49 protein-coding genes and 1 tRNA gene (1 of these 50 cut by a window edge) are annotated in these 57,671 nt (G+C 58.8%); 22 read left to right on the forward strand and 28 right to left on the reverse strand.

The features are described 5' to 3' along the window. Positions 1–220: 220 nt before the first annotated feature. Positions 221–1,015 (forward strand): sulfite exporter TauE/SafE family protein, encoded by a 795-nt coding sequence (locus ABIQ96_RS25780; protein ID WP_348217541.1) that lies wholly within the window; start codon positions 221–223, stop codon positions 1,013–1,015. 20 nt (positions 1,016–1,035) lie between these two features. Here the strand turns inward: ABIQ96_RS25780 and ABIQ96_RS25785 are convergent, their stop codons facing one another. Beyond that, entirely contained in the window at positions 1,036–1,752 is a 717-nt protein-coding gene (locus tag ABIQ96_RS25785; protein WP_348217542.1) for a site-2 protease family protein, read from the reverse strand. Positions 1,753–1,916: 164 nt separating this feature from the next. On the opposite strand from ABIQ96_RS25785, the gene ABIQ96_RS25790 reads away from it, so the two are divergent. Continuing rightward, positions 1,917–2,648, forward strand: a complete 732-nt coding sequence (locus ABIQ96_RS25790; protein ID WP_348217543.1) for a L,D-transpeptidase family protein — start codon at positions 1,917–1,919, stop codon at positions 2,646–2,648. Positions 2,649–2,742: 94 nt separating this feature from the next. Here ABIQ96_RS25790 and ABIQ96_RS25795 read toward each other — a convergent pair whose 3' ends face one another. The 4 genes from ABIQ96_RS25795 to ABIQ96_RS25810 form a co-directional block, all read right to left on the reverse strand. Then, entirely contained in the window at positions 2,743–3,789 is a 1,047-nt protein-coding gene (locus ABIQ96_RS25795; protein WP_348217544.1) for a LysM peptidoglycan-binding domain-containing protein, read from the reverse strand. A 157-nt stretch (positions 3,790–3,946) separates the two neighbouring features. Continuing rightward, a complete protein-coding gene (locus ABIQ96_RS25800; RefSeq protein WP_348217545.1) occupies positions 3,947–4,513 on the reverse strand; it encodes an elongation factor P in 567 nt (188 codons plus the stop codon). Positions 4,514–4,585: 72 nt separating this feature from the next. Beyond that, positions 4,586–5,101 carry a DUF5069 domain-containing protein gene (locus ABIQ96_RS25805; RefSeq protein WP_348217546.1) on the reverse strand — a complete coding sequence of 172 codons (516 nt, stop codon included), beginning with the start codon at positions 5,099–5,101 and terminating at the stop codon, positions 4,586–4,588. 20 nt (positions 5,102–5,121) lie between these two features. Continuing rightward, complete coding sequence (locus ABIQ96_RS25810; protein WP_348217547.1) at positions 5,122–6,132, reverse strand: aldo/keto reductase; 1,011 nt, start codon at positions 6,130–6,132, stop codon at positions 5,122–5,124. Positions 6,133–6,476: 344 nt separating this feature from the next. On the opposite strand from ABIQ96_RS25810, the gene ABIQ96_RS25815 reads away from it, so the two are divergent. The 7 genes from ABIQ96_RS25815 (at position 6,477) to ABIQ96_RS25845 (ending at position 23,168) form a co-directional block, all read left to right on the forward strand. Next, a complete protein-coding gene (locus ABIQ96_RS25815) occupies positions 6,477–11,291 on the forward strand; it encodes an autotransporter-associated beta strand repeat-containing protein (protein WP_348217548.1) in 4,815 nt (1,604 codons plus the stop codon). Next, on the forward strand, positions 11,288–12,982 hold the full coding sequence (locus ABIQ96_RS25820; protein ID WP_348217549.1) for a hypothetical protein: 1,695 nt from the start codon (positions 11,288–11,290) through the stop codon (positions 12,980–12,982). Before ABIQ96_RS25815 ends, ABIQ96_RS25820 begins: the two co-directional genes overlap by 4 nt. 351 nt (positions 12,983–13,333) lie before the next feature. After that, positions 13,334–13,867 (forward strand): ECF-type sigma factor, encoded by a 534-nt coding sequence (locus tag ABIQ96_RS25825; protein ID WP_348217550.1) that lies wholly within the window; start codon positions 13,334–13,336, stop codon positions 13,865–13,867. 80 nt (positions 13,868–13,947) lie between these two features. Beyond that, positions 13,948–16,164: a protein kinase gene (locus tag ABIQ96_RS25830; protein WP_348217551.1), complete on the forward strand. Its 2,217-nt coding sequence runs from the start codon at positions 13,948–13,950 to the stop codon at positions 16,162–16,164. A gap of 282 nt (positions 16,165–16,446) precedes the next feature. Continuing rightward, positions 16,447–17,223: a DUF1080 domain-containing protein gene (locus tag ABIQ96_RS25835; protein ID WP_348217552.1), complete on the forward strand. Its 777-nt coding sequence runs from the start codon at positions 16,447–16,449 to the stop codon at positions 17,221–17,223. Between the two features lie 28 nt (positions 17,224–17,251). Beyond that, positions 17,252–18,670 carry a Gfo/Idh/MocA family oxidoreductase gene (locus tag ABIQ96_RS25840; RefSeq protein WP_348217553.1) on the forward strand — a complete coding sequence of 473 codons (1,419 nt, stop codon included), beginning with the start codon at positions 17,252–17,254 and terminating at the stop codon, positions 18,668–18,670. 160 nt (positions 18,671–18,830) lie between these two features. Next, complete coding sequence (locus tag ABIQ96_RS25845) at positions 18,831–23,168, forward strand: autotransporter-associated beta strand repeat-containing protein (RefSeq protein WP_348217554.1); 4,338 nt, start codon at positions 18,831–18,833, stop codon at positions 23,166–23,168. 350 nt (positions 23,169–23,518) lie between these two features. Here the strand turns inward: ABIQ96_RS25845 and ABIQ96_RS25850 are convergent, their stop codons facing one another. The 6 genes from ABIQ96_RS25850 to ABIQ96_RS25875 form a co-directional block, all read right to left on the reverse strand. Next, positions 23,519–23,938, reverse strand: a complete 420-nt coding sequence (locus ABIQ96_RS25850; protein WP_348217555.1) for a hypothetical protein — start codon at positions 23,936–23,938, stop codon at positions 23,519–23,521. A 531-nt stretch (positions 23,939–24,469) separates the two neighbouring features. Continuing rightward, the gene (locus tag ABIQ96_RS25855; protein ID WP_348217556.1) at positions 24,470–25,105 is read right to left on the reverse strand and encodes a hypothetical protein; all 636 of its coding nucleotides are present in this window, start codon (positions 25,103–25,105) and stop codon (positions 24,470–24,472) included. Between the two features lie 14 nt (positions 25,106–25,119). Continuing rightward, positions 25,120–25,410 carry a hypothetical protein gene (locus ABIQ96_RS25860; RefSeq protein WP_348217557.1) on the reverse strand — a complete coding sequence of 97 codons (291 nt, stop codon included), beginning with the start codon at positions 25,408–25,410 and terminating at the stop codon, positions 25,120–25,122. Between the two features lie 145 nt (positions 25,411–25,555). Further along, positions 25,556–25,645, reverse strand: a tRNA-Ser gene (locus ABIQ96_RS25865). A gap of 57 nt (positions 25,646–25,702) precedes the next feature. Beyond that, positions 25,703–26,563: a formyltetrahydrofolate deformylase gene (gene purU, locus ABIQ96_RS25870; RefSeq protein ID WP_348217558.1), complete on the reverse strand. Its 861-nt coding sequence runs from the start codon at positions 26,561–26,563 to the stop codon at positions 25,703–25,705. A gap of 56 nt (positions 26,564–26,619) precedes the next feature. Next, positions 26,620–27,150 (reverse strand): hypothetical protein, encoded by a 531-nt coding sequence (locus ABIQ96_RS25875; protein WP_348217559.1) that lies wholly within the window; start codon positions 27,148–27,150, stop codon positions 26,620–26,622. Between the two features lie 184 nt (positions 27,151–27,334). On the opposite strand from ABIQ96_RS25875, the gene ABIQ96_RS25880 reads away from it, so the two are divergent. Then, positions 27,335–28,945, forward strand: coding sequence for a hypothetical protein (locus tag ABIQ96_RS25880; RefSeq protein WP_348217560.1), 1,611 nt, complete (start codon positions 27,335–27,337; stop codon positions 28,943–28,945). Between the two features lie 153 nt (positions 28,946–29,098). Here the strand turns inward: ABIQ96_RS25880 and ABIQ96_RS25885 are convergent, their stop codons facing one another. Genes ABIQ96_RS25885 through ribH form a run of 3 tightly spaced genes read right to left on the reverse strand, consistent with a single transcriptional unit; the run spans position 29,099 to position 31,884 of the window. Beyond that, positions 29,099–30,409 (reverse strand): AI-2E family transporter, encoded by a 1,311-nt coding sequence (locus ABIQ96_RS25885; protein ID WP_348217561.1) that lies wholly within the window; start codon positions 30,407–30,409, stop codon positions 29,099–29,101. A gap of 52 nt (positions 30,410–30,461) precedes the next feature. Then, positions 30,462–31,376: a transcription antitermination factor NusB gene (nusB, locus tag ABIQ96_RS25890; RefSeq protein ID WP_348217562.1), complete on the reverse strand. Its 915-nt coding sequence runs from the start codon at positions 31,374–31,376 to the stop codon at positions 30,462–30,464. After that, positions 31,369–31,884, reverse strand: coding sequence for a 6,7-dimethyl-8-ribityllumazine synthase (gene ribH / locus ABIQ96_RS25895; RefSeq protein WP_348217563.1), 516 nt, complete (start codon positions 31,882–31,884; stop codon positions 31,369–31,371). The genes nusB and ribH overlap by 8 nt, the downstream gene beginning before the upstream one ends. Positions 31,885–31,992: 108 nt before the next feature. Between ribH and ABIQ96_RS25900 the strand changes: the two genes are divergently transcribed. Genes ABIQ96_RS25900 through ABIQ96_RS25920 form a run of 5 tightly spaced genes read left to right on the forward strand, consistent with a single transcriptional unit; the run spans position 31,993 to position 35,435 of the window. Further along, positions 31,993–33,180, forward strand: a complete 1,188-nt coding sequence (locus ABIQ96_RS25900) for a molybdopterin molybdotransferase MoeA (RefSeq protein ID WP_348217564.1) — start codon at positions 31,993–31,995, stop codon at positions 33,178–33,180. Beyond that, positions 33,177–33,653, forward strand: a complete 477-nt coding sequence (gene moaC / locus ABIQ96_RS25905; protein WP_348217565.1) for a cyclic pyranopterin monophosphate synthase MoaC — start codon at positions 33,177–33,179, stop codon at positions 33,651–33,653. The genes ABIQ96_RS25900 and moaC overlap by 4 nt, the downstream gene beginning before the upstream one ends. Then, positions 33,650–34,243: a molybdenum cofactor guanylyltransferase gene (locus ABIQ96_RS25910; RefSeq protein WP_348217566.1), complete on the forward strand. Its 594-nt coding sequence runs from the start codon at positions 33,650–33,652 to the stop codon at positions 34,241–34,243. Before moaC ends, ABIQ96_RS25910 begins: the two co-directional genes overlap by 4 nt. After that, positions 34,240–34,479 (forward strand): MoaD/ThiS family protein, encoded by a 240-nt coding sequence (locus tag ABIQ96_RS25915; protein ID WP_348217567.1) that lies wholly within the window; start codon positions 34,240–34,242, stop codon positions 34,477–34,479. The genes ABIQ96_RS25910 and ABIQ96_RS25915 overlap by 4 nt, the downstream gene beginning before the upstream one ends. 14 nt (positions 34,480–34,493) lie before the next feature. Next, entirely contained in the window at positions 34,494–35,435 is a 942-nt protein-coding gene (locus tag ABIQ96_RS25920; RefSeq protein ID WP_348217568.1) for a molybdenum cofactor biosynthesis protein MoaE, read from the forward strand. Between the two features lie 399 nt (positions 35,436–35,834). On the opposite strand, the gene ABIQ96_RS25925 is transcribed toward ABIQ96_RS25920, so the two are convergent. After that, positions 35,835–37,565 (reverse strand): 4-alpha-glucanotransferase, encoded by a 1,731-nt coding sequence (locus ABIQ96_RS25925; RefSeq protein WP_348217569.1) that lies wholly within the window; start codon positions 37,563–37,565, stop codon positions 35,835–35,837. Between the two features lie 376 nt (positions 37,566–37,941). On the opposite strand from ABIQ96_RS25925, the gene ABIQ96_RS25930 reads away from it, so the two are divergent. After that, positions 37,942–38,325, forward strand: coding sequence for a hypothetical protein (locus ABIQ96_RS25930; protein WP_348217570.1), 384 nt, complete (start codon positions 37,942–37,944; stop codon positions 38,323–38,325). A gap of 73 nt (positions 38,326–38,398) precedes the next feature. Here the strand turns inward: ABIQ96_RS25930 and ABIQ96_RS25935 are convergent, their stop codons facing one another. From ABIQ96_RS25935 to ABIQ96_RS25945, 3 genes are read right to left on the reverse strand one after another with little or no spacing between them, the layout of a single operon-like run. Then, positions 38,399–40,720 (reverse strand): MlaD family protein, encoded by a 2,322-nt coding sequence (locus tag ABIQ96_RS25935; protein WP_348217571.1) that lies wholly within the window; start codon positions 40,718–40,720, stop codon positions 38,399–38,401. Then, positions 40,717–41,211 (reverse strand): paraquat-inducible protein A, encoded by a 495-nt coding sequence (locus ABIQ96_RS25940; RefSeq protein WP_348217572.1) that lies wholly within the window; start codon positions 41,209–41,211, stop codon positions 40,717–40,719. The genes ABIQ96_RS25935 and ABIQ96_RS25940 overlap by 4 nt, the downstream gene beginning before the upstream one ends. Next, positions 41,208–41,831, reverse strand: a complete 624-nt coding sequence (locus ABIQ96_RS25945; protein WP_348217573.1) for a paraquat-inducible protein A — start codon at positions 41,829–41,831, stop codon at positions 41,208–41,210. The genes ABIQ96_RS25940 and ABIQ96_RS25945 overlap by 4 nt, the downstream gene beginning before the upstream one ends. A gap of 262 nt (positions 41,832–42,093) precedes the next feature. On the opposite strand from ABIQ96_RS25945, the gene ABIQ96_RS25950 reads away from it, so the two are divergent. Next, positions 42,094–42,693: a transposase gene (locus ABIQ96_RS25950; RefSeq protein WP_348217574.1), complete on the forward strand. Its 600-nt coding sequence runs from the start codon at positions 42,094–42,096 to the stop codon at positions 42,691–42,693. A 370-nt stretch (positions 42,694–43,063) separates the two neighbouring features. Here the strand turns inward: ABIQ96_RS25950 and ABIQ96_RS25955 are convergent, their stop codons facing one another. The 9 genes from ABIQ96_RS25955 to ABIQ96_RS25995 form a co-directional block, all read right to left on the reverse strand. Beyond that, positions 43,064–44,650, reverse strand: coding sequence for an Rne/Rng family ribonuclease (locus ABIQ96_RS25955; RefSeq protein WP_348217575.1), 1,587 nt, complete (start codon positions 44,648–44,650; stop codon positions 43,064–43,066). Between the two features lie 52 nt (positions 44,651–44,702). After that, complete coding sequence (locus ABIQ96_RS25960; protein WP_348217576.1) at positions 44,703–46,922, reverse strand: penicillin-binding transpeptidase domain-containing protein; 2,220 nt, start codon at positions 46,920–46,922, stop codon at positions 44,703–44,705. A gap of 4 nt (positions 46,923–46,926) precedes the next feature. Further along, positions 46,927–47,511 (reverse strand): hypothetical protein, encoded by a 585-nt coding sequence (locus ABIQ96_RS25965; RefSeq protein ID WP_348217577.1) that lies wholly within the window; start codon positions 47,509–47,511, stop codon positions 46,927–46,929. 4 nt (positions 47,512–47,515) lie between these two features. Then, positions 47,516–48,328, reverse strand: a complete 813-nt coding sequence (mreC, locus tag ABIQ96_RS25970) for a rod shape-determining protein MreC (RefSeq protein ID WP_348217578.1) — start codon at positions 48,326–48,328, stop codon at positions 47,516–47,518. A gap of 27 nt (positions 48,329–48,355) precedes the next feature. Further along, the gene (locus ABIQ96_RS25975) at positions 48,356–49,384 is read right to left on the reverse strand and encodes a rod shape-determining protein (protein ID WP_348217579.1); all 1,029 of its coding nucleotides are present in this window, start codon (positions 49,382–49,384) and stop codon (positions 48,356–48,358) included. A gap of 212 nt (positions 49,385–49,596) precedes the next feature. Continuing rightward, positions 49,597–50,391 (reverse strand): AAA family ATPase, encoded by a 795-nt coding sequence (locus tag ABIQ96_RS25980; RefSeq protein WP_348217580.1) that lies wholly within the window; start codon positions 50,389–50,391, stop codon positions 49,597–49,599. 84 nt (positions 50,392–50,475) lie between these two features. Beyond that, positions 50,476–50,946 carry a histidine phosphatase family protein gene (locus ABIQ96_RS25985; protein ID WP_348217581.1) on the reverse strand — a complete coding sequence of 157 codons (471 nt, stop codon included), beginning with the start codon at positions 50,944–50,946 and terminating at the stop codon, positions 50,476–50,478. A 35-nt stretch (positions 50,947–50,981) separates the two neighbouring features. Next, the gene (gene fabG, locus ABIQ96_RS25990; RefSeq protein ID WP_348217582.1) at positions 50,982–51,728 is read right to left on the reverse strand and encodes a 3-oxoacyl-[acyl-carrier-protein] reductase; all 747 of its coding nucleotides are present in this window, start codon (positions 51,726–51,728) and stop codon (positions 50,982–50,984) included. Positions 51,729–51,784: 56 nt separating this feature from the next. Beyond that, positions 51,785–52,069 carry a hypothetical protein gene (locus tag ABIQ96_RS25995; RefSeq protein ID WP_348217583.1) on the reverse strand — a complete coding sequence of 95 codons (285 nt, stop codon included), beginning with the start codon at positions 52,067–52,069 and terminating at the stop codon, positions 51,785–51,787. Between the two features lie 131 nt (positions 52,070–52,200). Between ABIQ96_RS25995 and ABIQ96_RS26000 the strand changes: the two genes are divergently transcribed. Beyond that, positions 52,201–52,455: a hypothetical protein gene (locus tag ABIQ96_RS26000; protein ID WP_348217584.1), complete on the forward strand. Its 255-nt coding sequence runs from the start codon at positions 52,201–52,203 to the stop codon at positions 52,453–52,455. A 74-nt stretch (positions 52,456–52,529) separates the two neighbouring features. On the opposite strand, the gene ABIQ96_RS26005 is transcribed toward ABIQ96_RS26000, so the two are convergent. Beyond that, positions 52,530–54,077, reverse strand: a complete 1,548-nt coding sequence (locus tag ABIQ96_RS26005; protein WP_348217585.1) for an exo-alpha-sialidase — start codon at positions 54,075–54,077, stop codon at positions 52,530–52,532. A 263-nt stretch (positions 54,078–54,340) separates the two neighbouring features. On the opposite strand from ABIQ96_RS26005, the gene ABIQ96_RS26010 reads away from it, so the two are divergent. The 4 genes in view from ABIQ96_RS26010 to ABIQ96_RS26025 are tightly spaced (at most 13 nt apart) and all read left to right on the forward strand, a layout consistent with a single transcriptional unit that may run on beyond the window. After that, positions 54,341–54,964, forward strand: a complete 624-nt coding sequence (locus ABIQ96_RS26010) for a nuclear transport factor 2 family protein (RefSeq protein ID WP_348217586.1) — start codon at positions 54,341–54,343, stop codon at positions 54,962–54,964. A 13-nt stretch (positions 54,965–54,977) separates the two neighbouring features. Next, positions 54,978–55,973: an acyl-CoA desaturase gene (locus tag ABIQ96_RS26015; protein ID WP_348217587.1), complete on the forward strand. Its 996-nt coding sequence runs from the start codon at positions 54,978–54,980 to the stop codon at positions 55,971–55,973. After that, positions 55,970–57,226 carry an FAD-dependent oxidoreductase gene (locus ABIQ96_RS26020; protein WP_348217588.1) on the forward strand — a complete coding sequence of 419 codons (1,257 nt, stop codon included), beginning with the start codon at positions 55,970–55,972 and terminating at the stop codon, positions 57,224–57,226. Before ABIQ96_RS26015 ends, ABIQ96_RS26020 begins: the two co-directional genes overlap by 4 nt. Next, on the forward strand, positions 57,223–57,671 hold the 5' portion of the coding sequence (locus ABIQ96_RS26025; protein WP_348217589.1) for a DUF1365 domain-containing protein. 346 nt of this gene lie beyond the right edge of the window; the window shows 449 of its 795 coding nt (coding positions 1–449); its start codon is at positions 57,223–57,225; its stop codon lies off the right edge, out of view. Before ABIQ96_RS26020 ends, ABIQ96_RS26025 begins: the two co-directional genes overlap by 4 nt.

Consider the following 57,671-nt stretch of genomic DNA (forward strand, 5'->3'; position numbering starts at 1 on the left):
TGGGAAATTCATTTCAGAGGCTGTCTGGAAATTACAAATCCGGAGCTGTTGATTTTCCTAGTCGCTGCTTTTTCCGAGTGAGCGCCATAAGGGGCATGGACGTTTCGTCCATGCGTGGGGACGAGACGTCCCCACCCCTTATTTTTTAGACGCCGTGTCAGACCGGACGAGAGCGAATGTTCTTGATGGGCGGGCGGTGGAAGGGAAGGTCTGTGGGGAAATGTTGTCCGATCCGGGAGTTCTTGCGCTGGCACTGCTTGCCGCCTTGTGCATCGGATTGTCGAAGGCGGGATTCAGCGGGATCTCGCTGGTGGCGGTGGTGATCATGGCGGACATCTATGGTCCCAAGGCATCGGTGGGGCTGATGCTGCCGTTGCTAATCGCGGCGGACCTGATCGTCTATCCGGCGTTCCGGAAACACGGGTCATGGCGGCCGGTGTGGCGGTTGTTGGTTCCGGCGCTGTTGGGCATCGGTGTCGGGTGGTTCCTGCTGGGGAAAATTTCCGAACTGACGGCGCGGCGGGTGATCGGCTCCTGCGTGCTGCTGATGGTGGCGCTACAGGCCCTCCGCCGGTGGAAACCCGTGGCTTTCGACGAACTCGCGGAGTCGAAAGGCTTCGGGCTTGGGGCCGGTGTGCTCGGAGGATTTGCGACGATGCTGGCCAATGCCGCCGGTCCTGTGATCCAGCTTTACCTGATGGGAAGAAAGGTTCCGAAAATGGAGCTCATCGGCATCGGTGCCCGGTTTTTTCTGCTGATCAATTTGATCAAGTTTTTCCTGCTGATCAATCCGCTCCGGTTTTTCCCATCAACCAATCTGCTCATGGGACCGATGAACGGGACACTTGCGTTGATCACCCACGAGAGCCTCATGGAAAACCTGAAGCTACTACCCGCGGTCGCCGTGGGAATTTTCGGCGGGAAATGGCTGTTGAAACACGTGCCGCAGGTGGCGTTCGAGTGGATGGTAGTGATTTTCTCGACCATCGCGGGACTGAGGATGCTCATCTGGTAAGACATCCGCCGGCGAAGAAATTACTGCCAGTTGAGGGACTTCATGTTCTGATAGTTGATCCAGGCGAAATAGCCGAAGAAGAAGCCTGGATAAAGACCGAGTTTGAGAAAGCCGAACAAAGACATGGCGGTGGCCGCAACAAGACCGATGAGAAACACCCGGCGTTGGGGTTTTACGTAGATATCGGTGATCTGCCCGCCATCCAGCGGCATGATGGGGAGGAGGTTGAGGACACCCCACCAGAAATTGATCAAAAGTAGGTCGGCCAGGAAGAAATGGATGAATGGCTTTTTTTCGAGGAAATCCATCAGCTCAAAGGTTTTGAAGGGGATTCCCTGGCCGAACAGATGGCGGCTGGCGAAGGCGATCACATCGGTGCTGTCGAAGATCAAACTTAGAGTGACTAGGATCGCGAGCAGAAAGGCGAACCCGGCTCCGGGGCCGGCTGCGATCATTAAAAACCGTTGGTGCCGGGTGAATCGTCCTCCCTGATTCATCGCGAGCCCGCCGAATGACGTCAGGATGATGCTGGCATAGCCACCGCCCAGCTTGCGACCGGTGAGCGCATGGCCCAATTCGTGGATGAGGACGGAAATGAAGGCTGCGATGACAAACAGCGCCACCGCGAGAAAATCTTCCCTGGAATCCGCTCGATCCGCCCTGCCCAGCAATGCCATGACGATCCAGAAGAACGGTTGGACTTCCACTGGGATGCCGAAAAGGGAAAATCGAATCATGTGGCGTTTCGGTAGGCGAAGTTGGCGGTCAGTGCAAGGCCGACCCACGTCCCGACGGGGGATTGGGTGTTGCTGGATCTTGACCCGACAAGCATCACGGCCTATATGCCGGTGCAGGAAACGCCGCATGTCGTGATTCCCGCCATCCCATTTCAACTAGCTCGATGTCAATGCGTCTCTCGATTCCCCACGTTTCCGCCCTCTCCTGTTTGGCCATCGCCCTGCTGTCATCGTCCTGCGGAGTCAGCGGTGGGCCTGTCACCCGTCACCGGTCCGAGCGGAAGCTTTACAAGTGGTATGACGATGGCGGGCCGGGCAGAGTGACCGTTAGAATCAGCCTTACCGACCAGATTGCCGAGTTTAAACGCGGGGATCGCGAAATCGGCTGGTGCTACGTCGCCACCGGCAAGGAAGGGCACGACACCCGGCCGGGAAGCTACACGATCACCGAGAAAATCGCCGACAAACACTCCAACATCTATGGCTGGTTCGAGGACGAATTCGGAAACGTGACCGATGGCGACGCGAAGGCCGGTCAGAAAGTTCCGGAAGGAATGGTCTACGTGCCAGCTCCGATGCCCTACTGGATGCGGCTCACTTCCTATGGCGTCGGCATGCACGGCGGGATCATTCCGGAACCCGGGCAACCCGCTTCCCACGGTTGCATCCGCTTGCCGAAGGATTTTGTCGCAACCTTGTTCGACTCCGTGGACGTGGGGACGCCGGTCACCATCACCAACGATCCCAGCAACCACAACGCGGTCCCGGAGGAAGGGCATTTGCGCTCAGAAATGGGCCATCAACCTGCGGAAAGCCACTGGAGCCCAAGTGCGAGTGGTCCACAGAATGCCGAATCGGTCACCTATCGCAACGGCATTCCGATCTTCGTCCGATGAGGTTTTAACCCAATCCTGACGTTTCAAAACCCGCCCGGAGAAAATGCTCCGGGCGGGTTTTCTTCATTCTGGGGGGTCCAAAGGCCCGGTTCGCTTATGGCTGGGCGGGTACGTATAGTTCCGAACCTTTGGCCAGGACGGTAGCATTCGTGAGATCAAGTCCGTTGAGGGCATTGAGCCGCTCGGTGTCGGTGCCATGTTTGCTGGCAAATTCTCCGTAGGTCATTTCACCGTCGATGGTGACGGGGTGGACCTTCTTTTCCGCCGCGCTGCTGGCAGTCGGTGCCGGAGCGGGAGCGCTTTCGGCGACTGCTGGTTTCGTTTCAGCCGGTGCTGTCGGCTTCGGGGCCGAAGCTGGTTTTGGCGCAGGAGTGGCGGCAGGTTTTGGCGCGGTCGGCGTGGAAATCGGAATGTTGTTCGGCACGGCGGCGGGCGACTTGCTCACCGGGGCTTGGGCCTTTTCCGGATAAGCGTGGGGATTCGACGGAGCCGCGGGTGCGGTTGAAATCATGGTCGTGGCCGGTGCTTCGCCACCGAGGCTGACCACTTGTCCGGGACGCAGCGCTGACGCCTTCACCTTGGGGTTGGCTGCGGCCAATTCGGCGGTGCTGATGCCGTGTTTTTTAGAAATACTGAAAAACGTCTCTCCAGGCTTCACCACATGGCTTTTTGCCGAACTCTTCGGCGTGCTCGGGGTGGACTGAGCGACTGCCTGTGTGCTAGTCGCTGCGGCGGGAGCGCCCGGAACCTTCAGCTTTTGACCGGGGCGGATCATGGCGGAAGTCTTCAACCCATTGTTTTTCGCCAACTTCTCCGGCGAGGTTCCGACCTTGCGGGCGATCTTCTCGAAGCTGTCACCGGCTTTGACCGTGTAGGTCGTCGCGGCAGGGGCTGGCGTCGCTGCTGCAACAGAGGCCGCAGTCTTGGCGGCTACGGCGTTGACGACGGTCGAAGCGGCAGGCGCGGACTTTGCCGGAGCGGCGTGGGAATCGCGGAGTTTCGCGTTGTCGTCCTCCAACTGATGGATCTGCCGTTCCTGCTCCTTGCAGAGCGAGCGCAGCGTTTCCAGTTCCGATTTCGCATGCACCGTGGGCGAGGCAAGCACCATGGACAGCGTGGCGAACAGCAGAGTTGGTTTCATGATGCGGGTAGTTTTTTCAAAAATTACGATTAAGATCAAGCGAAAATCAGTATTTCCTTAATACTTGGGCCGTTTTCCTTTTAGGTATGGGGCACAAAAAAACGGGCGGTCCCGAAGGACCGCCCGTTGGCGTTTGAAATGGATGGGAGAAAACTCCTTAGTTGGAGCGACCGGTGTAGGAATTGTCCTCGGTCTTCACGTTGATCCGCTCACCGACATTGATGAATAACGGAACTTGGACGATCAGGCCGGTTTCCATGACGGCTGGCTTGTAAACGTTGTTGGCGGAGTCGCCTTTGACGCCTTCCGAGGATTCGGCGACGGTCATGACCATCGAGAGCGGAAGATCCACAGCGACGACGATACCGTCGGCGACCATGAGGTTGTAGATCTGGCCTTCGATGAGGTAGTTTTTCACTCCTTCGATGAGGTCTTCATAGACGACCGCGTCCTCGTAGGTGTTTGGATCCAGGAAGTGGTAGCCGCTGCTGTCCTTGTAGGAATATTCGTGCGGAGTGCGCTCCAGAACGACGCCTTCGACACTGTCGTTGGAAGTCATGCGGAGGTTGAAAACCTTTTTGGTCGCGACGCTGCGGATGGACATCTGGACGTAGGAAGCCATCCGTGGCGGAGTCTTGAGCTCGTGATCGATGACGAGGCAGACTTCGTTATTGTGGCGGACGGCGTGTCCCTTGCGGAGGTTGATGATCGGTGTGCTAGCCATGATTTGTGGGTGGGGGATAGGCCGCGCGGGCCGCTGAGGCAAGCACGGAGTTTCCGGTCGGGCGGCGTGGGATCACGCCTGTTGTGCCTTGATCCAGTCGGCGATTTTCTGATCGTTGTCGCCCGCAGCCCAGACGTGGCGGAGAAAATCCGCCGGGTGAATGTCGCCGTGGTTTTTCAAAAACCGCCGGTCGCCGCCGCAGTCGAACATCAGGTCCGGATCCATCTCGCCCCGCAGCTTGGCGCGGCCCTTGGCGATGAGCCTTGGAAGGTATGCCATCCCGTCCAGCTCGTCGCCGAAGGTCGGAATGTCGTTGGCGGTGATTTTCTTGTCGCTGCGAACGCCCTTCTGCACCGTCATGAAATAGTCACGGCGCACCGCGGCCACCAGGAGCGCGGTTGAAATCGAGGGATCGCCCTCGCCACAGAAATCCTCGACGAAATCGAAGAGTTCCCGCGGTTGATAGCCGATTTCTCCGAGAAACGCGAGATCGGCGGGCGTGTAGTAATTTCCAAAATCAGTATCGCCCGATTGAAACCGCGCGATGCATTTGTCGAATAGGGCGAGAAAAATGTCGTTCCAAGTCATGGCGGGAATAGAGCGGGAAATCAGCTTTCCGCACTCTTTTTCTTCACGATCGGAGCGATGGCATCGATCGCCTCAAGCAGCGCCTTGTCCGGCATCGGGGATTGAAGCGCATCCAGCGAGTCATCCAACTGCGCCACCGTCCGGGCTCCGATAATCGACGAGGTGACCGCAGGCGAGCGGAGAGACCACTGGATGGCCAGATGATTCAGCGGCATGCCGTTGGCGGCGGCGAGGTCGCCCAGCGCGCGGATTTTTTCCTGTTGGGCGGCGACCTGTTCGACCTTGAGAAAGCCCTCCGAGCGCGCGGCACGGGAACCCTCGGGGATTCCGTCGAGATACTTTGGCGTGAGCATTCCCTGCGCCAACGGGCTGAACACGACGCAGCCGATTCCCTCGTCGAGCAGGTAGTCGAGAATGCCTTCCGCTTCCGGCCAACGGTTGAGGATCGAGTAGGGTGGCTGATAGATCAGGCAGCGGATGCCCGAATCCTTGAGGATTCTAACGGCCTTCTTCAACCGCTTGAGCGGATACTTCGAGAGACCGACGTAGAGCGCCTTGCCGCTGTTCACGGCCGTCACCAGCGCCGACATGGTTTCCTCCAGCCGGGTGTCCGGATCCGGGCAGTGCGAGTAGAAAATATCCACGTAGTTCTGGCGGAGGCGCTTCAACGATTGATCCAGCGAGGCGAGCAAATGCTTGCGGGAACCAGCCTGTCCGTAGGGGCCGCTCCACATGTCGTGGCCGGCTTTGGTAGTGATCACCAGCTCGTCGCGGTGGCTGGCGAAATCCTCCACCAGGATCCGTCCGACATTTTCCTCCGCCGAGCCCGGAGGCGGGCCATAGTTGTTAGCGAGATCGAAATGGGTCACCCCGCGATCAAACGCGCGGTGCATGATGCGGCGTGCTTCCTCAAAATCATCGACGTGGCCGAAATTGTGCCAGAAACCCAGGGAAATCGCCGGGAGCAGAAGACCGGAGTCGCCGCAACGCCGGTAAGGCATGCGACCGTCATAACGCGCTGTATCAAACATGGAGTGAAATTGCCGGGTCGATTCCGGTTTGCCAAGCCCAAGGGAGTGACAATCGGATTAATCCCATGCCTCGGGTCCGACCGGTTTGGACAAGGATGCATTTGGATCAACCTGCTTTGCAGAAAGCCGCATTTCATCATCCACCGGAACCCACCCATGTTTGCGGTTGATCGTTGGGTTTATCCGGAACTCCGCATTCGACCTCAAAACCCTTTGAAATTCCCGACTTGATCGGCTTCCCGGTTGTGCCCGTCTCCCCCGGCCCAGCCTGCTACCTCTTACGGAGTAGCTCCGCTCATTTCAAAATTACCTAGGATGATGATTTAAATCCCTGAATCCAATCCATGAAACCCACACGCTTCCTTCGCTCCACCCAGATCTTTCCGACCCACATCCGCCACGGCCTGCCGCTGATTTGTGGTGCCTCGCTGGCGTTGTTTGCCGCTACGGCATCGGCCGTCACCATCCCGCGTCTGGATAACACCAACACGCTTGATACGGTGGATGCTTGGAGCGGGGGCGTGGTGCCGACCGCCTCGGACATCGCCCAATGGACCAGCGCGGTGACCGGCACTGGAGCCAGCGCGACGCTTGCAGCAAACGTCACTTTCGGAGAGCTGCTGATGCAGAACAGCACCGCGATCAACATCGCGATCGGCGGTGGAACGCTCACTCTGGGCTCTGTCGGCGGCGTGGGGATCGATATGTCGGCGGCATCGGCGAATCTAACGATCGCTACCGGTCTGTCGTTAAGCAGCACCGGGCAATGGAATGTGGCGACGGGGAGGAATCTCGCCGTCACGGGAGTGATTTCGGGCACCGCTCCCGTCACCACCTTGAACGGATTGGGAACGGTTACCCTCAACCAGATTGAATCCTTCACCTCTCCCACATTCACTGTAAATGGTGGAATATTCTCTCTCAATCAAAGTGCGCTAGGAACCTCCGCGATTCTTCCGAGCACGAGTATACTCACCTTGGGTGGCGGCACCGTTTTGCTGACGGGTAACACGGGCACGATTACTCCCGCGATCAATACGTTGAATTTAGCGAGCGGATCATCAGTTTACCAGATGACGCGCGGCAGCGGTGGCCGAATTGCGGCGTCCAGCACCAATGTAACCCGCACGACCGGGGGAACCATTCTTTTCAACGGAAACGACGGCAGCAGCACGGCCCGCTTCAGACTGCCTCTATCAGCAAACGTCAATGGGGTCATTCCTTGGGCAACCTTCAGTGGGAACACGAGCACTGGAAATGGCAGCGGCTCCGCTTTGTCTGATACCTGGGCGGTCGCTAGGAACACAAGCAATGACATGGTTGGATATGGCATCACGGGATTCCTTTACACGGCCAGCACCGCAACATCGCTCGGAACATCCACGCAGAATTCCAACGTCGGGACGGACGTTTCTCTGGCCAGCGGCGGCACGGTCAATACCGTCCGTTTCAACGACACGGCCGCACGCACCGTCACCATCACCAGCGGATCGCTCACACTCGGCGCGGGTGGTATTCTAGTCGGAAACAACCTTGGCGCGAATCTCTCCAAAATCACCGGCGGCACGCTCATGGGAGGCGCGCCGGGATCCGGTTCGGGCAACGACCTGATCGTGATTCAAAACGATACCAACACGACCGGCGCCTTCGAGATCGACTCGATCATCGCCGACAACGTCACCGCGACGCCGCTCACCAAGTCCGGCCCCGGTGTTCTCGTCCTCGGCGGCGCGAACACGTTCACTGGCGGCATCTATCTGAACCAGGGAACGCTCCGTCTAACCACGGGCGGCTCGTTCAACAACAATGCCGTGACGTTCTCCAACAACAGCAGCGCGTCATTGGCTCTCGGCGGCGTGAACGGAACGGTTGCCTCCCTGACAACTTCCACCGTGCTTGCCGGGACACTGCCGGTCGTGCAGAACGCAAACATCACCCCTGCCGTTCTAACCGTCGCTCCGGCGTCCGCCGCGAAATTCGCGGGGAACATCCAGGACGGCATCGGCGGCGGCTCCTTCGGCCTGACGAAAACCGGCGCGGGCACCCTGACCTTGGATGGCACGAACACCTATACCGGCCCCACGACGGTGAGTAACGGAACCTTGGTCGTGAAAAACACGATCGCCACCTCGTCGGAAATCAACGTGACCTCTCCCGGCATCCTCGATGTGACCAACAGCGGTTTGACCCTGGCTTCGGGAAATACTCTTTCGGGCACTGGTCCGGTTCTCGGTTCCGTGACGGCGAATTCCGGGGTGAACCTGACGCCCGGCACCTTGGGCACGCTGGCCACGATGACCGTCGGCACGTTGAATCTGAACAGCGGGGCGAACCTCAATCTCGACGTCCAATCCGGCAATACCAGTGATCGCATCGCCGTCACCGGAGCGCTCACACTGGGCGTTGGCGAGGTGATCGGCGTGAATCTGGCAGGTGCGGGAGCGGGTATCTCGGGCAGCACCTTCACTGTTCTAACTTACGGCAGCCTTGCGAATTTCACCCCGGCGTCATTCACGATCACTTCTGGGGCCGTGGGCGGACTGACCTACACCTTCGCCGACACGGGAAGCGCCATCACCTTGTCAATCACCGGCACCGCCGCGCAGAGCAGCACGTGGGCCCTGGCGACCGGCGGCAGCTGGACCTCTCCGGCATCCAACTGGACTCCCGCGGTGGTTCCTAACGGGTCTGGGCAAACGGCGCATTTCGCCGGATCGATCGGCGGGCCCGCGACCGTGGCCCTCAACGGCAGCAAGACGGTGGGTGGCCTCACCTTCGAAAGCGCCAATGTTTACACGCTGACCTCCGGCTCCGGTGGCAGCCTGATTTTCAACAATGGCGCGGCCGTGGCGAATTTGATCGATAGCTCGGTTCCCGGAAATCCGGCGTTGCCCGGCCAGATGATTGCAGCCCCCGTGACCCTCACATCGGACACGCTGGTGACGGTTTCAAGTGGCGAGACACTCGCTCTCTCCAGTGTCATTTCCGGTGGGGGAACTCTGACCAAGGCGGGGGCCGGCACCCTGAATCTCGCCACGGCTAACAGCTATGCGGGCGTCACCACATTGAATGCGGGAACGCTCAATTTCGTCAACGGCGCGTTGAGTAATACCGATTTCACCTTCGTTGGCGGCGTCCTGCAATACGCGGCCGGCAACACCGAGGACATTTCCCTTACACACCTCACCACCTTCGCGGGAACAGCGACCATCGATACCAACGGCAACGACGCTTCTTTCGCAAATGACGTGGGAAACTCTGGTGCGGGCGGTCTAACGAAGGCCGGTCTCGGCAAGCTGAGTCTGGGTTTCTCTAACTCCTACAACGGAGCCACTACGGTATCCGCCGGTGTGCTTAACATTTCGGGCAACGGCTCGCTCGGTTTCATTCCGGGATCAGCCGCGATCAATCTGATCGTCCAAAACGGCGCGACGCTCCAGTCCGGCGCGGATGGCATCTTCCTGGACGCCAACCGCAGTGTGGTCTTGAGCAGCGGCACGGCGGTATTCGACACCCAGACAAACAACATGACGATTGGAGGAGCTATCTCCGGTTCGGGAATTCTGAATAAAATCGGTGCTGGCAGTCTGACCCTGAACGGCGCGGGCAGCTACGCAAGCACCGTCGTGGGCGAGGGGACATTGGCTGTCGGAAACAACGCCGCGCTCGGCGGCGGCACGGTCACTTTGAATGGAACTTCCACCCTCAATCTCGGAGCCCGGAGCCTCGCGAACAGCGTGATCGTCAACGGCACCAACGGCCTGCTCAGCGGCGACGGTGGCGGTGTCAGCGGCATCAGCACGGTCTCCGGAGCTGGAACGTTGAATGTGACGATCACCAGCGCGAACGTTGATCTCAAAAGCAGTTTGACCGGTTTGTCGGGAACCCTCGGCATCACCTCCACCGGAAATTTCCGGTTCAATGGCTCTACCGGATCGTCGGCCACTACTTTCGATTTCGGTGCGTCGGGTAGTGCATCCGTCCGCCTATCCAGCACGACCGCGGTGGCCCTCGGGGCGCTTCAAGGTGGTGCCGGTGCCGTACTAACCGGTTCCGGTGGATCGGGTTCCACCCAGGCGGTCACCTACACCATCGGTGCCAAAACGGTGGGCGTCACTCCGGTCAACAGCAGCTTTGCCGGAACCATTTCCAACGGTGCCGGCGCGGTCAGCATTTCCAAAACCGGCGGCAGCACCCTCACTCTATCAGGAACCAACACCTACAGCGGAACCACCACGGTCGGCGGCGGGACACTGTTGGTGAATGGCTCGATATCCGGCAGCACCGTGACGGTAAACAACACCGCCACCCTCGGCGGCGGCACCACCGTGACACCAGGCGTTACTGGGGCGCTCACCGTCAACACCGGTGGCACCATTGCACCGGGATCCGGCATCGGCACCATCAACACCGGCAACGCCGTCATTTCCGGAACCTACGCCTGCGACATCAGCGGCGCCGCTTCCGACAAACTCGCGGTCAACGGCAATCTCAGCATCTCCGCCGCGACCTTGGCCATCACCGGAGTTCCAACGTCCGCCAGCTATGTGATCGCCAGCTACACCGGCACTCTCACTGGTGCCGGCTTCGCCAATGTTAGTCCGGCCCTGCCTGCAGGTTACGAGGTGAAAATCGATACCGTCAACAAACAGATTCTGGTCCAGTTCTCGAATTACTCCGCTTGGATTTCCAGTTACTTCCCCGGTGTGACCGACCCCGCCATCATCGGTCGGACCGCGGATCCCGATCATGACGGCATGAACAACCTCACAGAGTTCGCTCTCGACGGTAGCCCTGCCTCCGGTGCATCCAGTGGAAAAATCGCGGGCAAAGTCGCCACGGTCGCTGCTGCTCCGACGTTGGTCCTGACTCTGCCCGTGAGAGCCGGAGCCACTTTCTCCGCACCGGGCTTACCATCTAACGGAGAGCTTGTTTCAAACGTGGTGAATGAGTTGATCTATAAAATCCAGGGAGGCGGCAGCCTTTCGACGTGGACGCTCGGAGTTATGGAAGTCACCGGCCCGGACAAGACCGCCATCGAAACTGGACTTCCGGCCCTCAGCGATGCCAACTGGAGCTACCGCACTTTCCAAGTTCCGGGCACGGTTTCGGCGAATCCCGCCGACTTCCTGCGCGCTGGCATCATCACACAACCATGATCAAGCCCATCCTGTTTCTCATCGGCGGCGGTCTTCTGCCCGCTGCCGCTCAAATCCCCGCGTTTCCGGGCGCGAAAGGCTTCGGAGCCTACGCCACCGGTGGCCGGGGAGGGGATGTCTATCAGGTTATCAACCTCAATGCCGATGGCGAGGGCTCGCTACGTCACGGCATCGAGACCGTGCCGTCTGCTGGCCGGACCATCGTTTTCAACGTGAGCGGCTACATTCCCTTGCCGGGTAAAAACCTCCGCATCGTGAAGCCGAAAATCACCATCGCCGGCCAGACCGCACCCGGCGACGGCATCGGCCTGCGCAATGGAACCGTCCGCATCACGGGCGACAACACCGTGATCCGCAACCTCCGCATCCGTCACGGCAAGGGCGGCAGCGGCGGCGACTGTCTGGACATCGACCACACGGCCACGAACTCGATCATCGACCATGTGACCATGCAGTTCAGCACCGATGAGAACATCTCGTTTTTCAAAAGCGCGCTCGACAACTTCACCATGCAGAACTCGGTAACGGCGTGGGGCATGGAACGCCACAACGCCGGCGGTCTGTGGGATCTCAACCACGGCAGTTGTATCAACTCACTCTGGGCCCACCACCACACCCGTAACCCGAAGGCGAGGCCTAACGGAATGTTGGAATGGGTCAACAACGTCAGCTATGACTGGGGCATTGGCTTCATCATGGGTGACTCCCAAACTCCGGCCGCTTGGAAAGCCAACGTCCGCAGCTGTTATTTCCTGATGCCAGGGGGCGGCGACCGCAAGGCATTCGACAAGCCTCACGTTGCCAGTGACGGGAAACCGACCTTCAGTCTGTTTCTCGAACATTGCCTCTACGACGCCGATGGCGACGGCCGCCTCAACGGAACCGACAAGGGCTATGCCATTGTGGGCGGCAGCGAATACAAGGAATCCGAGCACGCCGCTCCAGGCGCGGACCGCTATATCAAAGCAAGCCAGCCATTCCCCGGAGCCACGGGCAAAGCTGCCGTCACTCCGGATGATCCGCTGACGGCCTACAAAAAGGTCGTTTCCGATTCCGGTGCGGTCCGCCTCGATGCAACCGCTGCCGGGCCTCTCCGCGACGAGGTGGACACGGTGCTTTTCAATAACGTCGTTAGCCAGAAATCCAGCCGGCTCTCCTCGGAAAAGGAACTCGCCGCCGCTCCCTACAATGTGTCTAACGATGGCTTCGGAGCGCTCGAAACGAAGCCTTCATCCGCAGACACCGACCTCGATGGCATGCCGGACTTTTGGGAACAGTCGCTCGGTTTCAATCCCAAGACCGCCAACAACAACGCTGTCATCGATAACAATCGCGGCACCTTCCTTCCTCCGGATGCCGCCGTCGGTTACACGCAGTTGGAGGAATACCTCCACTTCCTCTCGATTCCCCACGCCGTTGTTACGGATTCAAATCTAACTATCGACCTGCGGAAATTCACGGCGGGCTTTTCAAAATCACCGGCCTTCAAAATTTCCGACATCACCGGCGGCACCATCGAACAATTGGCCGAAAACGGCACCACACGATCCGCCACCGGACCCATCGTCAAATTCGTTGCCACCGCGAAAACACAGGGCCGCGCCCAATTCAATTTCACCGTCCTCGATGCCGACCGCTCCACTTGGACCCGGCAATTCGGAATCCTGGTCGCGCCCGGATCCCGTCAGTAAGGACGAAGCTTTCTATCAGTATCTGGCAAGGCGGGCTGGACCCGATGATTCCGTGTCGGAGCTTTGGATGGAAGCTTGCCGAAAATCAACGATGTGCAATGGCGGAGAGGGAAGAAAATTCCCTTTCTCACTCCGAGGATGGAATTAGGGATTTAAACGGGTGGGGTGGGGGGCGGTTGAATGTGCGTCCCGCTCCAGGAGGAATGAATGATCCGCACCCGCACTTTGATCGGTGGAAGGTAAGAGCGGATTGACCTGAGGACGGGTCAAGCCTTCCCGCGCGGCTGGGCTGTTCGGTATGGATTCCCGGAAATGACTTGAAGCTGAAACGTTTAGAACTATTTTGCTCTTATGGAAGGGGATGAGGGATTTTCTCACTACTCTGAGGACGATGTGCGACGCCTGTATCCGAACCTCCGTGCGATGGCGGGCCAACGGATGGCGTTCGAGCGCGATGGGCAGACGTTGCAGCCGACGGCGCTTGCCCACGAGGCCTGGCTCCGCATGCGCAGCAGCGGTGATTCGAGTTGGAGGAACAATGCCCATTTCTTCGCCGCCGCCGCCGAGACCATGCGCCGGATCCTCATCGACCGTGCACGACGCCGCAAGTGCGTGAGGCACGCGGGGAATCTGGAACGGGTCCAGATGACCGCTGCCGAAGATAAGCCGCTCGACGATGACGAGCCGGCCTTGCTGGTCGACGCAGCTTTGGAGAGGCTGCAGAAGACCGACCCGTTGCGTGCCAAGGTAGTGGTATTGAAGTTCTTCGGTGGACTGACGAATCAGGAAGTGGCGAAAGAGATGAGCGTCACCGAAAGGACGGTCGAGCGCTACTGGATGTATTCGAAAGCCTGGTTGTTCCGGGAAATCAGGAGAAATCGGTAATTTTCTGTCGGGTCTTGGTCTGGATTTTCGCCATTATTATAAGAAACATTGAAGTCACTGCGACCAAACTCCGAAGACCCATGAAAGACGCCGTCAATCCAGCGGCGGAAGATTCAGGCGTGCTTGCGATAGAGAACGCGATCTTCGAAACGGCCTTGCAGATTCCGGACCCCGCGCAGCGTCGCGCATTCCTCGAAAAAACCTATCAAGGCGATTCCCAAGGACGCGAGGATATGGACGACCTGCTCAAATTGGCGGGAACATCGTCCGCTTTCTTTCTCGAAGGGCTCCTGCAAACCGCGGAACTCGCCCAACAGGTCATCGACGAATTTCCGAGCGACGAATTTCCCGACGACGATTCATCGAACGAACCATTCTCAAGTGGGGAAACGGAAGGAAGTCGGATCGGTCGATACACGTTGGTGCGCAAAATCGACGAGGGTGGCTGTGGTGAAGTCTTCGAAGCGGTCCAAGACGGCATGACGCGTCCGGTCGCGCTGAAAATCATCCGCACCGGCATGGACACCGAGTCGGTCGTTTCCCGCTTCGAGGCGGAGCGTCAGACGTTGGAAATCATGGAGCACCCTAACATCGCCCGCGTCCTGGATGCGGGGAGGACGTCGAAAGGCCGGCCTTATTTCGTGATGGAGCTTGTCCGGGGCTCCCGGATCACCAGCTTTTGCGAATCCGAGCAACTTACGATTCATGCGCGGTTCGAGCTTTTTTTGGACGTCTGCAACGCGATCCAGCATGCCCATCAAAAAGGCATCGTCCACCGCGACATCAAACCGTCTAACATTCTTGTCGATAATGTTGATGGAATCCTCATCCCCAAGGTCATCGACTTCGGGATCGCGAAGGCGATGCAGGGTCCGTCTCGCGGCCGCGGAGGGATCACGCAGATCGGTCAGTTCATTGGCACGCCGGCTTATATGAGCCCCGAGCAGATCGACATGGGTGGCATGGACATCGACACCCGTGCGGACATTTACAGTCTGGGTGCCTTGCTCTACGAACTGCTCGCCGGGCGTCCGCCATTCGATACCGAGAAACTGTTGGAATCCGGTGTTACGGAAATGCGCCGTGTCCTGATAGAGGACTATCCTCCGAGGCCGTCCGAAGCGGTCCGGATTTCGGAGGGAGGCGAGAGGGGGAGCATCCTGCCGGGCCCGCGGGACAAGTGGGCTAACACCCTGCGCGGCGAGCCCGACTGGATCGTTTTCAAAGCCATGGAGAAGGAGCGGGATCGCCGCTATCAGACGGCGAACGGCCTGGCGATGGACATCCGACGCTACCTGCAGAACGAGCCGGTGATTGCACGGAAACCGAGCCGCGGCTATTTCCTGCGCAAGTTCTTGCAGCGGAACCGCGCGGCCTGCGTCCTCGGCGCCGCGGTGCTTTTCTCAGTGCTCGGCGGCTTCGCCACCACTACCGTCCTCTATTTCCGGGAAAAGAACGCGCTCGCTGAACAAGCGAGACTCCAGCGGCAAGTCCAAGCTCGCGCGAACGTGTCGCGGGCTGCCATCCTCCTCAGCGATGGCAACATCGAGGAAGCCGACAGCGTGCTACGGAAGGATCCGCTGGAGTCAATCGATCCGTCGCCCGAAGCTGCCGAGGTGTTCCGCTCGCTGGGACGATGGAATGCTGTCTTCGGCCGCTGGCCGCAGGCGGCCTATTGCTTCCGCCTGATGAACAAGGCCAACCGAATGGGTGATCCCGTCCGGATCGCGGAAGGGCTGGACCTGCTTGTGACTGCCCCGTCTTACTTGGAAGCCCGCGATAAGAAAGGCTACGAGAGCTTCCGTGCTGAGATGCTCGACCGTTACGTGCCGGCGCAGAGCGGGATGCAGGCCGAGCACGTGTTGAAAGCCTGCCTGCTGCTTCCGGCGGACCGACCCACCATGGAAAGACTCAGGAGTTCCGCTGAGGTCTGCCGGAAGAATGTGACCGGCAAGTCCGGCAGGATCGGCTTGGCGGATTGGAACTCGCTTGCGCTGTCCCTCTTTTGCTACCGCGATGGCGACTACGAGGAAGCGATCCGGCAAGCGGACAAATGTCTCCATTTCAAGGACAACAAGGGAAGCCGCTCTTGCGCGGTGCGATGCGTGCTGGCCATGTCGCGCTTCGCGCAGGGCGAGGTCGAAGAAGCCCGGCACCAGTTGGAGACGGCGAAGGCTGACACTCAAAGCGTGGAATCCAGGATCGACGAATCGGGAGTTCCTCCGATTGGCACTTGGTTCGCCTGGTCAGTCGTACGGATACTGGTGCGTGAAGCGGAGGCCACGCTCGCCAAGTAGCGCTGGTTTCCCCAGCTGAATCGCCGGATCCCTAGGATGCATGTATCTCTGATACAGGCGCTTTTACGCGGCAGGATGCCTTTCGCAAATCGTCAGGGAGGTGGGTGAGGGCCCGGGAAAATGCACTCGCGAAAAAAATATGTCGGGTTTCGGACGAGAATCTCGCCTGACGTTCGAAGGAAGGGAGATCCCTTTCCGCTTAAAACCCCTCCGACTCAAAAATGCGTGCACGCCTCTCGTGACGCAACCCTCAACCATACCGATTCATCTCCATCCTATCGCATGAAAACCACCCTCTCCCTCAACGTCATTCTTCTTTGCTTGATGTTGCCATCCTCCGCTGCCGATAAGGGCCTGCCCAACATTCTGACCAACGCGGAAAAGGACACCGGTTGGCGATTGCTATGGGACGGCAAGACGTCGGATTGCTGGCGTTCGCCCAAGTCGGATTCCTTCCCGTCAAAAGGATGGGAGATCAAAGATGGCGTCCTCACCGTGCAGCCCAGCGGCGGGGGAGAATCCGGCGGTGGTGGCGATATCATCTCGAAGGAGCGGTTCTCGAATTTCGAACTACAGGCAGATTTTAAAATAACCAAAGGTGCTAACAGCGGCATCAAGTATTTTGTCCAGCCGGATCTGAAACCGATTGATAAAGTGACAGGCAAGCCCGCTAAGACCGGTTCGGCCATCGGGCTTGAATTCCAAATCCTCGATGATGCGAACCATCCCGATGCCAAGTTGGGAAGAAATGGCGACCGCACCATTGGCTCGCTTTACGATCTGATGCCCGCCGCCGGGACCAAGAAGGTGAACCCCATCGGCGAATGGAACACAGCCCGCATTCTGGTTGCGGGAAAACATGTCGAACATTGGCTCAACGGCGAGAAAGTCCTCGAATATGAGCGCGGCTCGGAGGGATACCGCAACGACGTTGCCAAGAGCAAATTCAAGAGTATCCCGGAATTCGGCGAATGGACGGACGGACACATCCTGCTGCAGGACCATGGAAATCAAGTGTCCTACCGGAACATCAAAATCCGCGTGCCGGCAAAGCCATAAGTTAGAGTCACTCGAAAAGATTTGTCTCATGAAAAACCAAATTTCCAATACCCCGCTGTCCTCTGGCATCCCCCGGCGCTCGTTTCTGAAAGGAGCCCTCGCCACCGGTGCCCTCACCGTCGGCTTCCCTAACATTCTGCGGGCCGCATCCGGCGACAAGGTGCGCCTTGCCTGCATCGGCATCGGCAACCGCGGAGCCGACGATGTGCGGGAACTCCACAAAACCGGCTTGGCCGAAATCGTGGCGTTGTGCGACACCGATATGGGTTCCAAACCCACCGAGCCGGTCCTGAAGCTGTTTCCCAACGTCCCGCGCTTCCAGGATTTCCGCAAGATGTTCGACAAGATGGGGAAGGATATCGATGCCGTCTGCATCGCGACCCCGGATTTCTCACACTTCCCGATCGCCATGCTCGCGATGTCCCTGGGCAAGCACATCTATGTCGAGAAACCGATGGCGCACAGTTTCCTCCAGATCGAACTGATGATGGCCGCCGAAAAGAAATACAAGGTCGCCTGCCAGATGGGCAACCAAGGCCACTCCGAGGGAAACTACTTTCAGTTCAAAACCTGGGTGGATGCGGGGATCATCAGGAACGTCACAAAGATCACCGCGTTCATGAACAATTCGCGCCGCTGGCACGGCATGAAGGTGGACGGTTATCTGCCCGAGCAACCGGTGCCCGAATCGCTCGATTGGGAGTGCTGGCTCGCGACCGCCCAACAGCATGCCTATAACAAAGGTTATACCAACGGCGACTGGCGCTCATGGTTCGACTTCGGCAACGGCGCGCTCGGCGACTGGGGAGCACATATCTTCGACACATCACACGAATTCCTCAACCTCGGGCTTCCTACCGAAGTGGAGCCGAAACTCGAAGGCTACAACCCGCTCATTTTCCCCCAGGCTTCGACTTTGGCGTTCCGATTCCCGGCCCGCGGCTCTCAGCCGCCGGTGGAGCTCACCTGGTATGACGGACAGCAAAATCTGCCGCCGCTCCCCGCCAATTTCGGTGAAGCGGTGGTGGATCCTAACATTCCTCCGCCATCTTCAGGCAGTGTCGACACGAAGCGGCGGCCTCCTGGAAAAGTGATTTACGGCGAGGATCTGGTCTTCAAGGGAGGCACTCACGGCTCGACTCTACAGATCATCGGCGGAGATAGGGCAAAGGACGTCGAATCCAAATTGCCGAAAATTCCCCGCAGTCCCTCGAATCATGCGGCCAACTTCCTCAAGGCGGCAAAAGGGGAAGAGCAGTGCCGCTCCAACTTCGCTGTGGCCGGTCCGCTTTGTCAGGCCATGGCCATCGGCATCATTGCGCAACGGGTGAATGCCACGGTGAAATTCGATTCGGCGAGCAAACAGATCACCAATCACAAAATCGCCAATGAACTATTGAAGGGCGTGCCGCCTCGCCAGGATTGGATGCAATACTACAAGTTATGAAAAGCACCGCGAAGATTCGCGTGAAGAGTCGGAATTTCGCGCGAAATTGCTAGATCCTAAGAATGAGAAAACCAGCCCGCGATGGGCAAACGATACAAAAAACCTGAAACAATCCAACCCTATCTATTTCTAACTAAATCCAAACCCACCATTTATTCATATGAAACTCAAAAACCCATTGAATCATTTTATACCGAGAGCTTCGTCTTTAGTCAGCACGCTTGTTTTCTGCCAATTCGCGTCCCACGCCGTTGCGGCGACCTTCGTCTGGGACGGCAATGGCACCGGGGCGACAGCCCTGGACGTAGCTGCCAACTGGAGCTCGAACACACTTCCCGCGGCCGCCGCAGGCAGCGTCGGTCAATTCGATGGAAGCGTTGCAGGGAACCTGACGCTCACTGCAACCAGCAACGGTGCCGCCGCCCAGCCGTGGAGCGTCAGCGTAACGGCGGGGCAAGACTCCTCCCTGACCCTCGACCCCAGCCCTACCGCCAATACCGTGCGGCTTTACAACATCACGATCGACGCTGGAGCGTTTGAGAATGCAAGCGCCGCTCTTTCTCTGGGAGACGGCACGGGGACCGGAACCACCAGTGCGGTTTTTACCTTCGGCAATGCGACGTCACCTTATACGGCCAACGCTCTCACCAATAACTCGGCGGCCACGGCCATCATCCAGCCGGATGTGCAATTCGGCAGCGGCGGTGCCACCAATCGAACGGTTACATTCGCGGGTTCAGGCAATTGGAACGTGAATGCTCCGTTGGGTATCACGGTTGCCGGCGGCAATGGATCGATCGCAGTGGTAAAATCCGGAGGCGGCGCCCTTACCTTTAATTCCGCCAACACCTTCACCGGTGGTCTCGCGCTGAACCAGGGCACATTGAACCTCAACAATGCCACGGCACTCGGTGCTGCGGCGGGCACGCTAACGATTGCCGGAGGAGTCACGATCGATAACACCAGCGGTTCGGGCAAAACCCTCACCAACAACAATCCGCAAATTTGGAATGGTGACTTCACCTTCAGCACGGGTGCGAGCACCACTGCGAACGACCTTAGCTTGGGAGCCGGCGCAGTCAGCTTGGGAACCGTAGCGGGCACCAGCCGGACCATCACCACCAACGGGGCCGGATCGTTGATCATCGCCGGTGTGGTGGCGAACGGAACCACCGCTAACAGCATCATCAAGGCGGGCACGGGCAACCTCAGGCTCGACGGGACCAATACCTACACCGGCGGCACCACACTCTCGGCCGGTCAACTCCATCTCGCCAACAATGCCGCGCTGGGCACTGGCACGCTGACGGTGAATGCCGGCGTGGTCGTTCCGAGATTGGCTGCGCGAACGATCTCCAATGCCATCGCTGTTGGAGGCGATTTCGTGGTAGGCCTTGCAGCCACCAATAATCAGATGACCTTTTCGGGTCCCGTCAACTTGGGTGGCGGAACGCGCACGATCACCGTGTTCGATACTACCATCGCTACTGATGTGATCGTTTCCAACGTCATTTCCAACGGTGGCCTCACCAAGGCGGGCGCGGGCACTCTGTCGCTATCTGCTGCTAACACCTTTACCGGGCCAACCAGCGTCACTGGCGGAACCCTTGCTTTGACCAACAGCGCTCCGCTTGACTCCTCGAGCTCGGTCACGATTAACGGAAGCGGTGCCAAGCTCGTCGTTGATGGCTTAGGCTCCGTCCCCACCCCGGTGACACTCACGCAAGGTGGAATCGATGGTAACGGAACCATCGCCTCCCTCACGGTGGCCGATGCTCTTGGAAATACGGTTGCCGCCGGCAATGGCGCAGCGGGCACCCTCACCGTTGGCACACTGAATTTCCAAGGAGCCGCAAGTTTAAACCTGACAAATACAGGAGCTTTCAGCGCCCAGCAGTTGATCGTCACGAATCTCGCGACGAGCGCCTCGGCGGATGTGGTGGTGAATGCCACGGCCAGTAACGGCGTTTGGTCGGACAACACCGACTACAACTTAATCGAATTCACGAACTATCCGTCGGCCGTTGACGCATCGCACTTTACGCTTACCCCTCTTGTCGGCTTGACCCCAAGCCAACACGCATCGCTGGTAAATACGGGAACCGCAATCACGCTGCGAATCACGACCGATGCCCTCTTGTGGACGGGAGCGCAGGATCCCAACTGGACAACGGTGGCGGTGGGAGGTTCAAAAAATTGGACAGATAACGGCAGTCCTGTTGAATATACAAACGGGCGGTCGGTGACCTTCGATGATACATCGGCAGTTTACGATGTGAACGTCGTGGAAAACGTCAGCCCGTCTTCCGTGACCTTTAGTAGTAATTCCGATTACACCGTCTCCAGTACGGGTGGATTTGGCATTCTAACCGGATCTTTGACCAAGAGCGGCTTTGGCAAGGTGACGATCACCACCAATAATTCCTACCCCGGCCCGACCATCATCAATGGTGGAATTCTGGAGACTAACAACGTGCTCGCCAGCAGTTCATCCATCGCCATCAATAACAACGCCGCTTTGGTTTTTGATCTGGCGGCATCGTCGAACGTGTATGCCAACCCCATCACCGGTAACGGTAACGTGACCAAGAATGAAAACGGTAATTTGACCCTTACGGGAGCCAATACCTTCACTGGGAATTTCACCTTGAATGCAGGGGCTTTGAACTTCAACGGTCCTTCGGCTCTGGGAGCGGGTCCGGGAGCACTGGTGATCAACGGCGGCATTCTGGACAACACCAGCGGCGGCGCAATCGTGGCCACTGGCAACAAATTGCAGACTTGGAACACCGACATCACTTTCACGGGCAGCAACAATCTCGACATGGGCAGCGGCACGGTGACCCTCGGAGGCGAAGGGGATCGCACGGTGTCGGTCAGCGCAGGTGACATTCTTACTGTGGGCGAGATCAAGTCCGGCAGCCAAGGTCTGATCATTTCGGGCGGAGGCACGCTCGTCGCGACCAGCACCGGCACCTTCGGGGCTGCCAGCAGCATCGGCGGAGCTCTAACTGTTGGCAGCGGGACCACGCTGCAAATCAATCGCAGCGCGGCGAATAGCGATGCCACGACCGGCGACTTTGTCGCCACGCGTCTGGCGGGGACGGGAACGATCACCAACGGAGCCTTGGCCACCGCGCGTTCGCTGCAAATCAATACGCCGGGGAACTTTACCTTTGGCGGCACCATCGCCAATGGCGGCGCTGCGACACTGGCTTTGAACAAGCAGGGAGCGGGGACGCTTACCCTCACCGGATCAAGTTCCTATTCGGGTTTGACCGCGATCGGCGGCGGCATCATCAACGTGCAAAACAGCAATGCCCTTGGTGCAAGCCAGGTCCTTGTGAACACACAGACACGGTCTGCCGGCATCCAGCTACAAGGTAATATCAGCATTCCAAGCACCGTCACATTCACCCTGAGCAATGACGGTACTTCGGGAGCTACGGTACCCTATGCCATTGCCAACGTCAGCGGCGACAACACCATCAATGGCGTGATTACGATGACCAGCGGTGGCGGTGCCACCATCATCCAGTCGGACGCCGGCACGTTGACACTGGCAGGGAACATCACCAGCGATCAGGTCCGCACGCTGATCCTGCAGGGTGCCTCCACCGGTGCCAACACCGTTAGCGGAACCATCATCAACGGCACTGGCGTGAACTCGGTTGAAAAACGCGGTCCGGGCGTTTGGACGCTGACGGGAACCAATACCTATACCGGAGTCACCACCATCAGCGAAGGGACCTTGCAACTGGGCAACGGCACCACCGACGGCACGATCGGCACCAGCAGCAGCGTCGTCAACAATGCGGCGCTCATCTACAACTGGACCACGAACCACACGGCCGGCTATGTCATCAGCGGCAGTGGCTCCGTCACCAAAAACGGTGCCGGCACCGCCAGTTTGACAGGAGCCAACACCTACACAGGAACGACCACCGTCAATGCCGGTGAACTCGCCGTCAACGGTACCTCCATCGCCAATGCGGGCACGGTGGTGATCAACGGCGGCAAAGTGAATCTAACAAATACCGAAACCGTGGACAAGTTGTTCTTCGGCGGTGTCCAACAGCCCGCTGGCAACTACACGTCCGCGGGTGACGGCACCCACTTCTCTGGTGCCGGAACCCTCATTGTCATCTCCGGCCCACCCGGTTTTGCGACCTGGGCTTCGGCCAACGGTGCTACGGGTCAAACCCCGGGCGACGACCATGATAACGATGGCGTGAAAAACGGCGTCGAGTTCTTTGTCGGCGGGGGAACGGGTTTCACAGCCCTCCCGTCGGTGGTGGTGAATGCGGGTGTCAGAACAGTTAGCTGGCCCAAGAGTGCGGCCTTTACCGGTTCATATGAGGTGCAGGTGTCGTCCGATCTAAACAGTTGGGCTGCCGCTGCTGGCGGATCAGTGACAGACAATGGCACCACGGTGGTCTTCAGGTTTCCCTCGGGTCCAACGATTCGCTTCGTCCGTCTGGTCGTAACGCCAAGCTGAACTTCCTCCGTTGCTGGCGGCCGCTTCATTTCAAACCGAAGCGGCCGCCCTGCGGCCAGGATCGATTCTAAGGAATTGGTGTTTTTCTATTCTTATTTGCTTTGGAATGTGGCTCTCGCGAAATCCATCACTCGTGCCTGAGCTTCAAGTGATATGCTGGATCTACCAATGTCCTTCTGGATGAAATGAGTCGCGTGGCCAAGAAGTCCGCATTCATTTAGAAAATGAATTAGCCCCATTGCGACATACTCCTGTCCATCGACGGGAACAAGCGAGAAGGCCCCCGCCTCAATCAGCGCGATTGCCTGCCCTGCGATCGCTTCGAGTTCCTCCGGTAAAAGGGTGTCTAACTATTGATCAAGTGCTATCGCCGCCGTTGTTCCCAGCGCGTTCGATAGTTGGATCTCGTCGATGACGCCCAAGCTTGCAGCGCCCGCAAGCGCCAATACTTGGCTTTGAGGACCAAACTCGTCTCTGATTTCTTCGGCGGCACTGGCCGCAAAATCCCTGATAGAATCACAGTCTGTGAATTTCAGAAGGCCATGAAAAATATCCGACAAAACAGTCTGGCTCGTTTCCAGCTTGCTCTCGCTACGCCAGACGGAAAGGAGGATGCCAGCAGCAATCGAGGGGATTGTTATTTCGAGAGCGAGTCCGCGTTGAAGTTGATCGGGTTCGATAGCAAGGGGGATCAGGTGAGTGCCATTCACTCCGAACGGAGTGCAGTCCGCTGCGACCCACGCGACGACCTTGCTGCGGTATTCGTGCATTCCTCATTCTGCTACCAAAGCGGCCATATGCGCAATGCCAACCAGCACCCCGCCCCACCCCCCGAATCGCATCCGACAAACCTCTATCGGGGACACCTACAAAATTTTCCAAATTTTGAAAATTTTCCCTGCATGTTGAAGGGTTTGTTGGCTGGTGTTGGTTCTAATGGGTGATTGACAGACACGGCGCAGACAGCCGCTATGGCGGGCATATGTGCCGCCCATTGCCGAAACGCGTTCTATCACGCGCACGTCCAGCGAACGCTAGGCCTCTCCCTAATGGGCTGCGGCGGAGTTGCTACCGATTGCGGGTAGTCTATTTCGTTTTGCACTTCGACGGCCATTTCGCTGTGGAGCCGGACCTATGCCGCGTGCCCGCCTTGCTTGCCGGTGGATTCACCCAGCTCTTCACGATCCCGGCCCGAAGGTCGGCATGGTGGCGGGCTGGGTTCGTTGCTATCGGCTACATCGGATGCTTTGCCGCTTTCGCAGCAGGCTATTGAACCGCTGGGTTGCGGCGTCGTCTATTCGTCAAAATCGGGCTGAGTCGGGAATCAAATTCAACTCCTCATTAATCTTTTCAATGATCGCTTCAATTACCGGAGGGACCGGCAACGGAATAGTGAAAATGGAAGGGCCAGCGAAAAACTTCGAAATTGGCCCCCCATGTTGGAAATACTTGTGATAGTCGGTAACGGTTAGCGGGGTGGGGTAGCGCCCCTCCCACATGATGATGCCCTCCAAGGCATCAAGAGCATCGAATTCGGATGCCGACAAATCTACTCCCGTCGCACGGGCGATCTCGCCAAGGTTGTGCGTGGTCAATTTCGAAGTTGGATCGGCCAAGGCCGCCAGATGCCGCTGATTTGTAACCGAGTTGATCGCTGCGTGATTCTTGCCGCACCAAAGTCCTTTCAGCAGGTTCTCAACGCAGAGTGCCAACAAGAGCAGTCCGACTTCGAATTCCATGAACTCTTCGAACACATCATCTTCCTCCGCTGCGAATTGCGCTCTTTCCGAGCAAAAGCTCTCGGCCCCTTCTTTCGCGGCAGCGGCGCGTCGCAAAATTGATATACCTGCCCTGTGAAGTCTCGCAGCTTTAAATCTCCAAGCATGCTGCGACCGAATCGCGTTGTCGAAAAAGTGTTGAGCAGTTCTTTGTTGCATAGGATTTTACTAGATCATCGGTTTTTCCTAATCCGGGTCGCAATGTCCTCGTTGCGATCCGCCGTGGAAAGCTGGAAAATGTCGTGACTGGCAGCATTTACCGCGAGCAAGCCGTGCATGATTGCATCGGCTATTGCTCTCGCAAGATGCTCGTCCTTTTGTCCGATTGTCTGGATCGCCTGCTGCGCCTTTTCAAGATGGTAGCCAATTATTGCTTCTTGTCGGTCAGCGCCGTCGTCCACGGCGTCCTCGATTTTATCTTCCGCATCTTCCGGTATGTTGGCATCGACGTTGTAAAAGTTCACACGTCACGCTTGTGACTCCTGCGACTGGTGGGAAGCTACTTCTTGCGATGGCCGCTACTTTTTAAGGGCACAGAAGCGGCAACGGTTTTCAAAGCTGCTAGGCTTTTCGCTAGGCTTTCATTTTCTGTAAGCTATTGAAAATGAATGGCGGAGAGGGAGGGATTCGAACCCTCGGTGAGTATTACCCCACGTCTGATTTCGAATCAGGTGCCATAGACCACTCGACCACCTCTCCTTGCAGGGGCGCAAAAATTGGACGGGCGTCAGTGGTTTGTAAAGCTTTCAATTTCACTTAATCCGGGAAAACAATCGCCCGGTGTCCGTCGATGATGGTGCGGTCGTGGACGTGGAAGCGAATACCCTTGGCCAGTGCGATGCGCTCGCAGTGGCGGCCCAGCCGGACAAGGTCGTTCGGCGTGTGGAAATGCTGCACGCGGTCGACTTCCTGCTCGATGATGGGCCCGGCATCGAGATCCGCAGTGACGTAGTGGCAGGTAGCTCCGATCAATTTTACACCGCGTTCGTAGGCCTGTTTGTAGGGATTTGCGCCGATGAAAGCAGGCAGGAAACTGTGATGGATGTTGATGATCCGACCGGCGAAGTCCTTGCAGAAATCGTTGGGCAGGATCTGCATGAAACGGGCGAGCACGATGAGTTCCACATCCTGTTCGACGATGAACTCGCGGATCCGCGCAAAGCCAGCCTCGCGGTTGTCGCCGTCCATTTCGATTTCATGGAACGGAATGTTAGCCCGTTCCGCGGTGGCCCGGCAATTGCTGCGGTTGCCGATGATGGAGGTGATTTCGATGGGCAGTTCGTCGAGTTCCGCCCGCCACAGGATTTCGTTCAGGCAGTGGTCGGTTTTCGTGACCAGAACCGCCGTTTTCATCCGATAGGGGAGGCGGCGGAAATGCCAATCAGCATGAAGCGAGCGCCCGAGCGTGCCGAAACCGTCGATGAAATCCTGGACGTCCACATCCAGATCCATGGTTTCAATTTCCAATCTGGCGAAAAACTTGCCGCCAAGCTGGTCGGAAAACTGGGCGAGCTCGACGAGGTTGCCGCGATGGCCGGCGACGTAGTTCGCGACCTTGGCGACAATGCCGGGCTGGTCGTGGCAACTGAGCTTGAGGATTAATCCGCGTCTGGACATGAGGCGCGAGATTGGGAGTCCGACCGACTGGCGTCAATCATCGCCCGTGACGTCCACTACGGTTGCGGCGCGGAAGAGGCCGTCAACTCTGGTGCCGTTGCCGCAGGTTCAGCCTTGGGAAGAGGTGCTGGCTTGGTGCCGACCAGTGCTTTGGGCGAAACCGTCGTCTGGAAATCGATGCCCTGCCGCGATGACAGGGTCAGCAATAGGACCGAAAAAAGCATGGTGGATAGAACTCCTGCCAGACCCGCCAACCACCAGCGGTGGCTTCCCAAATGAGGTGCGCCGATGCCCGGCTCGTCAATGACCGGCGGGCTGGCGCGCCGCACGATCGCATCGATCACCTGCGGGGGGACTTCAGCCCCGCGGAAAGGGGTTGCTGGAGAAAGCTGCCATCCGGCGTAGTCCATGTCATCCACCGCAAGCACCAAATCTTCCGGATAAGCCACACTGCGGGTGGACCTCGGGCCACTTACCAACGCGGCGACCACCGCTTCGTCCACGAATCCTTCCCTCTCCATCTGGAGCGACGGGCAATCCTCTTCATTGCGGATCGATGGCAGCGGGCTGAGTCTGAGTGAATTCATGGTCGGCTTGGTGGATCGATCAATTTCATATGATGAAAATCGGGAAACGTCAATTTCTAATGTTTCTTAAGTAATTTGCCGGTCCGACGGGAAGGCGGAGGGAATCCGCCCAATTGCCGGTTAGAGCCGTCTGATGCTTGGTGTTGCAATCACAGGGGAATGCATGAAGAGTCTTTGCAACGACATGTCTTCACCCAACCCTGACGATTCACTTTTGCTGATTCGCTGTCCGTCGTGCGGGCAGCGTTTCAAAGTCGGAGAGGATTTGCGCGAGAGAACCGTGGAATGCGGCGGCTGCGAGCATCGGTTCCGGATCAACGACGAAGTCATCGTCAGGAGCCGCAAGGTCTATCCCGGCGAGCGCCACAACTCCGGACTGAACCGATTCCAGCGGGTGCCTCTGGCTGGCGGCGAGAAAATGATCGGGATGGAGCCTGTCCGTTATGGCGGGGTTCCGGACCCGGCCCTGCTCGAACCGGTATCGCCTTTGCGCATCATCACCGGTATTGCAGGGGCTACGGGGATCGTGCTGATGGCGCTGGTGCTGATGTTTGGCAACAGCCGCGGTGGCATCCTTGATGGCATGGAGATGGGAAACCGTCTGGTGATGGGTGGCTTTGCCGCGGTCATGGGCATCCTGATGTTAGGGTATGCCAATCCAAAAGCGAAGGTGAAGGCGATGTCGGTGGGACTGCTGATGAGTGCCGGCATGATGGCGATCCCGTTTTTCTTCGATACCGGATCCCAGGATCTCTCCAAAAGAAACGGCAAGACGGCGGAAACCGTCGAACCGTCGACAACTTCGGAAGTCTCCGAATCCTCCGATGAAAAAATGCTTTCCGCATTGCGCAACCGCATCGGAACCGGGCCCTTGGATACTGAGATTGAGCGCCTTGCCAAAGAAGGAAGTTCAAAACGGGCGGTCGGCCTCTGGCTTCGCGGCATGAGCGATCCCAACCGTTTCCTGGTGCGGGATTACATCCTGCGCGTCACCGATGCGGACCCGTCGTCCCACTTCTATCCGCGCGACGGCGGCGATTTTCTGATGGTCGTTACGGGCATCACCTGCACTCTTCAGGAGCTCTCCGGGTATGCCGCCATGCTGGGACAGACCGAGAAAATCTATCCGGAGCTCTCGGTGATCGAAGTCAGGGTCCGCAACGAAAATTTCGTCGAAGGCTCGATGGACAAACTCTCCGATAAGAACGATCCGGCATTCTATGACCTCAACAAGCGGGAGCTCGAGAGCATCGATCTGAAGCGGGTGGAGCGGGCGGTCCAGCGTCTCTCGGAAGCGGAACCGAAAATCTATCGTACGGATATCGCCCGCAAGCTGATTGATTTGTTAGGCGAGGATGGCGTCACCTTCAAAGCTCCTGTTTGCCGGGCCCTGACGGTTTGGTCCGAACAACCCGGTCTCGCCGGAGAGGCCGCACTGGTGGAAGTGAAAAAACGGATGGCGACGAAACAGGAGATTCCCAAGGAAATGGTCGCCCTCATCGTGAAGGAGAAGAATACCGCCGTCGTGCCAATCCTTAATGAACTTTGGTTGAAGAACCCGATGATTTGGGAGTCGATTTATGGCGACGTTGGCCCAGCGGCGGAAGCTTCCGTGGTCAGGAGTCTGCCAGAGACCGAGGGAACTGTCCGATACTCGGCCGTGCGGATCCTCGGCAGGGTGGGAGGAACTGACAGTCTGCCAGTTCTGAAAGCAGTCGGTGCCGCGACTGATCCGGAACTCAAAGTTCTCGTCGAACAAGCGTCGAAATCCATTCTCGCAAGAGCGGGTCAATAATCTCCGACATTTGAAACTTCTTGGCAATAGCGTGCAAATCGCCTTGCGATAAGCCCCGGTTTCCATAAGCCTCGCGTGCCTCTCGTTTCGCGCCAAGCTGGGATAATCCGGGGGGAGAATTCCAGCCGCGCGAGGCGGGGGGCCTCGGGGAAATCAAGCTCCTTGGGCCGGTTCCAATTCCGGATTTTCCCGCAACTGCCGTTCCCAGATAAAACGGCGGAACAGCACCTTGACCGCCGCGGTCAATGGGACGGCGAGCAGCGCTCCGACGAAACCGCCCAGCACCAGCGACCAGAACAGCATCGAAAAGATCACAGTGAGCGGATGCAGTCCCACGGAATCGCCCACGATTTTCGGTGCGGTGACCAGTGAGTTGATCTGCTGCACGACGACGAAGATCCCGACCACACAGCCGACGTAAGCCCAGGGGCTCAGTCCGAAAGGAGCCGCCCCTTGTGCATGGAGATAGGCGATGATGCAGGCCGGGATCAGGCACAGGATGTTCCCGATGTAGGGGATCACTCCGAGAATGGCCATGAAGACTCCTATCAGAAAGCCGTAGGGAAGTCCGAAAATCGTTAGTGCGATGCCCACCAGAATTCCGTCGATGGCGGCCACCAGCACCTGGCCGCGGAAGAATGAGACGAGGTAACCGTTGATCTCCTGCAGCGTGCCCACCAGCTCGGTCTTGAAGCGCGAGGCCTTGAGCGGGACGTAGTCATGCCAGTGGGTCCGGATGGATGCGGAGTCCTTGAGAAAGAAAAACAGATAGACCGGCACCATGATCATGCCGATGATCAGCCCGAAAAATCCCAATACCTTGGTGGATCCTGCTGTTAGCCACGTCTTGCCGGTTTTGAAAATCACATCCACGTTTTCCACGATCATCCGTCCGCCGCGGGATCTGGCGAAGGATTCCAGCGTTTCAGGCTCGGCCGGTTTATCCGCAACGGCCACCACGGGCGCGCCCTGTTCGTCAACTTCCGTTAGCAGCCAGCCGACGGGCCCGCCACGATGCCGGACGCGCAGGTCCTGGAGCGAGCGTACGAGCGCGGGAGCGAGGTGGTCGGCGTTGTCGCTGTTTTCACCCTCGCCATCGGCACGGGTGGTAAGGGTGGCTGCCGGCGGGGACGAAAGATACTTGCGCAAAGCGCCGTGACTTCGCTGGACGCCGGGCAGGACTGCCGCGACAAGCAGGGTTACTCCTAGCAGGATCGCGAGAAACAGCGTGATCACCGACCACATGCGGGTCATCCCGCGTTTTTCGAGGAAGATGACCACCGGCTCCACCACATACGCGACGATGCCCGCGACGACCAGCGGAACGAGCACCGGCTGGAGAAATCCGAAGATGTATCCCACCAGCCAGATCAAGCCGACGAGGAGGGCTCCGAGCACGAGGATCGAAACTCCCGTGGCGGCGTTCCACAGGGTTTTCTGTTGAAATGGGGTCGGATAACGCATGAATGGCATCTGTCTCGCGCAGTCTTATGAAGGCTGCCGCAGGACTTACCAATTACAAAACGTCCTGACTTTCGGACGGCTCCGCCGCCTGTTTGGCGATCTTGTCTAACACGCCGTTCACGAACCGTTTCGAATCGGTCGTGCCGAACCGCTTGGCCAGTTCGATCGCCTCGTTCATCGCCACCTTCGGCGGTGTCGCGGCGTGGAGAAGTTCGTAAGTGCCGAGTCGCAGGATCGCGCGGTCCACCGGATCGATCCGTTCGGGGGCGAAGTTCTCGACGACGGCGGCGAGCGTCTCGTCGATCTGCTCCTTTTTTGCGAGAATCGAGTCCACCAGTTCATCGGACTTTTTGCGCAGTGCTCCGATCTCGGCCTTCGAGTCGCGCAGTCGGGCAAGGTCCGCTTGTTCGGGAAATTTTTCGGGTTCCTCCACCATCCGAAGGCGGTCGGAAATGCGTTGGAGCCTGCGGATCGATGCCGCCACCGCTTCCAGTTGGCCTCTCAGTGCCGGGAAATCATCCATGCCTTGAAGGAAACGAAGGCGCGCCATGGCTAGGTCGCGGTCGAGCTTGAAAAGCTTGTCCAAGGCTTCGCTGAAACTTTCCGCCACCGATGCGTCGTCGTCGTCCTTCGGCAAGCGTTCCAGCTTGGCGAAATTCATGCTCCAGCCGGATTCCATTTCGGCGATTCGCTTGAGTTCGAGTTTCAAGACCTCCGCCTGCGGCCAGCCGGACAGCAAGGTGCTGGCCAAAGCGTGCCGCTCGACAAACTCCGCCAACCGGCCTTCGCGACCGTGCGCGAGGTGATGCACCGTGCGGAATGTCGCGAGCTGCAGGCTGCGCCGATCCGACTCGGTCACGAAATCCCAAAACGGTCCGCGCAACTCGGCGGGATCCGCTCCACCTTCCAGGTCGGCGCAATAGAGAAACTGGACGACCGCCTCGCGGATGTGGCGACGGCTAGGCATTGCGATGCTTTTTATGGCTGGGGGTTCGTGGCATGGAGCGGTCGAGTTCCTGGAAAATATCGATCATCGAAGCGGCGGCGCGGGCGGCTTCCTTGCCGCGGTTGAGCTGTGCTCCGATGCAGCGTGCGTAGGCCTGCTTTTCGTCTTCGACCAGCAAAACTTCATGAATCACCGGACGAAGTGACTCGATGGCCAGTTTCTGCAGCGAATCCGTCACCGAGCGGGCCACCAAATCGGCGTGTGCGGTCGATCCTCGGATGATCAATCCCAAGGCGATGATGCAGGCCGGCGGATCACGATCCAGCACCGAGGCAACCATCACCGGAATTTCAAAGGCACCCGGCACGCGGATCAAATCGACCCGACCTTGCGGCACCAGTTCACCGAGCTCCTCGATGGCGTTGTCCACCATCGCATCGGTGAACTGCTCGTTGTATTTCGAGGCAACGATGCAGATCCGGACTTTCGGTCCAATAATCCGGGGTTTTGGCGGCAACGACGACGACATACGCGGGGTATGGCGGGCAGTGGCGGAAAAGTCAACCGACAGCCTGACGGATTCGTCACCCGCAGGAATTTCGCTTGGCGGGGCCCGGTGGGAAACGAAGATTCCGGCATGGTTTCATTCCACGAGGCGCTGGAGCTTCTGCTGACAAATTCGCCACTGCTGGCGACCGAGCGCTTTCGGTTGGAAAATGCGGCCGGTCGCGTGCTCCGCGAAAATGTCGTGGCGGATAGGCCTTTTCCCGCATTTGACCGGGTGATGATGGATGGCTTTGCGCTGAGGTCCACTGACTGGGTTGCCGGACATCGGAAATTCCGCGTCTCCGGATCCGCACCGGCCGGACGCGCCGCGGCGTCGTTGGACGATGACGTTGGAACTTGTTTGGAAGTCATGACCGGCGCGCCCTGTCCGACAGGGGCCGACATGATCATTCCCGTCGAAGAAGTGACGGGGAAATCTACCGGACACGTTGAATTCAGAGATTCGGCAAATCCCGTCGCCGGCCGTTTCCTTCATCTAGCAGGTAGCGATGCCGCGAAGGGGCAGGTGCTGCTGGAGCCGGGGCGCGTGTTGGGATCGCGGGAAATCGGAGTCGCCGCATCCTGTGGTGCCGCGTGGTTGGAAGTTTCGAAAATCCCGCGCATTGCGGTGATCTCCACCGGCGACGAACTGATTCCCGTGGACGAAATTCCGGCACCGCATCAGATCCGCCAGTCCAACGCCCATTCACTCGCCGCCGCACTAACAGGCCGTGGTGTCCCACCGCAGACTGTCCGCGTTTTGAATGACGACGTCGCCGCAGCCCGGCCGGTCATGGAAGAACTGTTGGGCGATCACGAATGGCTTGTTCTAACGGGAGCTGTCTCGAAAGGCAGTCGCGATTTCGTCCCCGCGCTGCTTTCCGACCTTGGCTGCCGCGTGCTTTTCCACGGCGTGGCGCAACGCCCGGGAAAACCCGCAGGTTGCTGGATCGGCCCGGATGGGCAGGTGATCGTGGCGCTGCCGGGAAATCCTGTTTCCGCGCTGACCGGACTGCACGCATTTGTTTTTCCCGCTCTGGCGGTGGCTTCGGGATTGCCGCGACCCGCCGGACGCAGGGTGGTGATGAACGATCGCACGCAGCATCTTTCTGGTTTCACCCGTCACCTTCCCGTCACCCTCCGCGCCGATGGCAGGGCGGAACCGGCGGTTACGGGAAACAGCGGCGATTTCATCGGCTTGCTCAAGAGCGATGGATTCATCACACTTCCGCCGCAGGGCGATCTTTCCACCGCATATCCCTACACCCCTTGGCTATGAGCAATCCCGATTTCACCCACGTCCGCGAAGGGCAACCGACGATGGTGGACATCACCGGAAAATCCGCCAACCGCCGCACCGCCCTTGCCGAGGCGCGGATGGAACTCGGGGCGGAAATCATTGCGAAGTTCCACGGCAACGACTTGCACGGCCCCAAAGGCCCGGTCTTCCAAACCGCCATCATCGCCGGGACCATGGCCGTCAAGAAAACCAGCGAGCTGATCCCGTTCTGCCATCCACTGCCGGTTGAGAATTGTGAATTCCAAATTATCCCTAACGAAACCGGAGTCGCCATCCGTTGCGAGGTTTCCACCACTGGCAAGACCGGTGTCGAAATGGAAGCCATGACCGGCGCGAGCGTCGCAGCTCTAACGATTTATGACATGTGCAAGGCGATGAACAAGGGCATTCGGATCCACGACCTCCGGCTTATTTCAAAAACCGGCGGCAAGTCCGGCGACTATCACGCATGAACTCCAACGGAAAACTTTGCGGGCTCGTTCTCGCCGGTGGCCGCAGCTCGCGGATGGGGCAGGACAAGGCTGCCCTTGTTCACCCGGACGGCCGGACGCTGCTGCGGCGCTGTTGTGATTTACTCTTCGAGGCGGGTTGCGGATCGGTCGCCATTTCCTTGCGCCACGATCAGGAAATTCCCTCGGGCATGGAGGACTGTGAAATCGTCCGCGACCCGGAAGGGGCAAGCCTCGGGCCGATCGCCGGAATCGTTTCCGGCATGCGCCTGCACCCGGAGGCCGATTGGCTGGTCCTTGCTTGTGATCTTCCGCGACTTGATGCCGCGACGCTTGCCAACCTCATCGAGTCGCGACGCGACGATGAGAAATTCCTTTCCTATCGCAGCGAGTTCGACGGACTGCCGGAACCTCTTTGCGCACTCTACACCCGCGGTGCGCTGCCCGTGTTGGAACAGGCGCAAGTCGATGATTTCCGCTGTCCGCGAAAGATTCTCATCCGCAACGATTGCCGCCTGTTGGAACTCCCGATCCCGCGCGCGCTCGAAAACGCCAATACTCCGGAAGATTGGGAAACCGCCATCGTCCAATGAATTTCAGCGTCTGTTATTTCGGCCTGCTCGCCGAACGCCGCGGCCTGGCGGAGGAACGGATCACCAGCTCCGCCACGACGCCCGGGGCGCTGTATGCCGAGCTTGATGCACGCCACCGGCTGGGGCTTGCCATCGCCGATTTCCGCGTCGCGGTGAACGATGAATTTGTCGCGTGGGACCATCCGTTAGGAGATGGCGATACCATTGCCCTGCTGCCGCCGATGTCCGGTGGTTAGAAATTTCAATCACCATGCCCAACCAATTCTCACTGGTCAGCGCACCCATCGACATTCCGGCTCTGATGGCGGAACTCGACGATCCCGCGGCGGGTGCGGTCGTGACCTTCGATGGACGGGTGAGGAATCACAACGCCGGCCAACCGGTCAGCCATCTCGAATATCAGGCCTATCCGGCGCTGGCGGTTCCGACCGGGCAGCGGATCCTCGAGGAGGAGGCCGCGCGCCACGGAATCATTGCCGTGAGGGCGGTGCATCGCACGGGACCGCTTGCCATTGGCGAAGCAGCGGTCTGGGTTGGCGTGGCGTCCGCGCATCGCGGCCCGGCATTCGACGCTGCGCGGGCCATCATGGAACGGCTGAAATACGAGCTGCCGATCTGGAAAAAGGAAACCTATGCCGACGGCCACACCGAATGGGTCGGACCGGACAACAAGTCCGCGGAAACCGGCCGGGTAGGGGAGCCCGAGTGGCAGGGCGAGTTGTTGGAGATTTGGATTTCCGAAGGCAACGACTTCCGCGGTCGCCATGAAAAAGGACGTTTGGATCACGGAATCCGTGGCGTTCAGGAAATCGAATGCGTCGCGGGAATGGGACTGCGGGGCGATCGCTATTTCGGCTACAAACCGGATTTCAAGGGCCAGGTGACCTTTTTCGATGCGGATACGGTGCAAGCGTTGCGCGACCGGTTTTCCATGCCCGATCTCTCCAGCTCGGTTTTTCGCAGAAACCTGATTGTCCGCGGCATCGATCTCGGGGCATGGGCGGGAAAGCGCTTCCGCTTTCAAGGGATCGAGTTTGAAGCCAGCGAGGAATGCAAACCGTGCTACTGGATGGATGAAGTGGTCGGGCCGGGTGCCGAGGAGTTCATGAAGGCCAATTTCCGCGGCGGGCTTCGCGCTAGAATCCTGTCCGACGGGATTCTGAAGGTGAAATCAGGAAATCCCGATGGTTAGGGAGGGCTGAATTTCAGTTTTACCCAGCTATGGCCGTTTTTGGGACCAGTTGGCCGGAATAGACCCCTCATATTCCTTTCAATCTCCTGATCTTCAGGTAATTTGAAGTCGTTCTGAGCGAGGTCCGCCTCCTTCAAAACTCCAGCCTCAAAAAGCTGGGCCCAGTGTTCCGATCTTGATCTCCGGGGGGAAGTCAATCGGACGAGGCCCCGCCAAATGGCCCAGAAAAAAGCGCGCGTTGCGAGATCCGGGGGGATATCCAACGCGCGCTTTTCTTTTGTCCCGTAAGGAGCGTGGACGCCTCGTCCACGAAGCCGATGCGCTGAGAAAGTCAGGCGCGAAGCTCTTCCCTTCCGCCACCCCCATCGTCACGTGGGCCAAAGTCCCACCCTCCATAGGCTACGCCCGCCCGGTAATGCTGATGATCGACGCCAGCTTCTGACAATTCGCCGCCAACTGCGGATCTTCACGGATTTCCTCCAGCGTCCACGGCAGCCGATAGCGCCAATTTTCACCACCGGACGTTCCGGGGTGATTGAAACGCTCGTCCAAGCTGAACAGCTCGGTGATCATCAGGGTGGCGTATCGCGAGTTGGAGGCAAACAGCGATTTGATCAACCGCAGGCGGATCCCCTCGGTGTAAGGTGGCCACGGCGAGTGATGGGGGATCGGAATCCCCGCGAATTCCGAGAGAATCCGCAACGTGTTGTGAGCTCCTCCGGCGGACCAGGAAGTTTGCTCCGTTGGATGTTCGTGATGCTGCTGGATCACCCTCAGGCAGCCGCGCCAGATGCCGTTGACCGGATCGTGATCGTGGGTCGAGTAAGTGGCGAAGGTGTTTTCGGGAAACGCATTGCCGGGAGTCGGGTGGCCGTGGTCGTTGCAATCCCAGTGGGGAATCCGGAATCCCGCAATCCCGAGATCCGACAAATGCGGACGGACATATTCAGGAACCCATCCGAGGTCTTCCGCGATGACTTCCGCACCTTCCGCCGCAGCAGCTATGGCACGCAATCTAACGTCACCGTCCTCGCGGTTCGCCGCCTTGTTTTCCACCGTATCGTCGGGCCGAAGGAACCAGCACGGGAGACGGCCGCCGTTGATGGCCGCCGCTTGGTCGTGATTCAGTCCGATAAACTCGTGATTGCGTTCCGGATGCCAGGGAAACGCGTAGATCCGATAGAAGCCGAGGATGTGGTCCAGCCGGAAAATTTGAAAAATCCTCGTCAGCCGGGCGATACGTTTTTTCCACCAGGTGAAGCCGTTGGCCTGCATGTGGTCCCAGCGGTAAAGCGGGATGCCCCAGTTCTGGCCCCACTGTTGGAAAAACGGATCGTCCTGGCTCATGCCTTCCGGCGGCGAGCCACCGAACCAATCGAGATGGAAATCACTCTGATCGAAAAACACATCGCACGAATGCCAACTGATCCCGATCGGCACATCGCCCATCAGCTTCACTCCGCGCAGCTCGGCATGCGCGCGCAAGGCCAGCCACTGGCGGAAACACAGCCACTGGACGAAGGCGAAATATCCCAGCCGATAGTCCACGCCCTCCGCATCCGTCAGGCGTTGCTTCGCGATGAACTGGCGCGCTTTTTCAGGATTGCGGCACTCCTGCGGCCACTTGTCCCAGGAAATGGATTCGCCGTGGACCTCCATCAGATAGCGGAAAAGGCAATAGTCATCCAGCCACTCCGCCTCCTTCTTCCTGAACTGCTTCAACTCCTTCGCCAGCGCCGCAGGCGCTTGATCGAAGCGCGACCACGCCAGCTCCAGCAGGTTTCGTTTTACCCCGCGCACGGCCGGGTAGTTCACCAGCGGCGATCCCAGCGCGGCCTTCAACTGGTGACGCGCGTTCGCAAGATCCGCCTCCTGCAGTCCGGGGATTTCCGCCACCTCGCAGGCCAGATAAATCGGATCCAGCGCCGCCGATGAAATGCCGCTGTAGGGACTTTCCTCCGTGCCGTTCTCGTTGATCGGCAGCAGTTGAATGAATCCGACGTGATGCTCCGCCGCCCAGTCGATCCATTCCCGCAGCGCCAGCGTATCGCCGATCCCGAGATCGCCCTCGCGACGTGGGGTGAATGCCGGGATCAGAATTCCTGCGAGGCGTTTTCCATGTGACTGCACGCGCGGGATCTTGGCAGGCGGATGCGATGCGTAAACCCTTGAAATCACCGGGAATCTAACGCCCGATGCGTCGATGCCAGACCACCAAATGAATCGAGGAAAATTTCAGCCGCAAAAAGGCTCAAGAAAACGCAAAAATGGCGATGAAATTGTTTCAGCGAGTCGAAACCCGACTCGCCCCCGGCAATCGGGAGCCGAAGTCATTTCCGTGTTGTCTTTGCGCCCTTTTCGCGCCATTTTGCGGCTAAATTCTTTCCTATCGGTTTGATACTCCAGCCCTGCGCGGCGCATTCCTTTCTTTGACAGATGGGGAATCCCTAGCATAGACTCCGGATGGCGTGAATCCCAAACGCCTCGAAATCAACCAACCAACACCATGAAAATCAGACTCCTGATCCCGGCGCTAGCGCTTCCGCTATTTTTCGCCGCCTGTGACACCAAGGAAACCGCCTCCGAAAAAATGAGCGCCGGGGCCGATAAGGTTTCCGAAGGCGTCAAGGAAATGGCCGACGCCGCCAATCAAAAAACCGACAAGGCCATGGACGACGCGAAGGCCGCCATGGACAAGGTCGGCGAGAAAACCAAGGAAGCCGTCGCCGCCGGTAAGGAAAAGATGGATGCCGCCGCCTCTGAGGCCAAAGCCAAGATGGCCGATACTGCGGAGAGCGTGAAAGCCGCCACCGACAAGGCCGTTGATGACGCAACGAAGGCGGCCGAAGACGCCAAAGAATCAGTCAAGGAAGCCGTTGCTCCGAAATAGAGCAAGCCTGCCAGTCCTCGTGTCCACCAAGCCGGTTCTCCTCACGGGAAACCGGCTTTTTCGTCACCACCGGTTATCGTTTCCAAGTGCGTGGCGCCTTGGGCGGATCCACCATCTCGGTTTCCGGCTTGATCGCCGGCGGGACGGATTGAAGGGCGAACACCGAGTTCTCTTTCACCGCGCCTCCACGGTTGTCGGGAGTGTGGAATGAAATCCGTCCGTTCGGAGCCAGCACCGATGGCGTGTCGATCTCGACTTTCAAAAATCCAATCTTGGCATCCACGCTCGTCGCGTCCCAGAAAACCGAGTTGGCTCTAACCAGATTGCTGTGCTCGTCACGGATCCTCGCGGTCAGCAGGATCCGTTTGCCATCGTGGGAAAGTGTCTTGGCGATGACTTCGCCGACGGGCGTGTCGTTGTAGCTGATAGGCGCACCGGCGTCGATTTTCGTCGAGCCGGTTTCAAGAATGATTTCAAACCCGGGTTCATTCAGCAACGCGGGCGCGGCCTGCGGCACCGAGCTGAAGAATTCCGCATATTCCGAGCCACCGCCCGGAGCGCAGGTGATGTAAACCCCGGCCAAGGCATCCAGTCCATGGGCTCCCTTCAAATCGATTTCCGGCCGCACCACGGCGAATTCGGAACCCTTGCGTCTCAAAAAATCATAGCCCGGCTGGAATCGCGCGGTCGCTTCCACCTTCGCTTCGGTAGTTCTAACACTCTCGACGATGCCGACAGGAACTCCGAGATAACGCACTTCGGTTTTTCCCGCGACCAAACCCTGTCCGTCGTCGAGCTCGATGCGGATCGGATCGGAAATAGCGGATGCCAACTGCTCGCTGGCATGAAGCTCGAAACCGGCGCTCTCCGGTGCGGCGGGGCCGGGCGGGCCGAAGGTGTCAAACATCAGTCCTCCTTGGAGAAACGCGGACAGCCCCTGGATTTCCACCCCGACCATGCCGGGGCCGACGGCAAGCACCGCGGCGGGCACCCGCCAGAATCGTGTGTTCACCCGCAGGAATTCCTGAAACTCGGAGTCCACCGTGATGACCAGTTCCTGAAGTCCTTCCGAGCCGATGCGTTGTTCGATCACCTCGCCCGCGATCATGCCGTGATGATAGACCGGAGCGCCGGCCTTGAGCTGGGGAATCGACTTCGCTCGTAAAACGACGCGCGTTCCTTCTTTTTTTCCGCGACCAAAATTCAAGTCGATCTGCGGAGTTTCGTTCCCGACGAAGCTGCTGCCGGACACCTTGCTCTTTCCGGGTTCGAAGGCGATGCAGGGACCGGTGACCAGCGTATCGAGTCCGCTGATTCCCTTCATGTTGATGTTAGGGCGGGTGATCGTGAAGACGGAATCCTCCGAAGCCAGCGCGGCGAAGGCGGCATCCAGCCGCGCCACCACGCCGACGCGTTTGTTCGCCGGATCCGCGGTGATCTGTTCGACCAGCCCGACCGGTTGCCCGAGGAAGGTGATCCGCGTTTCACCGGCCCGCAGTCCGGCACCTTCGGCGAATGAAATGTTCAGGCGTGGCCCCTCGGCACGGGCCGCGGTCTCGTTAGAAGAGAGTTCGAACTCCGTGCCACTCTTGACTGCATCACCCGCCGGTCCGAATTGATCGAACGCGATGCTGCCGCCCACCAGTCCTTGCAGCGAGGGGATGTCCAGCCTGACGACGCCCGGACTTGCCGACACCGCGGTCGCGGAAACAGCCCAGAACCGCGAGTTTGCCCGGACCTTGTCGGCATACTTTTCGAAGATGATCACCTCTACTTCAGGCTGGTCATCGGCATTGAACAACTTGTCGCGGACCTCGCCGACGTTGACGCCCCGGTGAAATACCGGCGTGCCGCGATCCAGGAAAGGGATCGACGTGGAATGCAGCCTGATAGAAAGATCCGCGCTGTCGAGCTGAGCCAGCGGCGCCTCTTCGAGCGCCTTGAAGACGCTCGCGGCTGGATGGTCGCCATGCGTGCGGGCGTGGATCGAGTTCCCCTGGATGATGGATTCGAGACCGGCGATTTCATGCAGCGAGATCACCGGCTGCTCGATCCAGTAATCCGTCCCCTCGGTCGCGAGTTCCCGGGCGAATGCTTTCAGGCTAACGGACACGACCACCGTGCCCAGATCATGATCCATCCGGACGTCCGAAACCGTGCCCGCCTGCACGCCCCGATAAATGAGCACCGTTTTCCCCGGCTCGATGCCGGGAGCGGTCGTGAAGTGGATCGAGATCTCCGGGCCCTTGGCTTTCCAGTTGCTCCAGAATAACCACGACGTGGCCGCCAGCGCGAGTATCGGAAAAAGCCATGCCCACGAAATACCGCCGCGCCGCGCGGAGACGATTTCACCTTCCACCACGTCGGGGCTGTCTGACGGTTCTTCTTGTTTCATCGGTTGGGATCGGGTCTCCAGATCATGCGGGGTTCGTAAATGTCGGCGGCGAAAAGCGTACACAGCAGCACCGCCGTGAAAAAAATCATCCCCGGCTGTGGCTGCACGCTCGCGAGAATGCCCAGTTGCCCGACAGCCGCGAGGACGGAGAGCAGGAAAATATCGATCATCGACCACGTTCCTATCTGATGGAGGATGTGGAACGCCTTGGTCCGCGGCATGCGGTGGCGGTCGGAGCCGTGCATCATGATCAGCCAGCACATGCAGGCCAGCTTGAGAAACGGGATCACGATGCTGGCGCCGAAGACCAGCGCCGCGATCGGTGCCAGCCCGGAATCGGCGAGTTCCTGCACGCCGCCGAGGATCGTTAGATGCTCCACATCCCCGGTGATGGTGATCGTCATCACCGGCAGGATGTTCGCCGGGATGTAGAAAATCAGCCCCGCGGCGATGAGGGCTTTCGTGAGATCCAGCCGGGTGCGATCGGTCACGGATTTCCTCCTTTTCCTCTCAGGACATCGGCCGCCGCATCCGGATCGAACAGCGATCCGAGCGCCAGCGCACAACCCGCCAGCAGCGCGATCCAGCCGATTCCCGGTTGCCACGCCACCGTGCCGATCAGGTCGAGTTTCACCACTGCGACCAGACACGCTGCCGCGAAAACGGGCACCAGGCTCCATGGCTGCACCCCGCGCACCAGCCCTAGCAGGAATCCCGCGGCGGGCAGCCGGCCGCCGGTCATGCAGGCCAGCGAAACATAGGCGACCCCGGCGAAATAGACAGTGGGGGCCAGCATCGCACAGAAACAAACCAGCAGCGCGATCGGCCAATACCCTTGCGCGAGCAGGACGCGCACGCCGGTGATGATCTCATTGGCCTGGGTGTTACCCGCCACGCTGAAGTTCATGATCGGATAGATATTCGCCAGCGCCAGAAACAACAGCCCCGCGATGGCGAACGCGCAGGCCGGTTGAAACGATTCCGAGCGGCGTTTGCGCTTCAGGACGAACCGGCAAAGCCCGCAACGCAGGGCCTCGCCGGGCTTCAGCTCCACCACCGGCACGCGGGAACCGCATTGGTGGCAGGAATGGTGGTTGGCACCGGTGCTCATCAGGGGGGCGATGGTGGGGGAGGTGTTTTTCCCCACCCCACGACCGTTACCGCGAGTCTATCTTTTTGTCCCGCCATGCCAAGGTTGTTTTCTCCACGGAGCCTGTCGCAAAAACAGAAAAGTCATTCAACGCGGAGCATCCAAGGGTAAGGAGGGGGACCTTATTGTCCCCCTTCTTCCTTTTCTCCATCCGCCCGAAGACGGGACAATAAGGTCCCGGCTCCTTATTTACAAATCCGGTGCGGGGATCTATCAAGCTGGCATGTCGGATTTTCTCAACGACTCGGGTGAGATCTTGAAACATGGGTCCAAGCTGCCGCACTGGCAACAAGGGGAGGTGATGCAGTTCGTGACGTTCCGGCTGGGAGATGCGATGCCCGCCACGAAGCTCCGCCAATGGAAAGAGGAACACGCCATCTGGCTTTCCCATCATCCGAAGCCATGGACGCCAGAGCAGGAAAAGGACTATCATCGGCGTTTCACCTGGAAGATGGAAGGCTTGCTGGATGAGGGCGCGGGTTCCTGTTTGTTCAGGAATCAGGCACATCGCGAAGTGATGGAGGAGATTCTCATGCGTTTCCAGGGTGAGAGGGTGGAGCATCACTCGTGGGTGATCATGCCGAATCACCTGCATCTGCTATTCACTCCGATGATCCCGATTGAGAAGCTGATCAAAGCTTGGAAAGGAACCTCGGCCCGCCGTCTCGAACAGGGCGGCATCTGGCAGGCAAACTATCGGGATACACTGATCCGAGATCGCGGACATTTCGCGAACGCCGTGCGTTACATCCGCCGGAACCCCGCAAAGTTAAAGGCCGGCACTTTCACGCTATGGGAAGGCGAGCGAGCACTGGCGATATAAGGAGGGGGGACCTTATTGTCCCCCTCTTCCTATTCTCCATCCGCCTGAAGACGGGACAATAAGGTCCCGACTCCTTATTTCTTTTGCCCCACACGGGGCGAAATAGGACAGCCCAGGGCACCGCCCTGGGAATCATTCGATAGAGAGAACGAGCGCTGAAAGTGCGGCGCATCTTCCCGCCGCCGGATCTCCATTGTGCCGCCCTTTCAGGGCTCAAGATCATCGTTGCATCGAACCCCGGGCGATGCCCGGGGCTATCGTCTGTCGCCCCGTTGGGGCTGAAGAGGTGTCTGTCGCTCCGTTGGGGCCGACGCTGCCAAATGAAAAGGCCGGGCTCCTTGCGGAACCCGGCCGGTTTGAGGTGGTGGGATCAACCCTGGTCGATGGTCTTCTCCGTGGTCGCGTCGATGATGGCGAAGCGTTCGCGGTTCAGCGTTGGATCCGAGCGGAAAATCAGACGGCCGGAGTGGGAACGTTCGAGTTCGACGAGCAGCTTGGCATCCTCGCTCTTGAAGCGGTTGAGGACATCGCTGTTGACGATAACGATGATGTCGCCGATCGATTCGCGGTGTTTCTGGATGACCGTGTTCAGGCGGCGCTGGATCTCGACGGACATGGTCATCGGGGTCTTCACGCGCGCGCGGCCCTGGCAATACGGGCAGGGCTCGTACATCGAATCCCGCAGCGATTCGTTGAGTCGCTGGCGGGTCATTTCCATCAGACCGACCGGAGAAATCTGGAGGACCTGCGTCTTGGCCTTGTCCTTTTTGAGACGTTCCTTGATCGCCTTATAAACCGTCTGCTGGTCCTTGCGGTGGCGCATGTCGATCAAGTCGATGACGACCAGTCCGCCGATGTTGCGCAGGCGGAGCTGGCGGGCGACTTCCTCGGCGGCTTCGACGTTGGTTTCGAGGATCATCTTGTCCACGTCCTTCGAGCCGCGGTTGCGGCCGGTGTTGACGTCGATGGCGATGAGCGCCTCGGTTTCATCGATGACGATGTAGCCACCGCATTTCAGCCAGACCTGGCGGGAGAATGCCTCGTCGATCTGCTTCTGGATGTTGACCTTTTCGAAAATCGGCTGGGTGCTGCTAGGAACGTAGTGGACACGGCGCTTGGCGCGGCGGGAAACTTTCCCGGCGATCTCGCGGATCATCTCGGTGGTCGCCTGGTCGTCGCACATGACTTGGTCGATCTCGTCGGTGAGGAAATCGCGGGCGGTGCGTTCGATCAGACCGGGTTCTTGGAAAACGCAGGCGGGGGCGGGATTGTTCGCGCGGCGGGCTTCGATTTCATCCCACTGTTCCAACAACATGTGAAGGTCGCGGACGAAGTGGCGGGCGCGGGTGCCTTGGGCGACGGTGCGCATGATGATGCCCATGCCTTCGGGGACCTGAAGTTTCTGCACGATCTTGCGCAGACGCTGGCGCTCCTTCGGATCCTCGATCTTGCGGGAAATGCCGAACTGTTCGGTGTAGGGCATGAGGACGAGGTAGCGTCCGGCCATCGAGATGTTAGTCGTGACGCGCGGTCCCTTGGTGCCGATGGGGCCTTTTGAAACCTGGATGACGATTTCCGATCCGATCGGATAGATGTCGGGAATGTCCTTGGAGGTGATTTTCTTCTGCTGCTTCTTCTTGCCCTCGCGCTGGATTTCCTCAAGGCCGCCGTCGAGTGCGGCGGGGATGGCGTCCCAGAAGTGGAGGAAGGCGTTCTTGTCGAGGCCGATGTCCACGAACATCGCCTTGAGGCCGCCCTCGATGTTTTTGACGCGGCCCTTGAAGATGCCGCCGACGATGTTCTGGTCGCCTTCGCGTTCGACGGTGTATTCTTCCAGAACTCCGTCTTCGAGGAGTGCGACGCGACGTTCGAGTTTCTCGACGTTGACGACGATGGAATTGCCTCTCGTCGGGTCGGGCTTGCCGATTCCGAGGAGTCTCTTGATGTGTTGGATCATGTTAATAGGGGTAAGTAGGGTTGAGGTTTTGAATGATGGTTTTGGGGAAAATTTACGGGTCTTTGACGGGAACCGCCTTGGGAATGACCGAGCCCTCGGCGTCCACTTCGGGAGTGATGGTCGGGGCGGGGGTGACGTCGCTAACGGGAGGCGGCTGGATGGCGTTGGTTAGATCGCCGGCTTCCTCGCCCGTTTCGCCAGCTTCTTCGGTAGCAGGATCGACCGGCGGCGCGTAAGCGGCAGACGAGATGGCGGCCGGGGTGGGATCGGTGTCACCGGCTTCCACGGCGGCGATCATTTCCGGTGAAATCTCGATGGTCTTCACCAGCTCTCCGATGTATCCCGGCACTTTGGTTTGAGGCTTCAGGGGCAGGCGGATGCCCTTGTTGTCGCGTGCGAACAGGCCGCGATAGATTAGATTTGCCAGCGGGCCGGCGACGCCACCGCCGGAGGCGCCGTTCTGGACCATGACGCAGACCGCATATTTTGGATGATCATAGGGAGCGAAGCTGATGATCCATGAGTTGTTGGATTTTTTTCCGAAATCCGAGGTTTGGGCGGTTCCGCTTTTTGCGGCGATGAGGATGTCGGGGAGTTTGATCTTGCCGGACGTGCCTCCGGGTTCGTTGGCGGACATCCGCATTCCCTTGCGGATGAGTTCGAAGTCCTCGGGTTTGATGCCCGATTGAATGAGGTCCACCTGGAGTTTCGGCACATCCTCGACGACGACTTTGCCATCCACCGTGACCGCTTCTTTGACAATGCGGGGTTTATAGTATTTGCCGCCGTTGGCGACGGTGGCGGCGACGGCGCACATCTGGAGCGGGGTGGCCATCGAGGTGCCCTGGCCGATAGAGAGTCCGGCGACTTCGTGCTGCGTCATCGTGGCGGTCGGGAACATGGCGCGCCATGCCCGACTGCCGGGAAGGATCCCGGGATCTTCCTTGGGCAGCTCGATGCCGGTCTGCCGGCCGATGCTTACCATGGAGCAGCCGGTGACCATCTTCTCCCAGCCGATGGAGTTGGCGAGGGTGTTGAAATAGGGATTGCAGGAGTGCTGGATCGCTTCGGATAGATTCTGATTCCCGTGGCTGCCGCCGTGCATGTTGTAGATCCAGCAGCCGACCTTGGCGTTGCCGTACATGACGTAGCCGTTGCAGTTGAAGCGCTTGTTCGCCATGCCTTCCAGCGCCCCGGAGATGGCGGTGGGGATTTTCATGGTGGAACCGGGAGTGAAACGTGAAATCGCGCGGTTCGAGAGCGGGCTGAGCTTGTTCGCCTTGTAGTCGTCCAGATTCTTCTGGGTGATGCTCGGAAAGAAATCGTTAGGGTCGAAGTCGGGCACCGAGGCCATGGCCAGAACTTCGCCGGTGTTCACGTCCATCACAATGCCGGCGGCGCGGCCGGCGTGGCGGAGCGTGTTTTCCAACAGATATTGAACGGGTGCGTCGATGGTCAGCTTGACGTTCGCGCCGACGCCCGGCTTGATGTAGTCCGAGACCTTGATCGTGCGGCCCTTTTCATCCTTCACGACGGTTTTCTTGCCTTCGGGACCACGCAGGAAATCGTCCATGGTGGCCTCCACTCCGGCGATGCCCTTGTCATCGCCGATGTAGTGGTCGTACTTGCGGGTCGCGCTTTCCGGGACGTCGCCTTTTTCCCACTGCTTGAGATAGCCGAGTTCATGGCTGGCGAGCGCGCCGTAGGGATACTGGCGCTGCGGGCGGAGGCTTAGGTAAACTCCGGGCAGGTCGAGATTGTGTTCCGCGAATTTTGAAAACTCCTCGTAAGTTAGATCGGCGCGATAGCTGAACGGAATGAGCCCGCCGTGGGTGATGTAGTGGGTCTTGAGATTGCTCGCCCGGTAGTTCTTCGCCAGGCCGAGCTTGCGCAGGCGTTCGATGGTGCCCTCGTTGACGATGGCAACGATGTCCTTTTCCGTGTGGCTGCGCGGAAGGCCTTTTTCCGTCACAATGCTTTCCTTTTTCGGCTCCTCGGCATGTTGGGCCATGTAAGCCTGGCGGATTTCGTCGAGGTTGAACGAGACTTCGTAGCGGCGCAGGTTGCGGGCGAGGGGAATGTCGTTGCGGTCGGTGATTTCGCCGCGGATGCCGGGCTCGCGGATGGTGACGTTGCGGTTTCCGGGCACGAGCTGGAGAAAATAGTCCTTCCGCTCGATCTGGAACTCATAGAGTCGTGACAACAACGTGCCGAACCCGACGAGCACGAGGGCCGTCAGCAGGTAGAGCCGGAGTCGATAGCCTGGTTCCATGATGTTAGAATGAGCGGCGGCGTTTCTTGCCGGCTTCCGGATTGATCGAATGATCGCAGGCGCTGGCAACGCGGAAGAGCAGCCAGAACACCAGTGGGGAAAACAACATGGTCAGCAGCGAGGTGAAAACCATCTGCATGACCGTCGCCTTGGAGAGGACGAAGTCGCCGCGAACGAAATTGATGATGGCATACTCGGCCGCCAGATAGAGAAAGATCGCGATGCCCGAAAGCAGGGCGGAGAACTGCCATTTGCCCTGTTTGAAAAGCGGTTGGATTCCCTGCATCAGGAACCCCATCGCGCCGAACAGGAAAATCGAATAACCGAAACGCAGCGACTCGACCTGCTGGCTGTAAACCTCGGGATCGCCGCCGTGAGGCCCGAGCCAGCAATGGGCGTCCCAGAAGAACCCGCCGATGAAGGCAAGCAGCAACATCGTCGGCTGGCCGACGGTGACCGCGGCGCACAGGAAAACCAGTTGGACTAGCAGAATCCGCGAATGATGGATACCCGTGAACGCTGGCAAAAACTGCTGCACCACGAAAGAGGCGAGCAGGAGCAGGATGGTGATGAACGAGTAGCGGATCACGGGGTCAGGGATCGGCGGAAAGCACGACGAAAACCGTGCCAAGATCCGCGAAGTTCACCGACGGCCGGACGAGAGCTTCGGAATCCAGAGCGCCTTTTTCGACGGAGTCAATGGTTCCAAGTAAGATGTTTGCCTGGAAGATGCCTCCCCGGCCGGTGGTGAAGACTCGCTGTCCCGGATGGAGATCGGCGTCGGTTGATAGAAATCTGAGTCGCAGCAGCGGACTGCCGTCGAAACGTCCGCGCTGGCCGCTGAGGATGCCGACTTCCGGCGAGCCTTCGACCCGCGCGGAGACCTGGCATTTCTCATCGGTGAGCAGCAAGACTGAAGAGCGGTTTTGCTTCTGATAGATCCGGTCGATCTTGCCAACCAGTCCTTCGTTGGACAGCACCGCCAACTGCGTGCCGATGCCGTGCTCCTCACCGGCGTCGATGTCCACGGTCTGCCACCAGGTGGTCGGCTGGCGGCGGATCACCTGGGCGGCGACCACGTCGAAGTGGGTGGCTTTTTTGAAATCCAACGCATGTCGGAGTTGGGCGTTCTCGCGCTCCAGATCACGGTAGCGCGACTCGATGATCTGCAACCGGCCGACCTCGCCGCGGGTGGTATCCAGCTCGACTTCGAGTTCCTTGGAATGCCGGGTTTCCTCCATGAACTTCCGGCTGTAAGTTTCTAACTGAGAACCTGATTTCAAAAACGGCGCCATCGCCGAGAAATAGACGTCCTGCACCTCGCGGACGGCGCGGTCGCTGTGGGTGAATGCCCAGACGGCACCTCCGAGGAAGAGCAGCAGGGCGATGAGATTGAGCGGCTTCATGGCCGGGGTGGGTCTTGAAGGGGCCGGTTAGCGGTCCATGCTGGCGACCCGCTTCAGGAGAGGGAGCTCTTGAAGTGCCTTGCCTGTGCCTTCGGCCACAGCGCTGAGGGGATCCTCCGCGACGTGGACGGGTAGCCCGGTTTCCTCACGCAGGAGGCGGTCAAGCCCCTTGAGCAACGCTCCTCCGCCCGCAAGCACGATGCCGCGATCAACAAGATCCGAGGCGAGTTCCGGCGGGCAGCGTTCGAGAGTCGTGCGGACGGCGTCAACAATCGTGCTGAGCGGATCCGCCATGGCCTCGCGGATTTCCTGCGAGGTGATGGTGATGGTTTTCGGGAGGCCTGCCACGAGGTCGCGGCCCTTGACCTCCATGGTCAATTCCTTGGGAAGGGGAGCGGCGGAACCGAGACGGATCTTGATTTCCTCCGAAGTGCGCTCACCGATCATCAGGTTGTAGGCGCGCTTCATGTATTGGATGATCGCCTCGTCCAGCTCATCGCCAGCGGTGCGGACCGAGCGGGCATAAACGATGCCGGAAAGCGAAATCAACGCCACTTCCGTCGTGCCACCGCCGATATCGACGATCATGTTTCCGGATGCCTCCTGCACCGGGAGTCCCACGCCGATCGCCGCGGCCATCGGTTCCTCTATGAGATAAACTTCGCGCGCTCCGGCTTGCAGAGCCGACTCTCGCACCGCGCGGCGCTCGACCTCGGTGATGCCCGACGGAATCGCGATCAGCACCCGCGGATTCGAGCGGCGGCCCTTGTTCACCTTTTTGATGAAATGCCGGAGCATCGCCTCGGTGACTTCGAAATCCGCGATGACGCCGTCTTTCAACGGGCGGATCGCGACGATATTGCCCGGCGTCCGGCCGAGCATGCGTTTGGCATCATCGCCGACGGCAAGCACCTCATTGGTGCCTGCTTTGACTGCTACGACAGATGGCTCGCGTAAAACGATGCCGTGGTCCTTGACGTTGATCAGGGTGTTTGCCGTGCCTAAGTCGATGCCTATATCATTGGAAAAGAAATTTCCGAAAAGCTTTTTGAACATGGATCGTGTTGAAAATGAGAGAGTAAGTGGAAAAAATTTGGATTTCCCCGGAGTCCGGTTGCCACTTCAATCCGGCGCGTTGGCCTAACGAACTGAAGCGGGAAGGCAGGACGCCTTGCAGAGAAGTGGGCTAACGTCTGCATTCGCCGCACGGAGGTCAAGCGGGAATCCGTGTTCCTCGCTGGAGCTGCCGATGTTCCACGCGTTCAGAATCAACGGGTCGCGAGCAACGGTCCGACCGCGGCGTGGCGGGTGAGAAATTCATCCGCCATCGCGCCATAAGCTTGAGCTCCCAGCCCACCGCCGTCGTGTTCGAAAATGGTTTTTCCGTGGCTCGGTGCCTCGCCGATCCGAATCGTCCGGGGGATCATCGTCGCATACATTTGATCCGGGAAAAACTTCGAAACCTCCTCGACGACCTGCCGCGAAAGCAACGTCCGGCCGTCATACATGGTCATCACGATGCCTTCGAGCTTGATGCCCGGATTTGCATCCGAACCGCGGATCTGGTCGATGACGTGCACGATTTTCGCCAGCCCTTCGAGCCCGAACCACTCGCATTGCAGCGGAATCAGGATTTCATCGGCAGCGGCCAACGCGGAAGTCATCAACACCCCCAGCGACGGCGGAGTGTCGAGGATGCAGTATTCGAAAAGGTCGTTCGGCTTGAGCCCTTGAAGAATGTTTCTCAGGCGGGTCAAATGGTCGTCGCTGCGGGCAAGCTCGATTTCCACGCCGGCCAGGTCCATTTCCGAAGGCACCAGCGAGAGATTTTCGCGGCCGGTCGGCAGAATCTGTTGTTGGACGGTCGCCTCGTTCATCAGCACCGGATACATGCTGCAGCCATCGGGAACCTCGATGCCGAGGCCGCTGGTGCAGTTCGCCTGCGGGTCGAGATCGACCAGAAGCACCCGCTGGCCACGCAGCGCGAGGGCGGCGGAGAGATTCAGGGCGGTGGTGGTTTTACCCACGCCACCTTTTTGGTTAGCGATGGCGACGACTTTCATGCGGCGGGGAAACTCTTTCGGGAGACCGTGCCGGTGGCAATCAAAACCGCAGGAGGATGCGAAATGAACGCTGTCGGGACCGCTTTACTTCGCCAGCTTCGGCGGAATGAGGTAGTTGAGCGTGCCGTATTGCGAGGGCGGCGAGATTTTCAGACTGGCGATCGCTCCCTTCTTCATTTCAATGCCGCCGCCATCGGAACCGAGAATCCATTGGATCAATTCGGAAAAGTCCGGCTCGTGGCCGACGATCGCGACGCTCTTGAAATCGCGGAACGCGGTGAGTTCGGTCATCGCCGTTTCCGGAGTCATCCCGCAGGCGAGCCAGCCTTGGAGCACCGCGCCCGGCATCCCCGCGGTCTCACAGAATTCCTCCGCCGTCTGGCGGGCGCGGATCAGAGGACTAGTTAGAACGATGGCGGGAAGCCTGTCGGCGCTCTTGAGAAGTTTCGCGGCGCGGCGCGCTTGTTCGCGGCCTTTTTCCATCAGAGCCCGCGAAAAATCACCATCAACGTGCGTGTCTTCGGCGAGACCGTGGCGGAGGAGGATGAGTTCCATGATTTTGTGGGATGTTTGAGTGTTAGGAATACGGCTTACATCGTCATCCCGCCATCGACGGCGAGGACTTGTCCGGTGATGTATCTGGCGGCCGGGCTTGCGAGGAAGACGACCGCTTCGGCGATGTCCTTGGTTTCTCCGAAGCTGGCTAACGGAATTTTCCCGATCACCGCGTCCTTGACCGCCTGCGGCAGTTCGTCGGTCATGTCGGTGGTGATGAATCCCGGAGCGACGGCATTGCAGGTCACGCAGCGTCCGGCAAGCTCGCGGGCGACCGCCTTGGTGAAACCGATTAAGCCGGCCTTGCTCGCGGAGTAATTCGCCTGACCCGCGTTTCCGATCAGTCCGATGACCGAGGCGATGTTGATGATGCGCGGGTCCTCGGCTTTCATCAGTACCCGCATGAAGGCTTTGACGGTGTTGAATGCGCCCTTGAGGTTGGTGTCTAACACGGTATCCCAATCCTCCTCCTTCATTCGCATCAGCAGACCGTCGCGGGTGACTCCGGCGTTGTTGATGAGAATGTTCACGGTGCCGAGATCCTCGCCGATTTTTTTCGCGAGTTCCTGCACGGCGGCATGGTCGGAGACATCGACGGCGTAGGCGGTGGCGGATCCGGGATACAACGCGTTGATTTCCTCCGCGGCTTTTCCACAGCTCGACGCGCTGCGGCTCACCACCGCGACCTTCGCTCCCTCCGCGGCAAGCGCGCGGGCGATTTCCTGGCCGATTCCACGACCTCCTCCGGTGACGACAGCGACTTTGTTGGCAAAACGTGACATGCCGGAAACTGGCGACGGAAAGGGCCGGGTGTCAATTCCGGCGATGCTCCGGGACTTCAGCCGAAGATCGCATTCAGAATCCCCTTGATGATGCGGAAAATGATGAAAATCACGCCGATGACGACGCCGAGCGTTAATAACAGCACCAGCGCGATTGCCCCGAGGAAAACCCATAGCGGCCACCACCGACTGTCCAGCGTTCTGACCCGGCCCTGCCACTGTCGCCAATCCTGACCCGGCTGGCGGGAAGGGGATTCCTCACGCGGTTCGAATCGGGCTGGCGCGGTAATTCCGTCGACCTCGACCACTTCGACCTCGATGGCTTGGACTTGGTTTGTCATTTCTGGTTTCGTGAGCCGGAATTTTCACTGCGAACCGCCGCGACGCAACGCGAATGCTCCCGGATGGAAAAAATCCGGCGTATTCCAATATGGAGAATGGACGCCCTCGTCCATTCAGCGAAAATCCCACCATGGGACCCGACCTGACCGACAAGCGCTGGATCGTTGCCAAAGGCATCCTCTTCGCTGTCCTCGCGCTGCTCGCCGGTTCCCTCCAGTTGCTCGCCGACCTCCCGCTCTGGCAGGAAACCGGCCTGCTGCTCATCTGCATCTGGGCGAGCTGCCGCTTCTATTATTTTCTCTTTCACTGCCTCGGAGCCTACGTCGATCCCGGATTGAAGAGCGCCGGAGTCATGGATCTGTTGGGGAAGCTTCGGAAAAAATGATCCTGCCCCTGTGAATTTTCATTCCGGAAAAAGCACCCGCTCCGTCCCCGCAGTATCTGATAGGTCGATGCCACCTAGTTGGCCCCGCTTTCCGGGATCGCGATCCGTAGGAAATACAACCCGCCGCTGCCCTCATACAAAATGCCCAGATGCCCGTCGTCCACCGGCGCGAGGCAGGAATATCCGAATCCGCCGCGGACATCGTAGAGCGTGTGGAATTTCTCCGGCCAAGTGACGCCGTCGTCCTCGGACATTTTCAGCGTCATCGTGTCGCGGGCCCGGGTCGATGCCGGGTTCGAGAAAAACAAGCGCGCCGTGCCGTTCTCCGCTGGAACCCGCAGCAGGCTCGCCATGCAAACCGGCTCCGGCAGGGCCTTTCGATCACTCGAGTGCGGTTGCCACGTCTCGCCCAGGTCATTGGTGACGGCCACCGTGCGGGATCCTCCGCAGTCATCACGGCAGTTGATCATGATCGATCCGTCGGTGAGTTCGACGAGCTGGGCTTCGGTGGTGTTAGTCTTCACACCAGTCCCGATGTGCCAGCTTTCACCACGATCCTTCGACCAGATCATCGTGGAAAACGGTGTGCCATCGGCCGCGCGGAATTGCGCGGGAAAAACCAGCGTGCCATCGCGCCGGGTGATTCCGGTGCCTGGCCCGGCGAGCAACAACCTCCAGGCAGGGTTCTTTACCTCGTTGGTGATGTTGCGCGGCTTGGACCAGGATTTTCCATCGTCGTCGCTATAAGCCAAAACAAGTTGGCCCGTCTCCTCCGGCGTCATCCCCGGCTCCGATCCTCTCCACGACCGTTTTCCGTGGCTCCACAATGCCGCAATCCAGATCCGCCCGTTCACCCGATCGACAAACACACAGGGATCGCCAACGCCGTCATACGCAAATTTCGGATCATTCCCCATGTCGATGGCGATGCGCATCGGATCCCACTTCCGGCCGCCGTCCGTGGAGCGTGAAACACCGACATCGATGTCCGCCGGCAGATCCGCGGCATTGTTGTGCCGGATGTCGTAAACGCCGACAAGAGTTCCCTTGGTGGTCCTCACCAGCCCGGGGATGCGGTAAGCCTTCACTCCATCGTCACCGGGCAAGCGCACCGCCGTGCCGATGCGTTGGGTTCCTGCGGGATCGCCGTCCGGGACGCCGATTTCCTCGCCCGAAACCTTCAATCGGCAAACCGCGGCATCGATAACTCCGTCGCTATCCGCAGCGGGCGAAAGCCGGACGGACAACCAAAACCAATTCTCGCCGGGAACCAAGGGAAGCTTCCCGGAAACCGTCATTTCGCCGCCGGTGATTGGCATTCGTTCCCCTAAACGCTTTCCGAACTTCTCTGGGGGCTCCGCTATTCCCGTTAGGATCTCGGCCGATTCAATTCCGCTCCCCTTCAACATCAGCCCCACAGACTCCAGTGACTTCGTCTCAGTCGAGCCTTCCGTGCGGATGCAGAAGCCGATCACCGGATTGATCTCATTGCGAATCACCACCGGCACCACCGGTTGGACGACCTTGATCTCTGCGACCCGCATCGCTTCCGTTTCCAGTGCCATCGCTGGATTCCCCATCCACAACACCATCGCCACTCCCGAGATCTCCCACCATTTCATGCCCCCTAAACGCAGGTTAACGGCAAACCTTGCGAATGTTTTTGCGGAAATTTTGCGCAACGTTGATCGCTGCGTTTGGCGCAGGCCCCGCCGGAATCTTGTTGGATCGCTTGTGGCGAATCGAGATCGCCATTGCAATCGATCAATGTATGCGAAGCGCCGGAACGAAGGATCTGTTGGGTAAAATCCGGAAACAGTGATCATATCCGGCGCCAACTGATTTACCCTTGCGCGGTTCCGGATGCGGGGCGACGTCCCGCCAGATGATGCAATCCCTCATATTCCACCCGGTTGCGACTTTTCTCGCGGGAGTCGTCCTCGCCTTGGTTGCCGTGACGCTGTTTCTCGTTTCCTGCGCGGCTCCGAATCACTCGGAAGACGATGTTTCCTCCTATCGCAAGGCCATGGAAAGCGTGAAACCGAGTGGCTTGGAACCCGACGGCCCCGGCGAGGCCGCCGCGCTTCAGCGATTCAAATCCTTTCTCCAGGGAATCGGCGACGTGAAATTCGTTCGTGAAAATACCCTGAAAGTTTACGCGTCGGATGCCTATCTCGACGACACGCTGGTCGTTCATCACGGCGCGGCGGACATCCAGCAGTATTTCACCAAAACCAGTGAAACCATGACGAGCTATCAGGTCACCATCGACGACATGGCCCGCTCGGGAAATGACTACTACGTCCGTTGGACCATGGTGTTCGGCGCGCCCGCTCTGAGCGGGGGCAAGCCGGTGCATTCCGTGGGCATCAGCCAGATCCGTTTCAACCGCGAAGGCAAGGTCGAGTTCCATCGCGATTTCTGGGACTCCGGGAAAAATTTCTATGCCCATCTGCCCGTCGTCGGCGGTGCGATCGGCTTCGTCCGCAAACGTCTGGAAGCGAATTGAAAAGCCCAATCCGATGAACATAAAGGATCCTCTAACGAAGAAGTCAGGCCCGTGGGGTGTCTTCATCCTCACGCTCTGCCAATGGCTCGACTCGGACTACCGGCGCGAGGACCTGCCGGATCCGTCACTGCTACCCGCGAAGGTGAATTGGCAGCGGACCTTGCCCTTCATTTTCCTGCACCTCGGCTGCCTCGCGGTCTTCTGGGTGGGAATCAGCCCGGTTGCGGTCGTGGCGGCAGTCGCTCTCTATCTGATCCGAATGTTTGCGATCACCGGATTCTATCACCGCTATTTTTCCCACAAGACGTTCAAGACCTCGCGCGCTGTCCAGTTCTTGTTCGCGGTGTTGGGAAACAGTTCCATGCAGCGCGGTCCCTTGTGGTGGGCGGCCACCCATCGCCACCATCACAAGCATTCGGATCATGATGAGGATATTCACTCGCCCGTCATCAGCGGCTTCGTCTGGTCGCACATCGGCTGGCTGACCTCGATGAAAAATTTCCCAACCTGTTATAAAGCGATTCCAGATCTGAGCAAATACCCCGAGCTGATGTTCCTGAACCGTTTCGACCAAACGGTGCCCTTCGCCTACGGACTGGTCATGCTCGCCATCGGCTGGGGATTGGAAACCTTTGTCCCCAGCGCCGGAGTGACGACAGGCCAGTTCTTCATCTGGACGTTTTTCATCAGCACCACGGTGCTTCTTCACGGTACCCTTTTTATCAACTCGCTGGCCCACGTTTGGGGCCGGCGGCGCTATGAAACCGACGACGACAGCCGCAACAGTTGGTTGCTCACCTTCATCACCCTTGGAGAGGGATGGCATAACAACCACCACCGCTATCCGCACTCCGTCAGGCAGGGCTTCCATTGGTGGGAACTGGACCTGACCTACTACGGTTTGAAATTCCTCTCATGGACAGGCTTGATCTGGGACCTGCGCCCGGTTCCCCAAGCCGTCATTGAAGAAGGTCTAACTCCCCAAGGATCTCCACAACGCAGCACATGAAGCGGGAAAAGATCGCCATCGTCGGATCGGGCATCTCGGGAATGGCGTGTGCCCATTTCCTCAACCGTGATCACGACATCACCGTGTTTGAAAAAGATGACCGGGTCGGCGGACATTCACACACCGTGATGGTGGACGAAGGTGGAACGACGGTCCCAGTCGATACGGGATTCATGGTCTACAACGAGGTGACCTATCCGCTGCTCACGCGTTTGTTCCGTGAGTTGGACGTTGCGACAAAACCGACCTCGATGTCGTTCAGCGTCCAGAACACGGCGGATCGATTGGAATTCAACGGTGGCAGCGTTAACCTCCTGTTCGGCCAGCGCCGGAACCTTTTTAACCTCCGCTACTGGCGGATGCTGTTGCAGATCGCCCGCTTCAATCGTGAGACTGTTGAAGAATTATCAGATCCAAAATTCGGCGAGATGACCTTGTGTGACTACGTGAAGGCACGCGGCTATGGCCGGGATTTTCTCAAATGGTATTTATCACCGATGGCCGCGGCGGTGTGGTCCAGCCCGCCGGAACGGATCGATGAATTTCCTGCCCGCACGCTCATGCGCTTCTGGCACAACCACGGATTTCTCGGTCTGGACACCCAGCACCCGTGGCGCACGGTCGATGGAGGATCACGCAGCTATGTCGAGAAACTGACCGCCCCTTTCAAAGACCGGATCCATCAGGGAGCCGGAATACTCGCGGTGAACGGATCGACCTTGAAACTCGAAGATGGAACCGAGCGCGTATTCGACCGCGTAGTGATCGCCGCTCACGGGGATCAGGCGCTGCGAATGCTTTCCGATCCCACCGACATGGAGAATGAGCTGTTGGAGAAATTCAACTATCAGGAAAATGTCGCGGTTCTCCATACAGATCCCAAATTCATGCCGAAGACGCGCCGGTGTTGGGCGGCATGGAACTATCGAATCGACGGAGATGGAAGCCACTCGACCCACTACTGGATGAACGAGCTCCAGGGCGTTTCCGACCGGGAGCAGTATTTCGTCTCAATCAATCCACCGTCGCAGCCAGCCGAGGCATCCATCAAGCGGCGGCTCGTCTATGAGCATCCGTTGTTCGATCTGGCGGCGATCAGCGCCCAGCAGGATCTGCCCCGGCTTCATCAGGTGGGGCGGGAAACGAATCGCTATTTTTGCGGTGCGTGGCAACGCTACGGATTCCACGAGGACGGCCTGTGGTCGGCCGTGAATGTCTGCACCGAAATCCTTGGAAGGGACCCTTGGTCATGAACGCGCTTTACGAATGCACGATCGTCCATTGCCGCTTGAAGCCCAAGCGGAACCCGTTCACTTACCGCGTGTTCATGTTCAGCGTGGACATCGACGACCTTCCCACGTTGGGAAAGCGCACCTTCGGATTCAGCCACAACCGCTTCAATTTATTTTCAATCGACGACAAGGACCATGTCGATCTCGGAAAATCGGGCGGGATTCGGGGGAATCTAAATTCATGGTTGGAGGGTCAAGGAATTTCCTGTCCCAACGATGCCAAGATCCGCCTGCTGACGTTCCCGCGCGTGCTGGGTTATGGCTTCAATCCGGTTTCGTTTTACTACGTGGAATCGAATTCTGGCGAACCCATCGCCGCTGTTGCCGAAGTGGTGAACACGTTCCGAGAAATGAAACTCTATGCCATGGAATCCATCGGTGCCGACGACCTGTGGCAGCAAAGAGT

Origin of the sequence: Luteolibacter sp. (assembly GCF_039920825.1) — a bacterium.
Taxonomy (GTDB): domain Bacteria; phylum Verrucomicrobiota; class Verrucomicrobiia; order Verrucomicrobiales; family Akkermansiaceae; genus Luteolibacter.

Bases quoted from the DNA above. Each gene is read 5' to 3' on its own strand.
- ABIQ96_RS25780 (WP_348217541.1), top strand. From the start codon at position 221: ATGTTGTCCGATCCGGGAGTTCTTGCGCTGGCACTGCTTGCCGCCTTG.
- ABIQ96_RS25785 (WP_348217542.1), bottom strand. From the start codon at position 1,752: ATGATTCGATTTTCCCTTTTCGGCATCCCAGTGGAAGTCCAACCGTTC.
- ABIQ96_RS25790 (WP_348217543.1), top strand. From the start codon at position 1,917: ATGTCAATGCGTCTCTCGATTCCCCACGTTTCCGCCCTCTCCTGTTTG.
- ABIQ96_RS25795 (WP_348217544.1), bottom strand. From the start codon at position 3,789: ATGAAACCAACTCTGCTGTTCGCCACGCTGTCCATGGTGCTTGCCTCG.
- ABIQ96_RS25800 (WP_348217545.1), bottom strand. From the start codon at position 4,513: ATGGCTAGCACACCGATCATCAACCTCCGCAAGGGACACGCCGTCCGC.
- ABIQ96_RS25805 (WP_348217546.1), bottom strand. From the start codon at position 5,101: ATGACTTGGAACGACATTTTTCTCGCCCTATTCGACAAATGCATCGCG.
- ABIQ96_RS25810 (WP_348217547.1), bottom strand. From the start codon at position 6,132: ATGTTTGATACAGCGCGTTATGACGGTCGCATGCCTTACCGGCGTTGC.
- ABIQ96_RS25815 (WP_348217548.1), top strand. From the start codon at position 6,477: ATGAAACCCACACGCTTCCTTCGCTCCACCCAGATCTTTCCGACCCAC.
- ABIQ96_RS25820 (WP_348217549.1), top strand. From the start codon at position 11,288: ATGATCAAGCCCATCCTGTTTCTCATCGGCGGCGGTCTTCTGCCCGCT.
- ABIQ96_RS25825 (WP_348217550.1), top strand. From the start codon at position 13,334: ATGGAAGGGGATGAGGGATTTTCTCACTACTCTGAGGACGATGTGCGA.
- ABIQ96_RS25830 (WP_348217551.1), top strand. From the start codon at position 13,948: ATGAAAGACGCCGTCAATCCAGCGGCGGAAGATTCAGGCGTGCTTGCG.
- ABIQ96_RS25835 (WP_348217552.1), top strand. From the start codon at position 16,447: ATGAAAACCACCCTCTCCCTCAACGTCATTCTTCTTTGCTTGATGTTG.
- ABIQ96_RS25840 (WP_348217553.1), top strand. From the start codon at position 17,252: ATGAAAAACCAAATTTCCAATACCCCGCTGTCCTCTGGCATCCCCCGG.
- ABIQ96_RS25845 (WP_348217554.1), top strand. From the start codon at position 18,831: ATGAAACTCAAAAACCCATTGAATCATTTTATACCGAGAGCTTCGTCT.
- ABIQ96_RS25850 (WP_348217555.1), bottom strand. From the start codon at position 23,938: ATGCACGAATACCGCAGCAAGGTCGTCGCGTGGGTCGCAGCGGACTGC.
- ABIQ96_RS25855 (WP_348217556.1), bottom strand. From the start codon at position 25,105: ATGCAACAAAGAACTGCTCAACACTTTTTCGACAACGCGATTCGGTCG.
- purU (WP_348217558.1), bottom strand. From the start codon at position 26,563: ATGTCCAGACGCGGATTAATCCTCAAGCTCAGTTGCCACGACCAGCCC.
- ABIQ96_RS25875 (WP_348217559.1), bottom strand. From the start codon at position 27,150: ATGAATTCACTCAGACTCAGCCCGCTGCCATCGATCCGCAATGAAGAG.
- ABIQ96_RS25880 (WP_348217560.1), top strand. From the start codon at position 27,335: ATGTCTTCACCCAACCCTGACGATTCACTTTTGCTGATTCGCTGTCCG.
- ABIQ96_RS25885 (WP_348217561.1), bottom strand. From the start codon at position 30,409: ATGCGTTATCCGACCCCATTTCAACAGAAAACCCTGTGGAACGCCGCC.
- nusB (WP_348217562.1), bottom strand. From the start codon at position 31,376: ATGCCTAGCCGTCGCCACATCCGCGAGGCGGTCGTCCAGTTTCTCTAT.
- ribH (WP_348217563.1), bottom strand. From the start codon at position 31,884: ATGTCGTCGTCGTTGCCGCCAAAACCCCGGATTATTGGACCGAAAGTC.
- ABIQ96_RS25900 (WP_348217564.1), top strand. From the start codon at position 31,993: ATGGTTTCATTCCACGAGGCGCTGGAGCTTCTGCTGACAAATTCGCCA.
- moaC (WP_348217565.1), top strand. From the start codon at position 33,177: ATGAGCAATCCCGATTTCACCCACGTCCGCGAAGGGCAACCGACGATG.
- ABIQ96_RS25910 (WP_348217566.1), top strand. From the start codon at position 33,650: ATGAACTCCAACGGAAAACTTTGCGGGCTCGTTCTCGCCGGTGGCCGC.
- ABIQ96_RS25915 (WP_348217567.1), top strand. From the start codon at position 34,240: ATGAATTTCAGCGTCTGTTATTTCGGCCTGCTCGCCGAACGCCGCGGC.
- ABIQ96_RS25920 (WP_348217568.1), top strand. From the start codon at position 34,494: ATGCCCAACCAATTCTCACTGGTCAGCGCACCCATCGACATTCCGGCT.
- ABIQ96_RS25930 (WP_348217570.1), top strand. From the start codon at position 37,942: ATGAAAATCAGACTCCTGATCCCGGCGCTAGCGCTTCCGCTATTTTTC.
- ABIQ96_RS25935 (WP_348217571.1), bottom strand. From the start codon at position 40,720: ATGAAACAAGAAGAACCGTCAGACAGCCCCGACGTGGTGGAAGGTGAA.
- ABIQ96_RS25945 (WP_348217573.1), bottom strand. From the start codon at position 41,831: ATGAGCACCGGTGCCAACCACCATTCCTGCCACCAATGCGGTTCCCGC.
- ABIQ96_RS25950 (WP_348217574.1), top strand. From the start codon at position 42,094: ATGTCGGATTTTCTCAACGACTCGGGTGAGATCTTGAAACATGGGTCC.
- ABIQ96_RS25955 (WP_348217575.1), bottom strand. From the start codon at position 44,650: ATGATCCAACACATCAAGAGACTCCTCGGAATCGGCAAGCCCGACCCG.
- ABIQ96_RS25960 (WP_348217576.1), bottom strand. From the start codon at position 46,922: ATGGAACCAGGCTATCGACTCCGGCTCTACCTGCTGACGGCCCTCGTG.
- mreC (WP_348217578.1), bottom strand. From the start codon at position 48,328: ATGAAGCCGCTCAATCTCATCGCCCTGCTGCTCTTCCTCGGAGGTGCC.
- ABIQ96_RS25975 (WP_348217579.1), bottom strand. From the start codon at position 49,384: ATGTTCAAAAAGCTTTTCGGAAATTTCTTTTCCAATGATATAGGCATC.
- ABIQ96_RS25980 (WP_348217580.1), bottom strand. From the start codon at position 50,391: ATGAAAGTCGTCGCCATCGCTAACCAAAAAGGTGGCGTGGGTAAAACC.
- ABIQ96_RS25985 (WP_348217581.1), bottom strand. From the start codon at position 50,946: ATGGAACTCATCCTCCTCCGCCACGGTCTCGCCGAAGACACGCACGTT.
- fabG (WP_348217582.1), bottom strand. From the start codon at position 51,728: ATGTCACGTTTTGCCAACAAAGTCGCTGTCGTCACCGGAGGAGGTCGT.
- ABIQ96_RS25995 (WP_348217583.1), bottom strand. From the start codon at position 52,069: ATGACAAACCAAGTCCAAGCCATCGAGGTCGAAGTGGTCGAGGTCGAC.
- ABIQ96_RS26000 (WP_348217584.1), top strand. From the start codon at position 52,201: ATGGGACCCGACCTGACCGACAAGCGCTGGATCGTTGCCAAAGGCATC.
- ABIQ96_RS26005 (WP_348217585.1), bottom strand. From the start codon at position 54,077: ATGAAATGGTGGGAGATCTCGGGAGTGGCGATGGTGTTGTGGATGGGG.
- ABIQ96_RS26010 (WP_348217586.1), top strand. From the start codon at position 54,341: ATGATGCAATCCCTCATATTCCACCCGGTTGCGACTTTTCTCGCGGGA.
- ABIQ96_RS26015 (WP_348217587.1), top strand. From the start codon at position 54,978: ATGAACATAAAGGATCCTCTAACGAAGAAGTCAGGCCCGTGGGGTGTC.
- ABIQ96_RS26020 (WP_348217588.1), top strand. From the start codon at position 55,970: ATGAAGCGGGAAAAGATCGCCATCGTCGGATCGGGCATCTCGGGAATG.